Annotated in this window: 56 protein-coding genes (2 of these 56 only partly in view); 27 read left to right on the forward strand and 29 right to left on the reverse strand. The window is 37.6% G+C overall.

Annotated elements, in window-relative coordinates; genetic code table 11:
• Positions 1 to 1,499 carry the 5' portion of an HD family phosphohydrolase gene (locus DN064_RS06885; protein WP_115461899.1) on the reverse strand. It extends 556 nt beyond the left edge of the window, so only the first 1,499 of its 2,055 coding nucleotides appear in the window; it begins with the start codon at positions 1,497 to 1,499; its stop codon lies off the left edge, out of view.
• Between the two features lie 109 nt (positions 1,500 to 1,608).
• Here DN064_RS06885 and DN064_RS06890 point away from each other — a divergent pair, with 109 nt between their 5' ends.
• A complete protein-coding gene (locus tag DN064_RS06890) occupies positions 1,609 to 2,784 on the forward strand; it encodes an acetyl-CoA C-acyltransferase (protein ID WP_115461900.1) in 1,176 nt (391 codons plus the stop codon).
• A 10-nt stretch (positions 2,785 to 2,794) separates the two neighbouring features.
• Positions 2,795 to 3,547 (forward strand): C40 family peptidase, encoded by a 753-nt coding sequence (locus DN064_RS06895; RefSeq protein WP_115461901.1) that lies wholly within the window; start codon positions 2,795 to 2,797, stop codon positions 3,545 to 3,547.
• Positions 3,548 to 3,596: 49 nt separating this feature from the next.
• On the opposite strand, the gene DN064_RS06900 is transcribed toward DN064_RS06895, so the two are convergent.
• Together DN064_RS06900 and gyrA are read right to left on the reverse strand one after the other, a co-directional pair.
• Positions 3,597 to 4,874 carry a tetratricopeptide repeat protein gene (locus tag DN064_RS06900; RefSeq protein WP_115461902.1) on the reverse strand — a complete coding sequence of 426 codons (1,278 nt, stop codon included), beginning with the start codon at positions 4,872 to 4,874 and terminating at the stop codon, positions 3,597 to 3,599.
• Between the two features lie 28 nt (positions 4,875 to 4,902).
• Positions 4,903 to 7,416, reverse strand: coding sequence for a DNA gyrase subunit A (gene gyrA / locus DN064_RS06905; protein ID WP_115461903.1), 2,514 nt, complete (start codon positions 7,414 to 7,416; stop codon positions 4,903 to 4,905).
• 260 nt (positions 7,417 to 7,676) lie between these two features.
• On the opposite strand from gyrA, the gene DN064_RS06910 reads away from it, so the two are divergent.
• Positions 7,677 to 10,226: an ATP-dependent Clp protease ATP-binding subunit gene (locus tag DN064_RS06910; RefSeq protein ID WP_115461904.1), complete on the forward strand. Its 2,550-nt coding sequence runs from the start codon at positions 7,677 to 7,679 to the stop codon at positions 10,224 to 10,226.
• An 81-nt stretch (positions 10,227 to 10,307) separates the two neighbouring features.
• Complete coding sequence (locus DN064_RS06915; protein ID WP_115461905.1) at positions 10,308 to 10,682, forward strand: hypothetical protein; 375 nt, start codon at positions 10,308 to 10,310, stop codon at positions 10,680 to 10,682.
• On the opposite strand, the gene hutH is transcribed toward DN064_RS06915, so the two are convergent.
• Positions 10,679 to 12,214 carry a histidine ammonia-lyase gene (gene hutH / locus DN064_RS06920; protein WP_115461906.1) on the reverse strand — a complete coding sequence of 512 codons (1,536 nt, stop codon included), beginning with the start codon at positions 12,212 to 12,214 and terminating at the stop codon, positions 10,679 to 10,681. The two genes, DN064_RS06915 and hutH, sit on opposite strands and share 4 nt — an antisense overlap.
• A 196-nt stretch (positions 12,215 to 12,410) precedes the next feature.
• On the opposite strand from hutH, the gene DN064_RS06925 reads away from it, so the two are divergent.
• Entirely contained in the window at positions 12,411 to 13,793 is a 1,383-nt protein-coding gene (locus DN064_RS06925; RefSeq protein WP_115461907.1) for a TlpA family protein disulfide reductase, read from the forward strand.
• Positions 13,794 to 13,821: 28 nt separating this feature from the next.
• On the opposite strand, the gene DN064_RS06930 is transcribed toward DN064_RS06925, so the two are convergent.
• Both DN064_RS06930 and holA read right to left on the reverse strand, forming a co-directional pair.
• A complete protein-coding gene (locus tag DN064_RS06930) occupies positions 13,822 to 15,363 on the reverse strand; it encodes an NAD(P)H-hydrate dehydratase (RefSeq protein WP_115461908.1) in 1,542 nt (513 codons plus the stop codon).
• A gap of 13 nt (positions 15,364 to 15,376) precedes the next feature.
• Positions 15,377 to 16,381: a DNA polymerase III subunit delta gene (holA, locus tag DN064_RS06935; protein ID WP_115461909.1), complete on the reverse strand. Its 1,005-nt coding sequence runs from the start codon at positions 16,379 to 16,381 to the stop codon at positions 15,377 to 15,379.
• 100 nt (positions 16,382 to 16,481) lie between these two features.
• On the opposite strand from holA, the gene DN064_RS06940 reads away from it, so the two are divergent.
• The 3 genes from DN064_RS06940 (at position 16,482) to DN064_RS06950 (ending at position 18,861) form a co-directional block, all read left to right on the forward strand.
• Entirely contained in the window at positions 16,482 to 16,925 is a 444-nt protein-coding gene (locus tag DN064_RS06940) for a type I restriction enzyme HsdR N-terminal domain-containing protein (protein WP_115461910.1), read from the forward strand.
• The gene (locus DN064_RS06945; RefSeq protein WP_115461911.1) at positions 16,925 to 17,932 is read left to right on the forward strand and encodes a glycosyltransferase family 2 protein; all 1,008 of its coding nucleotides are present in this window, start codon (positions 16,925 to 16,927) and stop codon (positions 17,930 to 17,932) included. Before DN064_RS06940 ends, DN064_RS06945 begins: the two co-directional genes overlap by 1 nt.
• A 95-nt stretch (positions 17,933 to 18,027) precedes the next feature.
• The gene (locus DN064_RS06950; protein WP_115461912.1) at positions 18,028 to 18,861 is read left to right on the forward strand and encodes an OmpA/MotB family protein; all 834 of its coding nucleotides are present in this window, start codon (positions 18,028 to 18,030) and stop codon (positions 18,859 to 18,861) included.
• Between the two features lie 74 nt (positions 18,862 to 18,935).
• Here DN064_RS06950 and DN064_RS06955 read toward each other — a convergent pair whose 3' ends face one another.
• The 3 genes from DN064_RS06955 to DN064_RS06965 are packed head-to-tail and all read right to left on the reverse strand — an operon-like array spanning position 18,936 to position 22,022.
• On the reverse strand, positions 18,936 to 20,021 hold the full coding sequence (locus DN064_RS06955) for an AMP-binding protein (RefSeq protein WP_115461913.1): 1,086 nt from the start codon (positions 20,019 to 20,021) through the stop codon (positions 18,936 to 18,938).
• A gap of 1 nt (position 20,022) precedes the next feature.
• The gene (locus DN064_RS06960; protein WP_115461914.1) at positions 20,023 to 20,985 is read right to left on the reverse strand and encodes a CPBP family intramembrane glutamic endopeptidase; all 963 of its coding nucleotides are present in this window, start codon (positions 20,983 to 20,985) and stop codon (positions 20,023 to 20,025) included.
• A 2-nt stretch (positions 20,986 to 20,987) separates the two neighbouring features.
• Complete coding sequence (locus DN064_RS06965; protein WP_115461915.1) at positions 20,988 to 22,022, reverse strand: o-succinylbenzoate synthase; 1,035 nt, start codon at positions 22,020 to 22,022, stop codon at positions 20,988 to 20,990.
• A gap of 58 nt (positions 22,023 to 22,080) precedes the next feature.
• On the opposite strand from DN064_RS06965, the gene DN064_RS06970 reads away from it, so the two are divergent.
• On the forward strand, positions 22,081 to 22,980 hold the full coding sequence (locus DN064_RS06970; protein WP_115461916.1) for a sterol desaturase family protein: 900 nt from the start codon (positions 22,081 to 22,083) through the stop codon (positions 22,978 to 22,980).
• Positions 22,980 to 23,774 carry an SDR family oxidoreductase gene (locus tag DN064_RS06975; RefSeq protein ID WP_115461917.1) on the forward strand — a complete coding sequence of 265 codons (795 nt, stop codon included), beginning with the start codon at positions 22,980 to 22,982 and terminating at the stop codon, positions 23,772 to 23,774. Before DN064_RS06970 ends, DN064_RS06975 begins: the two co-directional genes overlap by 1 nt.
• Here the strand turns inward: DN064_RS06975 and DN064_RS06980 are convergent.
• From DN064_RS06980 to DN064_RS07015, 8 genes are all read right to left on the reverse strand, one after another.
• Positions 23,771 to 24,511: a class I SAM-dependent methyltransferase gene (locus DN064_RS06980; protein ID WP_115461918.1), complete on the reverse strand. Its 741-nt coding sequence runs from the start codon at positions 24,509 to 24,511 to the stop codon at positions 23,771 to 23,773. The two genes, DN064_RS06975 and DN064_RS06980, sit on opposite strands and share 4 nt — an antisense overlap.
• Positions 24,512 to 24,526: 15 nt before the next feature.
• The gene (gene menA, locus DN064_RS06985) at positions 24,527 to 25,432 is read right to left on the reverse strand and encodes a 1,4-dihydroxy-2-naphthoate octaprenyltransferase (RefSeq protein WP_115461919.1); all 906 of its coding nucleotides are present in this window, start codon (positions 25,430 to 25,432) and stop codon (positions 24,527 to 24,529) included.
• A gap of 15 nt (positions 25,433 to 25,447) precedes the next feature.
• Positions 25,448 to 26,287, reverse strand: coding sequence for a 1,4-dihydroxy-2-naphthoyl-CoA synthase (locus DN064_RS06990; RefSeq protein WP_115461920.1), 840 nt, complete (start codon positions 26,285 to 26,287; stop codon positions 25,448 to 25,450).
• Between the two features lie 250 nt (positions 26,288 to 26,537).
• On the reverse strand, positions 26,538 to 27,368 hold the full coding sequence (locus DN064_RS06995) for a CvfB family protein (RefSeq protein ID WP_115461921.1): 831 nt from the start codon (positions 27,366 to 27,368) through the stop codon (positions 26,538 to 26,540).
• Between the two features lie 74 nt (positions 27,369 to 27,442).
• Complete coding sequence (locus DN064_RS07000; RefSeq protein WP_115461922.1) at positions 27,443 to 27,784, reverse strand: DUF2853 family protein; 342 nt, start codon at positions 27,782 to 27,784, stop codon at positions 27,443 to 27,445.
• A 57-nt stretch (positions 27,785 to 27,841) separates the two neighbouring features.
• Positions 27,842 to 29,518: a 2-succinyl-5-enolpyruvyl-6-hydroxy-3-cyclohexene-1-carboxylic-acid synthase gene (menD, locus tag DN064_RS07005; RefSeq protein ID WP_115461923.1), complete on the reverse strand. Its 1,677-nt coding sequence runs from the start codon at positions 29,516 to 29,518 to the stop codon at positions 27,842 to 27,844.
• Between the two features lie 36 nt (positions 29,519 to 29,554).
• A complete protein-coding gene (locus tag DN064_RS07010) occupies positions 29,555 to 30,664 on the reverse strand; it encodes a chorismate-binding protein (RefSeq protein WP_115461924.1) in 1,110 nt (369 codons plus the stop codon).
• Positions 30,665 to 30,668: 4 nt separating this feature from the next.
• Complete coding sequence (locus DN064_RS07015) at positions 30,669 to 31,094, reverse strand: PaaI family thioesterase (RefSeq protein WP_115462068.1); 426 nt, start codon at positions 31,092 to 31,094, stop codon at positions 30,669 to 30,671.
• 42 nt (positions 31,095 to 31,136) lie between these two features.
• Here DN064_RS07015 and DN064_RS07020 point away from each other — a divergent pair, with 42 nt between their 5' ends.
• Both DN064_RS07020 and DN064_RS07025 read left to right on the forward strand, forming a co-directional pair.
• A complete protein-coding gene (locus tag DN064_RS07020; RefSeq protein ID WP_115461925.1) occupies positions 31,137 to 31,781 on the forward strand; it encodes an alpha/beta hydrolase in 645 nt (214 codons plus the stop codon).
• Positions 31,778 to 32,359, forward strand: coding sequence for a GNAT family N-acetyltransferase (locus tag DN064_RS07025; protein WP_115461926.1), 582 nt, complete (start codon positions 31,778 to 31,780; stop codon positions 32,357 to 32,359). Before DN064_RS07020 ends, DN064_RS07025 begins: the two co-directional genes overlap by 4 nt.
• A 13-nt stretch (positions 32,360 to 32,372) precedes the next feature.
• Here DN064_RS07025 and DN064_RS07030 read toward each other — a convergent pair whose 3' ends face one another.
• The 4 genes from DN064_RS07030 to dnaK all read right to left on the reverse strand — a co-directional run bounded on the left by DN064_RS07030 (position 32,373) and on the right by dnaK (position 37,137).
• Complete coding sequence (locus tag DN064_RS07030) at positions 32,373 to 33,332, reverse strand: NAD(P)H-dependent flavin oxidoreductase (RefSeq protein ID WP_115461927.1); 960 nt, start codon at positions 33,330 to 33,332, stop codon at positions 32,373 to 32,375.
• Positions 33,333 to 33,350: 18 nt separating this feature from the next.
• Positions 33,351 to 33,863, reverse strand: coding sequence for a hypothetical protein (locus DN064_RS07035; RefSeq protein WP_115461928.1), 513 nt, complete (start codon positions 33,861 to 33,863; stop codon positions 33,351 to 33,353).
• Positions 33,864 to 33,905: 42 nt separating this feature from the next.
• Positions 33,906 to 35,129, reverse strand: coding sequence for a class I SAM-dependent rRNA methyltransferase (locus tag DN064_RS07040; protein WP_115461929.1), 1,224 nt, complete (start codon positions 35,127 to 35,129; stop codon positions 33,906 to 33,908).
• 100 nt (positions 35,130 to 35,229) lie between these two features.
• Positions 35,230 to 37,137, reverse strand: a complete 1,908-nt coding sequence (dnaK, locus tag DN064_RS07045) for a molecular chaperone DnaK (protein WP_115461930.1) — start codon at positions 37,135 to 37,137, stop codon at positions 35,230 to 35,232.
• A gap of 172 nt (positions 37,138 to 37,309) precedes the next feature.
• Here dnaK and DN064_RS07050 point away from each other — a divergent pair, with 172 nt between their 5' ends.
• Positions 37,310 to 37,813 (forward strand): dihydrolipoamide dehydrogenase, encoded by a 504-nt coding sequence (locus DN064_RS07050; RefSeq protein WP_115461931.1) that lies wholly within the window; start codon positions 37,310 to 37,312, stop codon positions 37,811 to 37,813.
• A gap of 46 nt (positions 37,814 to 37,859) precedes the next feature.
• Positions 37,860 to 38,276 carry a hypothetical protein gene (locus tag DN064_RS07055; RefSeq protein WP_115461932.1) on the forward strand — a complete coding sequence of 139 codons (417 nt, stop codon included), beginning with the start codon at positions 37,860 to 37,862 and terminating at the stop codon, positions 38,274 to 38,276.
• A gap of 291 nt (positions 38,277 to 38,567) precedes the next feature.
• Here the strand turns inward: DN064_RS07055 and DN064_RS07060 are convergent, their stop codons facing one another.
• Positions 38,568 to 39,023: a nuclear transport factor 2 family protein gene (locus DN064_RS07060; protein ID WP_115461933.1), complete on the reverse strand. Its 456-nt coding sequence runs from the start codon at positions 39,021 to 39,023 to the stop codon at positions 38,568 to 38,570.
• A gap of 107 nt (positions 39,024 to 39,130) precedes the next feature.
• On the opposite strand from DN064_RS07060, the gene panB reads away from it, so the two are divergent.
• Together panB and DN064_RS07070 are read left to right on the forward strand one after the other, a co-directional pair.
• Positions 39,131 to 39,949 carry a 3-methyl-2-oxobutanoate hydroxymethyltransferase gene (gene panB / locus DN064_RS07065; protein WP_115461934.1) on the forward strand — a complete coding sequence of 273 codons (819 nt, stop codon included), beginning with the start codon at positions 39,131 to 39,133 and terminating at the stop codon, positions 39,947 to 39,949.
• A gap of 26 nt (positions 39,950 to 39,975) precedes the next feature.
• Entirely contained in the window at positions 39,976 to 40,677 is a 702-nt protein-coding gene (locus tag DN064_RS07070) for an RluA family pseudouridine synthase (protein WP_115461935.1), read from the forward strand.
• On the opposite strand, the gene DN064_RS07075 is transcribed toward DN064_RS07070, so the two are convergent.
• The 7 genes from DN064_RS07075 to DN064_RS07105 all read right to left on the reverse strand — a co-directional run bounded on the left by DN064_RS07075 (position 40,666) and on the right by DN064_RS07105 (position 46,243).
• Positions 40,666 to 41,460: a sensor histidine kinase gene (locus DN064_RS07075; protein WP_232827423.1), complete on the reverse strand. Its 795-nt coding sequence runs from the start codon at positions 41,458 to 41,460 to the stop codon at positions 40,666 to 40,668. The two genes, DN064_RS07070 and DN064_RS07075, sit on opposite strands and share 12 nt — an antisense overlap.
• Before the next feature lie 42 nt (positions 41,461 to 41,502).
• Entirely contained in the window at positions 41,503 to 41,871 is a 369-nt protein-coding gene (locus tag DN064_RS07080; protein WP_157962258.1) for a hypothetical protein, read from the reverse strand.
• Between the two features lie 356 nt (positions 41,872 to 42,227).
• Positions 42,228 to 42,623 (reverse strand): hypothetical protein, encoded by a 396-nt coding sequence (locus DN064_RS07085; RefSeq protein ID WP_115461938.1) that lies wholly within the window; start codon positions 42,621 to 42,623, stop codon positions 42,228 to 42,230.
• A gap of 61 nt (positions 42,624 to 42,684) precedes the next feature.
• Positions 42,685 to 43,530 carry a 5-oxoprolinase subunit C family protein gene (locus DN064_RS07090; RefSeq protein WP_115461939.1) on the reverse strand — a complete coding sequence of 282 codons (846 nt, stop codon included), beginning with the start codon at positions 43,528 to 43,530 and terminating at the stop codon, positions 42,685 to 42,687.
• Entirely contained in the window at positions 43,527 to 44,261 is a 735-nt protein-coding gene (pxpB, locus tag DN064_RS07095; protein WP_198659417.1) for a 5-oxoprolinase subunit PxpB, read from the reverse strand. Before pxpB ends, DN064_RS07090 begins: the two co-directional genes overlap by 4 nt.
• Positions 44,254 to 44,982: a LamB/YcsF family protein gene (locus DN064_RS07100; protein ID WP_115461941.1), complete on the reverse strand. Its 729-nt coding sequence runs from the start codon at positions 44,980 to 44,982 to the stop codon at positions 44,254 to 44,256. Before DN064_RS07100 ends, pxpB begins: the two co-directional genes overlap by 8 nt.
• A gap of 7 nt (positions 44,983 to 44,989) precedes the next feature.
• A complete protein-coding gene (locus DN064_RS07105) occupies positions 44,990 to 46,243 on the reverse strand; it encodes an Nramp family divalent metal transporter (protein ID WP_232827425.1) in 1,254 nt (417 codons plus the stop codon).
• A 75-nt stretch (positions 46,244 to 46,318) separates the two neighbouring features.
• Between DN064_RS07105 and DN064_RS07110 the strand changes: the two genes are divergently transcribed.
• From DN064_RS07110 to DN064_RS07160, 11 genes are all read left to right on the forward strand, one after another.
• Positions 46,319 to 46,993, forward strand: a complete 675-nt coding sequence (locus DN064_RS07110; RefSeq protein WP_115461943.1) for a hypothetical protein — start codon at positions 46,319 to 46,321, stop codon at positions 46,991 to 46,993.
• 33 nt (positions 46,994 to 47,026) lie between these two features.
• Positions 47,027 to 47,656: an acyloxyacyl hydrolase gene (locus DN064_RS07115; protein ID WP_115461944.1), complete on the forward strand. Its 630-nt coding sequence runs from the start codon at positions 47,027 to 47,029 to the stop codon at positions 47,654 to 47,656.
• A gap of 111 nt (positions 47,657 to 47,767) precedes the next feature.
• Positions 47,768 to 49,321: an arylsulfatase gene (locus DN064_RS07120; protein ID WP_115461945.1), complete on the forward strand. Its 1,554-nt coding sequence runs from the start codon at positions 47,768 to 47,770 to the stop codon at positions 49,319 to 49,321.
• A gap of 81 nt (positions 49,322 to 49,402) precedes the next feature.
• Positions 49,403 to 50,374: an AAA family ATPase gene (locus tag DN064_RS07125; RefSeq protein ID WP_198659418.1), complete on the forward strand. Its 972-nt coding sequence runs from the start codon at positions 49,403 to 49,405 to the stop codon at positions 50,372 to 50,374.
• 11 nt (positions 50,375 to 50,385) lie between these two features.
• Positions 50,386 to 51,423 (forward strand): HAD family hydrolase, encoded by a 1,038-nt coding sequence (locus tag DN064_RS07130; RefSeq protein WP_115461946.1) that lies wholly within the window; start codon positions 50,386 to 50,388, stop codon positions 51,421 to 51,423.
• On the forward strand, positions 51,424 to 52,386 hold the full coding sequence (locus tag DN064_RS07135; protein WP_115461947.1) for a DUF58 domain-containing protein: 963 nt from the start codon (positions 51,424 to 51,426) through the stop codon (positions 52,384 to 52,386). It abuts the gene before it with no gap.
• Positions 52,387 to 52,392: 6 nt separating this feature from the next.
• Positions 52,393 to 53,433: a VWA domain-containing protein gene (locus DN064_RS07140; protein ID WP_115461948.1), complete on the forward strand. Its 1,041-nt coding sequence runs from the start codon at positions 52,393 to 52,395 to the stop codon at positions 53,431 to 53,433.
• Positions 53,420 to 55,147 (forward strand): VWA domain-containing protein, encoded by a 1,728-nt coding sequence (locus tag DN064_RS07145; protein WP_115461949.1) that lies wholly within the window; start codon positions 53,420 to 53,422, stop codon positions 55,145 to 55,147. The genes DN064_RS07140 and DN064_RS07145 overlap by 14 nt, the downstream gene beginning before the upstream one ends.
• A 53-nt stretch (positions 55,148 to 55,200) precedes the next feature.
• On the forward strand, positions 55,201 to 56,514 hold the full coding sequence (locus DN064_RS07150) for a BatD family protein (RefSeq protein WP_157962260.1): 1,314 nt from the start codon (positions 55,201 to 55,203) through the stop codon (positions 56,512 to 56,514).
• Positions 56,511 to 56,969 (forward strand): DUF4381 domain-containing protein, encoded by a 459-nt coding sequence (locus DN064_RS07155; RefSeq protein ID WP_115461951.1) that lies wholly within the window; start codon positions 56,511 to 56,513, stop codon positions 56,967 to 56,969. The genes DN064_RS07150 and DN064_RS07155 overlap by 4 nt, the downstream gene beginning before the upstream one ends.
• Positions 56,970 to 57,018: 49 nt before the next feature.
• Positions 57,019 to 57,671, forward strand: the 5' portion of a protein-coding gene (locus DN064_RS07160; RefSeq protein ID WP_115461952.1) for a formylglycine-generating enzyme family protein. 544 nt of this gene lie beyond the right edge of the window; 653 of the gene's 1,197 nt are visible here — the first part of the coding sequence; the start codon lies at positions 57,019 to 57,021; its stop codon lies off the right edge, out of view.

Raw genomic sequence — 57,671 nt, forward strand, 5'->3', positions numbered from 1 at the left:
GCTCCAATTTCATTGGCAGAAGCTTCTGCTAAATTGGCGACATTTAAGGAATGATGAAACGTACCCGGAGCTTCATTAGACAAACGTTTCAACAATTTGGTATTGGTATCTGATAGCTCTAATAGGGACACATCGGATACCAGCCCAAAAGCTTTTTCATAAATATAGATCAAGGGTTGTACAAACAAGGTTGCTACACCACCTAACAAGAATAATCCAAAGGTTTCCCATTTAAGAGAGGTAATCTGCCCTTCGTGAATCACGAAAAAGGCAAAGTATGCCAAAATGTACACAAGGGTGATTTGACCAACTGAAATAAACAGATTAGCTCGCTTGTATAATTCGGACACCGTTAGAATAGTAACAATACCTGCAATGATCTGTAAGAACATGTACTCATAACTATTGGGCACAATAAAGCCCAATAGTAAAACCGTCAATACATGTGTAAACAAACCTAAACGTGCATCAAAAAATGCTTTGAGTACCAAGGGTAAAATACATAGGGGAACTACATAAATGTATTGTGAATTAAAGCGTACCACCACAATAGTAAGTCCAATCATCACTAAAATATTAAAGAATATAAATGTGACTTTGGTATTATTGAGAAACACTTCTTCTCTGTATTTTCTAAGGAATAATAACAGCATTAATAAGGCCAACGCCACTAGCAACGTGTAGGCAAGCAATACCCAATTGTAATTGGCGGTATTCCAATCTTGTGATTCATATTCCAGACGAAGGGACTCCAGTATCTGGTACTGCTCCTCTTCTATCACCTTTCCTTTTGAAATAATTAGAGTTCCTGTTTCAATACTGCCTCTTGTTGGAGATATCTTTGAGATTGACTCTTGAAGTGCAGAATCCGTTAATACTTTATTGACTTTTAGATTCGGTTCTATAATATTAAAAAAGAGCGATAAAAAGGCTGCCCGATACTGGGTCAGATTCTCATCATCTACTCGTTTCTCAAGAATGCCTCTAAAATTATTTAGACTTCTAAGGTTTTCAAATACCGTTTTTGCAATTTGAGTTTGTTCAGAAAGAATAATGACCGGATGCTGGGGCTCGTAACTTAAAGCTGTTTCTAAAAGTCCATATTTATAAAGATCATCCAATATGGTTGTACCCAACTTATACAGGGTCCGTATCTCTGGCACTTGCTCAGCTATGGAATCCTGAAAGGTCTCATTAAAACCCAAGTCATAATTTTCGAAAACTCTTGTTTTAACCGTATTATCCAAATCGAAAAAAACAGAACTTGATTCTTCTATGAATGCAGTTTCCTCTTGTATTTCTGATGGGGATTTAACTATAGCAAAGTCAAAGGGGGCATACAAATTTTCGGACTGCCATGGTTTTCCTTTTTCAAAACTGTAGCGGAACTTACCGGTTTTAGGAAAGATGTAAACAATAACCAGTGTGGTAGACAACAACAGTAAAATCTTGTAAATCAAGGGCTGATTTGAATACCATCTATTAACAAATTCGCTCATGTAATTCAAATGTAATAAATAATAAATATTGGATTGGTATTCTTTTTAAAACGTTCAGAATTCTCTTGAAATCACTAATTTTGCACGAGCAAATTTAAATTAACAAATAATGTCAAAAGAGGTTGTAATTGTATCTGCCGTAAGAACTCCTATTGGAAGTTTTATGGGTAGTTTATCCACTGTTCCTGCACCCAGACTTGGGGCTGCAGCAATTAAAGGAGCCTTAAATAAAATAAACTTAGATCCATCTCAGGTAGACGAAGTACTAATGGGTAATGTGGTGCAGGCCGGCACTGGTCAGGCACCTGCCAGACAAGCAGCCATTTATGCGGGTATTCCAGACAGTGTGCCTTGTACTACTGTTAATAAGGTATGTTCTTCTGGAATGAAAGCTGTTATGCAAGGGGCTCAGGCCATTGCTCTAGGAGATGCTGATATTGTAGTCGCTGGAGGTATGGAAAATATGAGTCTTATTCCTCATTACTATCATGCCCGAACTGCCGCTAAATTTGGTGGAGTAACGATGGAAGATGGTATGCAAAAAGATGGTTTGGTAGATGCCTACCAAAAAGAAGCAATGGGTGTTTGTGCTGATGCCTGTGCTGTTGAATACGACTTCAGCAGAGAAGATCAGGACGCCTTCGCCGTACAATCTTATAACAGATCTGCTGCTGCTTGGGATTCTGGAAAATTTAATAATGAAGTTGTTCCTGTTGAAGTTCCTCAGCGACGTGGTGAGCCCATCGTAGTTTCAAAAGATCAGGAATATACCAATGTGAAGATGGAAAAGATTCCAAATCTTAGACCCGCCTTTACTAAAGATGGTACGGTTACAGCAGCAAATGCTTCAACCATAAATGACGGAGCGGCAGCCTTAATCTTAATGAGCAAGGATAAAGCAGAAGAACTAAACTTAACTCCTTTGGCAACCATCAAGAGTTATGCTGATGCTGCTCAGGAACCTGAATGGTTTACTACAGCTCCAGCCAAAGCCCTACCAAAAGCTCTTGCCAAGGCCAATGTAGCAATTGAAGATGTGGATTACTTTGAGTTTAATGAAGCATTCTCTGTTGTAGGTCTTGCCAACATGAAAATTTTAGGTCTAACTGAAGCTAACGTGAATGTTAATGGTGGAGCGGTTTCATTAGGACATCCGCTAGGTTGTTCAGGAGCTAGAATTCTTGTTACACTTTTAGGTGTACTTGAACAAAATAATGCTAAATTGGGCGCAGCAGCAATATGTAATGGTGGTGGCGGTGCTTCTGCCATGGTATTAGAACGATAGACAACAGTATATGCAATATGGCATTTGCAATCTTGGTATTGTACCATTGAGATTTGAACCATCTGACGCTAGTGAGATGGTTTCTCAAGTTTTATACGGTACACATTTCAAAGTTTTAGATAAACGTAAGAAATGGAGCCGTATACGCATTGCATTTGACAAGTATGAAGGCTGGGTAGATAACAAACAGTTTATCTTTATTGACGAGGAAGTCTATAAAAATCTACCATCCAAACCCAATTACTTAGTCCGCGATATCATGGACTTTGTATCCAACGACAAAGGTCAGCTGATGCCCATTCCATTAGGTTCATGTCTGGACCACCTGGACATTCTAAATCATTCTTATGAAGGTGATCCTATTGCTACAAAAGAAAGCAGGGACAACATTTTGTCAACGGCACTACTCTATATGAATACCTCCTATCTCTGGGGTGGCATGACCCCTTTTGGGATTGATTGTTCTGGTTTTACTCAAATGGTATATAGACTTAATGGATTTCAGTTAAGCAGAGATGCCTCTCAACAGGCAGAACAAGGTGAACCATTAAGTTTTATTGAAGAGAGCCAACCTGGAGATCTCGCCTTTTTTGATAATGCAGAAGGCAACATCATACATGTAGGCATTATTATGGAAGATCATCATATCATCCATGCCCATGGGAAGGTGCGCATCGATAGAATTGACCATTCTGGAATTTATAATGTGGACACCAATCAGCATACCCATAAACTTAGGGTTATCAAAAAGATAATAACATAAAAAAAAGCGACCGCATGGTCGCTTTTTTTTATGTTATTGAAAGTTGTTATTAATTACCTGCAGCAGCTTCCATTTCAGCTACTCTAGTTTTCATGGCTTTCATTTTTTCAGTTTCACCAAGAACTCCATAAATATTTACAAGCGTCTGAGCTGCATTAATATTAGTTTTATTGAGCTCTAAGGACTTTTCAAGATATGGAATAGCCGACTTATATAGATTAGAACGCTCATCTTTTAATTCGTCATATCGTCTATTATCCGCAGAACTGGTTCCAAGACCATTCATCTCTTCAACAATTGCCTCCTCACCAGCTAGTATAACTACCGCCATATTTGTATAGGCATCACCATAATTAGGATTGAGTTCGATCGCTCTTTTATAATAGGCTTCTGCCGCTTTAGCATCACCACCTTCAGCTGCCAAAACTCCTAAATTATATTGTAATTCAGCATTGTTTGGATCTTGTTTAGTAGCCTCTTCCATCAAGGTTTTGAACTTTTCTTTATCCCCCATTTTCAGATGGACATTCGCTTCAGAAAGTAATAAGCCTAGATCGTCTGGATTCTCTCTTCGCGCTTCAGACATAGCTGCAAGTGCCTCATCATTTTTCCCCTGAGCAACATAAATCAAAGCAATGTTTTTAACAATCTCACCTCGCTTTGAAGTAGACATTGCGTCTCTTGGGTTATTATATTCCTTTGACTTTAGCATGAAGTCTCTACTTCTTTCGTCATTGAACACTTCTTCTTGACCGCTAGCTACATTAGTAGCGTAATAGTTCATTTGAATTCCAGTGAATCCAAGATCAACTAACTCATTGTAGTACTTCAATGAGGTATCATAATCCCCACCGTTTACAGCATAAGAAGCTGCGTAATAAAGCATTGTGGTATCAGATGGTTTGATACGATAAATTTGTTCGAAGCGTTTAGCGGCTGTCTTATTATCGTTCTGATCAATCGCTGATTGCGCTTCTCTAGAGTACTCAGCATACATACCATCCGTTAATTCTGTAATCTCGTCCTGGTACTTGGAATTCCCTTTTTTCATTTCCTCAATTTGAGCTAATGCTTCTAGGGATTTCATAAGGTCAGCATCTGTACAAGTACCACCAGCATATAAAGCAGTAGCTTTTAGGTACAAATATTTCTCTTTTGTTTTGTCATCCATACTCCCTTCGAGAGGTTGAGCAGCCTGAAGTGCCGCTTTCGCCGCAGCATAGTCTTCTTTTTTAATGGCCTTTTCTAAAGCCTTAACCTCATTCTTCTGTGCAAGAGCACCAAATGATATAACTAATGCACATAAAATCGTGACTAACTTTTTCATTTTTATTATCAATTTGTTGTTATTCTAGTTATTCCTTATCAAGAGTTGTGCCATCAGCTTCCGATTCACCAGCTTCAGCATCTAGTTGTTCGGCCTCAGCATCCTCATCCTTCATTACCTTTGCAACTGCTGCAATTGAGTCTGACCCCTTTAAATTGATCAGCTTAACTCCTTGCGTAGCACGACCCATTACTCTTAAATTGTCAATCTCCATTCTAATGGCGATTCCCGACTTATTTATGATCATTAGATCATCCTCGTCGGTGACATTTTTTATGGCGACTAAGTTACCGGTTTTTTCTGTAATAGAGATGGTTTTAACGCCTTTTCCACCTCTATTAGTGATTCTATAATCCTCAAGGCTGGAACGCTTTCCGTAACCATTTTCGGAAACTACAAGGATGTTGCTTTCCATGTCATTGACAGCTACCATTCCAATCACCTCATCAGCATCACTTGCCAGGGTAATTCCACGAACTCCAGACGCGTTTCTACCCATAGGTCTTGTTTTGGCTTCTTCAAAACGTATAGCTTTACCCGACTTAAGCGCTAACATGACCTGACTCTCACCTGTAGTTAGTTTAGCTTCTAACAATTCATCTTCTTCACGAATGGTTATTGCATTGATACCATTAGTTCTAGGTCTTGAATATTGTTCCAAGGATGTTTTCTTCACTTGACCCTTTTTAGTAGCCATTATAACGTAGTGATTGTTTACATAATCCTCATCTTTGAGATCCTGAGTACAGATGAATGCTTTTACTTTATCGTCCTGCTCAATATTGATCAGATTTTGAATAGCCCTGCCTTTGGAGGTCTTGCTTCCTTCTGGTATTTCATATACACGCATCCAGAAACACTTCCCTTTTTGTGTAAAGAACAGCATGTACTGGTGGTTGGTTCCCACGAATAAATGTTCCAAGAAATCTTCATTACGCGTCGTTGACGCCTTTTGACCTACTCCGCCTCTATTTTGTGTTTTGTATTCTGTAAGCGATGTACGTTTGATATAGCCGGCATGTGAGATGGTAATTACCACTTTCTCGTTAGGGATCATATCTTCAATACTCAAGTCACCACCAGCATACTCAATTGCTGAACGACGCTCATCACCATATTTGGACTTGACTTCAAGAAGTTCGTCTTTAATGATGGTCATTCGACGCTCTTTCTTATCCAAGATATCTTTAAGATCCTCTATAGTCTTTAATAATTCATCATACTCAGCTCTTAATTTATCTTGTTCAAGACCTGTTAACTGACGCAAGCGCATTTCTACAATCGCCTTGGCTTGAATTTCAGTGAGTTCAAAACGGTCAATTAATTTCTGACGTGCTTCATCTGCGTTTGCAGAGGCCCTGATTAAAGCAATAACCTCATCGATATTATCGGAAGCTATAATGAGCCCTTCCAAGATATGAGCACGTTCCTCAGCCTTACGTAATTCATATTTAGTACGTCTTACCACTACATCATGGCGGTGCTCAACGAAATAATGAATAAGATCCTTCAGGTTTAAGAGCTGCGGACGCCCTCCTACTAATGCAATATTGTTTACACTGAACGATGATTGCAGTGCTGTATACTTATATAACTTGTTAAGAACAATGTTTGGGATAGCATCACGCTTTAATACATATACAATACGCATCCCATTTCTATCGGACTCATCACGTATTGCCGAAATACCATCTAACTTCTTATCATTGATAAGGTCAGCCGTTTTCTTAATCATATCAGCCTTATTGACTTGATATGGAATTTCAGTTACAATTATGCACTCACGACCCTGCACCTCCTCGACATTGGCCTTTCCTCTAAGAACAATACGTCCACGTCCAGTTTCAAAGGCTTCTTTTACTCCATCATAGCCATAGATAATTCCACCAGTCGGAAAATCCGGGGCTTTAATATGCGACATTAAGCCATCTATCTCAATGGAAGGATCATCAATGTAGGCAACGGTACCATCCACTACTTCACTCAAATTATGAGGCGGCATGTTGGTGGCCATACCTACTGCAATACCAGCAGCTCCATTAACTAATAAACTTGGGATTCTAGTTGGAAGAACCGTTGGTTCATGAAGCGTATCATCAAAGTTTAATTTATGATCTACCGTATCCTTGTCAATATCAGCCAACATATCCTCAGATATCTTGCGCATTCTGGCTTCGGTATAACGCATGGCTGCAGGACTATCACCATCGATGGAACCAAAGTTACCCTGACCATCAATCAACATGTAACGCAAACTCCACTCCTGAGCCATACGTACCATTGTATCATATACAGAGGTATCCCCATGTGGGTGGTATTTACCAAGAACCTCACCAACAATTCTCGCCGATTTCTTATGCGCCGTATTGGCTCTTACACCAAGCTCATGCATACCATAGAGTACTCTTCTGTGAACTGGTTTTAAACCATCTCTGACATCTGGTAATGCACGTGACACAATGACCGACATTGAATAGTCAATGTAGGCTGACTTCATTTCGTCTTCAATATTGATTGGGATTAGTTTTTCGCCTTCCGCCATATTAAAAAAGTTAGGATTTTAACAAGTTATTCATAACGCGCTAATATAAGTAAAATACCAGCCTTGAAGGGGTTTTTAGAGCTTTAAAACAGTACTTTTTATTAACAAATTTCAGGGGTCTTTTGGTTAATAAGTATATAGTCAATCCCTTTGATTTAACAATGCTTTTTCGTCTATTCGTTAAGGATGCTTTAAATAGGGTATAGTTTTTGAACTATCTACCTTGATTTTATTATTTTTAATGCAGAAAGGAGTTCAAAATGGATGATAATTTTTCACCAAGAGTAAAAGATGTAATCGCTTTCAGTAAAGAGGAAGCCCTTAGATTGGGGCATGACTTTATTGGAACTGAACATCTTATGTTGGGATTGTTGAGAGATGGCAACGGTAAGGCAATTGACATTTTGAGTGCTTTGGATATAGACCTCAATCACTTAAGAAGAAAAGTAGAAATATTAAGCCCTGCAAATCCTAACGTTACAACCACATCTAACGAAAAGAAAAACCTGCACTTAACGCGTCAAGCGGAACGTGCACTTAAAACCACATTTCTTGAAGCCAAGTTGTTTCAAAGTTCCTCAATCAATACAGCACATTTATTGTTGTGTATTTTAAGGAATGAGAATGACCCGACGACAAAATTGCTAAATAAGCTTCAAGTAGATTATGATAACGTTAAAGAAGAATTTAAATCAATGATTACAAGCGAAGACGATTATATAGACACACCAAAAGCAGAATCTTTTTCAGAGGATGATGTTAATGAAGATGATAACTCGAAACAAAATCCGTTCGGTCAATCATCAAAAACGAACAAAAAATCGAAGACCCCAGTTCTTGATAATTTTGGGCGCGACCTAACGGCCTTGGCCGAAGAAGGGAAATTAGATCCAGTAGTTGGAAGAGAAAAGGAAATTCAACGGGTATCTCAGATTTTAAGTCGACGAAAGAAAAACAATCCGTTATTAATTGGTGAACCAGGGGTTGGTAAGTCTGCTATTGCAGAAGGTCTGGCACTTAGGATTGTGAAACGAAAAGTTTCCAGAACTCTATTCAACAAACGCGTTGTTACCTTAGATCTTGCAAGCCTTGTTGCAGGCACAAAGTACCGAGGACAGTTTGAAGAGCGCATGAAAGCTGTTATGAACGAGCTCGAGAAGAATGATGATATCATTCTATTCATAGATGAGATCCATACCATTGTAGGCGCTGGTGGTGCTACAGGTAGTCTGGATGCCTCCAACATGTTTAAACCTGCTCTGGCACGCGGTGAAATTCAATGCATTGGCGCCACTACCCTGGACGAATACCGTCAGTATATAGAAAAGGATGGTGCTCTCGAAAGGCGTTTCCAAAAGGTAATTGTTGAGCCAACGACTGTTGAGGAAACTATTGTGATTTTGAATAATATCAAATCTAAATATGAAGATCATCACAACGTTGATTACACTGAGGAAGCCATTGAAGCCTGTGTGAAATTAACCAATAGGTATATGACTGAGCGCTTTTTACCGGATAAAGCAATTGATGCTCTTGATGAAGCAGGTTCTAGAGTCCATATAACCAATATTGATGTTCCAGATCAGATCATTGAGCTGGAAAAACGTCTTGAAGAGGTTAAAAACACCAAGAATACTGTTGTTAAAAAGCAGAAATACGAAGAGGCTGCTAAACTACGTGATGACGAAAAGCGCCTTGAAAAAGAACTTACGTTAGCCCAGGAAAAATGGGAAGAAGAGACCAAGCTTCATAGAGAGGTGGTCACAGAAGACAATGTTGCAGATGTTATTTCTATGATGACTGGTGTTCCTGTCAATAAGATAGCCCAAACCGAATTAAATAAGCTAGCCCAACTACCTGAGCTCATTAAGGGTAAAGTAATTGGACAGGACGAAGCTGTTAAGAAAGTTGTTAAGGCCATTCAACGTAATCGCGCCGGGCTTAAAGATCCAAATAAACCTATTGGGTCCTTTATATTTTTAGGTCAAACTGGTGTGGGTAAAACTCAGTTAGCCAAAATATTAGCTAAAGAATTGTTTGATAGTGATGATGCGCTTGTAAGAATTGACATGAGCGAATACATGGAAAAATTCGCCATCTCAAGACTTGTGGGAGCACCTCCAGGATATGTTGGTTATGAAGAAGGAGGACAATTAACTGAAAAAATAAGAAGAAAGCCTTATGCAGTTGTATTACTAGATGAGATTGAAAAAGCGCATCCAGACGTGTTTAATATGCTACTCCAGGTACTTGATGATGGGTATTTAACCGATAGTCTTGGAAGGAAGATCGACTTTAGAAATACTATTATCATTATGACATCCAATATTGGAGCTAGAAAACTCAAAGATTTTGGTCAAGGGGTTGGATTTGGAACATCTGCTAAAGAAGCTCAAGCTGCTGATTATGCCAAAGGGGTTATTGAGAATGCTCTTAAAAAAGCCTTTGCCCCAGAATTCCTTAATAGAATTGATGATGTTATCGTATTTAATGCTTTGGAAAAAGACGACATCGATAAAATTATTGATATTGAATTAGTTAAGTTAGTTGCCAGAATCCAGGATCTAGGATATAAGCTTAAGCTTACAGCAAAAGCCAAAGGATTCATTGCTGACAAAGGTTTTGATAAACAATATGGAGCCCGTCCATTAAATAGAGCCATCCAGAAGTACGTTGAAGATGCTTTAGCAGAAGAGATTATTAATGCTAAAATTCAGGAAGGGGATCAAATTATTATGGACTTTGATGGTAAAGGTGAAGATTTAAAAATTAAAATTAAATCCAAGGAAGCTACTCCAGAGTCTGAATAATCAAATTGACATATAATCTAGAAAGCCCTACATTTTGTAGGGCTTTTTTCATTTTTATGGCCTGACTTTGTAATTTTAAGTATGCCACGAGTACTAAAATTTGACTTTTGCCTTATCACACTCTATGATTCTTATTTAGTCAATAATATCAATGAGGGTATTAACCTGCTTCCTAAACACAACGAAGTCCTTGTAGATTTGGCGAAGTCTCATTTCCAGGACCGCCCTTTTGTTTATATAACTCATAGGGTCAATTCCTATTCAGTTGATCCCAAAATCTATTTTAAAACTTCCAAAATCAAGAATCTTGTTGGTTTTGCTGTAGTATCTGATAAGTTTAAAGCAAAATCCAATGCTGAGGTTGAGAAAATGTTTTTCTCTAAACCTTTTGAGATTTTTGGTGAGCTAGAGAAGGCCAAGAAATGGGCAAAGCAATTGGTAGCGTCTTTTAATTAATAACAATCTAAGCCATAAGTGTTTAAAAACAGTTCTTCAATTTCAATGTCCAAATCTTTCAAAAATGCAATTGAAGCCTGAATATCATCATGTAGCACCTCATCCTCCTTTATATAGGGTACTTGAGCTCTATACCTAACCAAAAACTCTTCTAAAAATGGAGAGGTTTTTAAAGGCCTTCTAAATTCTATCGCCTGAGAGGCATTCATTAATTCTATCGCGATCACCCGCTCTACGTTTCTAATTAAATTATAGGCTTGTGTTGCTGCGTTAGCTCCCATACTCACATGATCTTCTTGTCCGTTGCTAGAAACAATGCTATCTATACTGGCTGGAGTTGCCAACTGTTTATTAGCACTCACTATACTGGCAGCTGTATATTGTGGAATCATAAAACCTGAATTTAACCCAGGATTATCCACTAAAAACGGCGGCAAACCTCTAAGCCCCGATACTAATTGAAAAGTTCGTCTTTCTGATATATTGCCAATTTCAGCCATCGCAATTTTCAAGTAATCCAGTGCCAAGGCAAGAGGTTGCCCATGAAAATTTCCGCCGGAAATAATCAAATCTTCTTCGTAGAAAATATTTGGATTGTCTGTAACAGAGTTTATCTCTGTTAGCACCACCTTTTCAACAAAATCTAAGGTGTCTTTAGTAGCCCCATGCACTTGTGGAATGCATCGGAATGAATACGGGTCCTGTACATGCTCTTTGTACTGTTTGGAAAGTTCACTTCCTTCAAGAATAGTATTCACGCGCCGTGCCACTTTCCATTGCCCAGGATGTGGTCTAACTTCATGTACTAAATCATGGAAAGGGTCCAGTCTTCCATCAAAAGCATCTAAAGAAAGACTAGCAATAATATCAGCCAAATAAGACGTTTTGTGAGACATTAAAAGAAGATAGACGCCATAAGCACTCATAAATTGGGTGCCATTTAACAAGGCTAGACCTTCCTTAGCTTCAAGTTTTATAGGTTCCCATCCAAATTTAGCAAGGATTTCCTGTGCATCGTAAGTCTTATTCTCATGGACCACCTTACCTTTTCCTAATAATGGTAGAGCCAAATGTGCAAGTGGCGCCAGATCTCCTGATGCGCCAAGCGATCCCTGGGTAAAAACATGTGGGAAAATATCATTGTTGAAGAAATCAATTAATCGCTGAATGGTTTGTAACTGCACCCCACTCCTACCAAAACTTAGAGATTGTATTTTAAGAAGTAGCATAACTTTTACAATCGATTCTGGTACACGATCACCGGTACCACAAGCATGAGACATCACCAGATTTTCTTGTAACTTGGTTAAATCTGCTCCGGAAATCTTTACATTATATAGGGAACCAAACCCTGTATTAATGCCATACATTGGACTCTCATTCTCCGCTAACTTAGAATCAAGATAGTTTTTACACTCTACAACCTTTTGTTCTAATTCAGCTGATAAAGAAAGCTTTTTATTATTATGGAATATGTTGTATATGGTAACAATATCCAAAGACTCGGATGATATGGTGTGATGTGAATGCATCTGGATTGATTTAGGCTTTAAAATTCTGAAAATTTCAAGATTTGTAATTCTGAAAGTCGAATAACTTATAAACAAAAACTCATTTGGCCTGTAATTATAAAGCCCTTAACATTAAATAACATAAATTAAGAATATTACATTTCTGATTTGATCATAAAATACTACATTGAACACTTATTAATTAAAATCAAATCAAATGAAGAATCTACTCCTAGTCTTATTGTTAGTAACAGCCTTTTCTTGTGCAGAAAATGAGGAAAATAAGGAAGTAACTTATGCCCTATTTTCTGGAACCATAACAAATACTGAGGCTACGGTTGCGGTGATTTCTGGGCCAGACTTTAAAAAACAAATGAGTATTGATCCAGAAACTAGAACATTTTCGGATACACTTTTCCTCCCCAAATCAGGCTTTTATCAATTTGCTTGTGGTGAGTATTCAACCATCTATTTAGAAAATGGCTACAAGTTAGATATCTCGATCAACGCCAAACAGTTTGATGAGAGTATAACTTATACTGGAATTGGTTCAGAAGAAAACAACTATTTAGCCGACAAATTCATGGATAATGAAAAGATGCAGGGATCCATTCCTGAATTTTACAGCTTAAACGAAGAAGATTTTAAAGCGAAAGTAGAAGCAATAAAAACCAACCATAAATCTAAATTAGATGCAACCGTTCTAAGTAATGCGGTTTTTGCCACCAATGAAACCCAAAACTTGACATATGAAGCTTTAGTTTCTTATGACAACTATGAAAGCTATCATAAGAGTGTTACCAAAAACCCCGAATTTAAAGTTTCGGAAGATTTTCTACCAAAAAAGTTAGAAACCATAGAATTTAATGACGCTAGCCTGTATAGCACATCTTCTGGCTATAGAGATTTGGCAATGAAAAAATCTTTAGATGACCTGTTTAGCAATATGGAAGACTTTCAATCTGTTTCCCCTTCTGAGCTAGCTGCTATTGGTGACGTTTCAATTCCAGAATTGAAAAACGAAATCATTGCTAGCTATGGAACATTGTTTGTGTCTCCAGGAAACCCCAATATGGAGGCTAACTATAAATTTCTTGAAAGCGAAACCACTTCAGAAACAACACAACAAAGCCTGAATATTGCCTATGAAAGAGGACTCACATTGCGACCAGGCCAACCTTCACCAGAATTTGTCAACTACGAAAATCATAAAGGTGGTGAAACCTCACTAGCCGACTTAAGAGGCAAATATGTTTACGTTGATGTTTGGGCAACCTGGTGTGGTCCTTGTATAGGAGAGATCCCTTCGTTAAAAGAGGTTGAGGCCAAATATCATAACAGCAATATTGCTTTTGTTAGCACCTCCATTGATCAAGCAAGAGATCACGATAAATGGGTGGCTATGGTCAATGATAAGCAACTTGGTGGCATGCAATTAATGGCCGATAATGATTGGCAGTCGCAATTTGTGAAAGACTATGGTATTGAAGGAATTCCAAGGTTTATTCTTATTGATCCTGATGGAAATATTGTTAGTGCAGATGCACCTAGACCATCCAACCCCAAACTGGTGGAAATGCTAGATGAATTAAACATGTAATTAAAAAGCCTTCGAATGAAGGCTTTTTTTATGATTCTTCCTCAGGAGGTGGTGGCACATCCTGTTCAAATAAACTTAAAAAACTTGCCCCTAGATGGTATATGAGGTCACCAGCTATTAGACTTTGGTACCCTGTTTTTTCTACAGCTAAATCACCTGATTTACCATGTAAATAGACTCCCATAATAGCCGCATCAATAGCGCTGTAATTTTGCCCCATCAATCCAGTGATAACCCCTGAAAGGACATCACCACTGCCCGCTGTTGCCATACCCGGATTACCAGTAGTATTAATATAACGCTTGTCCTCAAATACCGTAATGGTATGAGCCCCTTTTATGACAACAATCAGACTGTACTTATTTGAGAATTGCGTCACACGTTCAAGCATCTCAAAATCATCCGACCATTCACCTATTAACCTCCTTAATTCACCTCTATGAGGAGTTAAAATAGAATTTTTAGGAACCAAATCTATCATGCTCTGATTCTTACTAAGCATATTAACTGCATCAGCATCCATAACCATTGGCGCTTTGTTCTGTTCTAAAAAGGTACGCAAGGCTCCAACAGTTTCTGCATGGGTCCCCATACCCATACCTATACCAACAACATCAAAATTTATGGAGGATTTAATTTCAGTAATCCTATTGGTATGTGGATCCGTTTCCACCATGGCTTCCGGCAAAGAGTTTTGCAAAATATTATAGCCGCATTGAGGAATGTAAGACGTAACCAACCCTGCACCTGCCTGTAAACTAGCCCTTGAAGCTAAAGTAATAGCTCCCATCTTACCATAACTTCCCCCAATCATTAAAGCATGTCCATAATCTCCTTTATGGGCATATTTGTCGCGAGGCTGGTACTTAACTACAACTTCATTTTTTCCAATGAGTTCATCCTTTGTTTCTACATTACCCAAATACTGTCTATCAATACCAATATCCAATACTTCCCATTGGACGGTATATGAATAGGTATCTTTTAGAAAGAACACTAATTTTGGTGTCTGGAAGCTCAGCGTATAGTTAGCTCTTATGGCGTGACTTGCATCTTCGAGGGCACGATCTGTATATAAGCCAGACGGAATATCAACAGAGAGTGTAAATGCCTTTGTAGATTCTAAGTGACGAAATAAGTCCAAAACCCAATCCGCGGGTGGACGATTAATTCCTATTCCAAAAACAGCATCAATAATAATATCTTGAGGTGCGATTTCTGGTTTGGTAAATTCTTCATTTAAAACTATTGGCCATTCCTTGGTTACTCCCTTAATGCGATCGTAATTCACCAAAAAGTCCTTAGAACGTTTTTCACTGTAATTAACGATATAGGTATTTACCTCGTAACCATGGGTAATAAGATGCCTTGCGATTACCAAACCATCACCACCATTATTACCAATTCCGCAAAAAATATGAATTGGAACCTGCGCCCCCTGCATGCGATCATGGATCCAATTGAATATTTGTATGCCGGCACGTTCCATTAAATCTGAAGATAAAATCCCCTGGCGTTCTGTTGTTAGACGATCACCTTCATATACTTGCTCTTTGGATAGGAGTTTCATAACACAAATAGAATTAGTTGATTATACGAACCAGCAGCTCTTTTAATAACTGATCCTGAGGAACACTTTTAGCCCCAACCCCCTTACTCTTAACATCGTACTCATGCAATAAGCTTATGACCATACTCACTTTCTTCATTGGGTAATTTCGTGAAGCTGAGATATACTCATTTACAAAGTAGGGATTGATGCGCAGTGCCGAGGCTACAGCTCTTGGGGATTTATCATGAAGACCATGGAGATGTAGCAATTGTGAAAAGAAGCCATGCAATAGTGAAATGGTAACCACAATTGGATTATCCTTTGGATTTTCAGCAAAATAATGCGCTATTTGGTGTGCTTTAAAACTATTACGCATCCCTACCGCCTTGCGTAATTCGAAGTTGTTAAAATCCTTGCTTATACCAATGTTCTCCTCAATATGATCTGGTTTAATCTGGGTGCCTTCTGGTAAAAGGATTTTTAATTTATTAAGCTCATTGGATATCTTACTGAGATCTGTACCCAAATATTCAACTAACATCTCGGCAGCCTTTGGAGTAATTGTATAACCCTGGCCCGCTAAGACACGTCGTATCCATTCTGGTACTTTGTTGTCATAGAGCTTTTTACTTTCGAATACAACTCCACTTTTATTGATGGCCTGATAGAGTTTCTTCCGCTTATCAATCTTTTTATATTTATAGTTGACCACCAAAATTGTTGAAGGTTGAGGCTGCTCTGCATAGGCCGTCAATTTATCGATACTACGACTTAATTCCTGGGCTTCTTTAACAATAACTACTTGATAGTCCGCCATCATAGGAAAACGTTTAGCGTTAGAAGTTATGTCATCTATGGTTACATCCTTTCCATAGAGCACCATTTGATTAAACTCACGTTCATGTTCCTGCAGCACTGTTGTCTCAATAAAATCTGAAATCTTATCAATATAATAAGGCTCCTCACCCATTAAAAAATATATTGGCTTTAATCGTCCGCTTTTAATATCGGTCACCAGTGCTTTTACTTCATCCAAGACAAAACTATATTTACGTAAGAATCAAATTATTAAAATCGCAGTTAATTGGAAGTTCCCCAAAGGTAGATTACTTTTGGCGCTTCAGAGTTTCTAAATAGTGCAAGAACTAAATTTTCCAAAGTTTCCCTACCGTTTCAAAAGTACAGAAAATAACATTTCGATATTTGACGTCATCAGAAAAAAGTTTGTGGTTTTACAACCTGAGGAATGGGTAAGACAGCATTGCATTCATTACTTGATTTCAGTTAAAAAGTATCCGAAATCATTAATCAATGTTGAGAAACTTTTGAAAATTAACGATCTGAAGAAGCGATATGATATTGTGGTTTATAATACTAAAGGTGAAGTTGAAATTATGGTGGAATGCAAAGCCCCACAAATAACAATTGACCAAAGCACGTTTGATCAAATTGCGCGTTATAATTTGGTGTTAAATGCTAACTATCTTATGGTCACAAATGGAATTAACCATTATTATTGCCAGATGGATTATGAGCAAGGCAGCTATAACTTTTTAAAAGACCTTCCAAGTTACTGTTAATGACTAATTACTCAAGCAACGATATCGCCATTGCCATTATTAATTGGAATGGAAAACACTTATTAGAACAATTTTTACCCAGCGTTACCAAATACTCAGGTGATGCTACTGTATACATTATAGACAATGCTTCTTCAGATGAATCCATACCTTTTATTGAAGCCAACTACCCTCAGGTAAAAACAATAATTCTTGATGATAACTATGGCTATGCAGGAGGATATAATAAGGGGATAGGGCAAATTTCAGAGCCCATAATTTGTTGCTTAAATAACGATGTAGAAGTAACCAATGACTGGCTAGACCCAATAATCGATAGTTTCAACAGGGACCATACCTGTGCCATCATGCAACCGAAGATACTTGATTATAAGAATCCAGAAAGCTTCGAATATGCTGGGGCCGCTGGTGGATTTGTAGATAAATATGGCTACCCTTTTTGCCGAGGTCGCCTTTTTAATGCTATCGAACAAGACAATGGTCAATATGATGATGAACGCGAAATTTTTTGGGCTTCAGGCGCTTGTTTATTTATTAAAAAAACGGTGTTTACAAACCTCAAAGGATTTGATGCCGAATTCTTTGCACACATTGAAGAAATTGATCTTTGTTGGAGAGCCTTTAATACCGGATATACTGTAAAATACAATGGTAAGTCTAAGATTTATCATGTTGGTGGTTCAACATTAAAAAATTCTAATCCCCAAAAGACCTTTTTGAATTTTAGAAACAGCTTATATGCCCTTCTTAAAAATACCCCGTCGCCTTCAAAATTAATATTTATGCGATTACTTTTGGATGGTATTGCAGGTGTTCGCTTTTTGGTGCACCTACAACCAAGACATTTTTTAGCCATTATTAAAGCACACTTGTCGTTCTATAAGAACTTTTCTAAAATACAGTCAAAAAGAACTTACACTAAAAACAAACAAGGCAGCTATTTTAAGATTACCTCCGCTGTTTGGCTATATTTTGTTTTAAGAATTAAAGTTCTAAAGGAATTATAATTCTTTCAAAAAAATCGTTAATACCTGTTGCATCAGGCTAATTTTCAATATTTTTGGAATTCAGATTTACTGACAACTAAAAATTAAAATCAATTATGAAAAAACTAATTTTACTAGGGGTATGTGCCGCTTTTACTTTAGCTTCTTGTGTTTCTAAAAAAGAGTACGCGGCTCTTGAAGCTAAGCAGAAAGAGACTGAGGACCTATTAAATAGTGCAACTGTTAAATTAAACAAGTGTTTGGCTGACGAGGCAGCTGCTCAAGCACGTCTTGAAGGATTGAGAGAGCAAGTAGCAGATTTAAGAAAGGCGAATGACAACCTTCAAATTTTATCAGCTAAAGGAGCAAGTAATGTTGAAAAAACTTTAGAAAGCATTAAGGAAAAAGACATGAAGATTTCAAGACTTCAGGATGCTTTAACTAAAAAAGATAGTGTAACTCTTGCCCTAGTAACAAGTTTGAAAAAGGAAGTTGGTATCAACGATCCTGATATTGAGGTCAATGTAGAAAAAGGTGTGGTATTTATTTCCATTGCTGACAAATTATTGTTTAAAACAGGTAGTTATACCGTTTCTGAAAGAGCAAAAGAAGTACTTGGAAAAGTAGCAACAGTTGTAAACGGTAAGCCAAACTTTGAATGTATGGTTGAGTCGCACACTGATAATGTTCCTTATAAAAAAGACCCACTTATTGATAACTGGGATTTAAGTGTGAAGCGCGCTACCTCTGTTGTAAGGGTCCTTGAAGAATTAGGGGTTCAATCTTCCAAATTAATTGCGGCTGGTCGTGGTGAATTCCAACCTTTAGTACCAAATGATACTGCAGAAAATAGAGCAACCAATAGAAGAACACGCATTGTTGTACTTCCAAAAATTGATGAGTTCTATGAAATGATTGAGGAAGAAATGAAAGAACTATCAGAAGGTTAGAATATTTTATATCATATATAAAAAGCCGAAGTTAATAGCTTCGGTTTTTTTTGTTATCCAATAAATTGTTCATTCTATTTTATGAGAGCAGCTTCTAGCGTTTTTGCTCGTTGTATCTTTCCATTAACAGTTTCAACAAATTCAGTTACTCCAATAATTTCTTTTGGCACTTCGAACTTGCTAAAGGATTTATCGCTACTTATCTTCGTTAGTAAATCGTTCGTATCAATATTTTCACCTTCCACAACTAATACTAATTTTTCTCCCAGGGCTTCATCATCAATTCCTGCGACAATATAGCGTGTGTTGATCAAGGGTTGAAGCTTATCTTCAATCTGTTCTGGAAATAACTTCACCCCAGTAGAATTTATAACATTGTCATACCTTCCTTTCCAAACAAAAGTAAAAGCGTCTTCAAGCTCTACAATATCATTAGTAACTAGATGCTCATCTAATACATTTGGAGCTTCTATGATTAAGCAATCACGGTCATCTTGAGAGAAGTTAACATTTGGTAAGGCGTGAAAACTCGATTCTGCGGCATGATCCTTAGATTCTAAACGTCTAACTGCCACATGAGTAATAGTTTCAGTCATGCCATACGTTTCATAGAACAAATTTGGTCGCAAGGCAATCTTGTCTCTTAAAGGTTTAGTCACCTTTGAACCTCCAACAATCATAGTCTCAATATTTCCTGTTCGTTCCAATGTATTTTTAAGCTGCAAAGGAATCATAGCACAAAACTGATACTTTTTGTCGTAATCAAATACAGGATTAGATGAAGGTTCTATACAATCAATTTCTAAGCCTAAAATTAAGGCACGAACTAACATCATTTTACCTGCAATAAAATGACTTGGCAAACAATCAATAGCTTTATCACCGGGATTCAAACCAAAGAAATCTCCAGTAGCAATGGCTGAATTAACCATAGCTTGTTTCATTAGACGAATGCTCTTAGGCTGACCTGTAGAACCGGAGGTTCTTACGTAAATATGGTCTTTATCATTGAGCCAATCTATTAAAAAGTCGCCTGTAACCTGCTCATAAGGTTCCCCTTCTTTGATCAGACTATAGCTAACTTCTTTTAATTCTTCATGACTGAAGTGAAGTCCATTAAACTTAAATCTATTGTGTACTTTGTCAAATGTTGGAGTCATATCATTCCAGAATTTTATAATCCTCTTTTGGTGGTGGCGTTATTTTACCAAATAATTTTTCTTTCCAGTCAGACCATTTGTAAACCTTTGATAAGATAAGAAGCATAATTGGGAATAACACAAAGACAGGAACAAAAATGCTGGCAACAGTTGCTTGCGTTGGATCTGATAAATCTTTTAGAATCGAATTGGTTTGAAAAGCAGTCCAATCAGCTGTTACAAGCAGTGCTGTAAAAAGGTTATTAGCGGCATGGAACCCAATAGCCAATTCCAACCCTTCATCCATCAAGGTCATGATGCCTAAGAATAAACCTGTGCCTATGTAATAGATTAAAATTACATACCCTAATTTATCCACCTCTGGATTTGCAATGTGTAATAATCCAAATATAACTGACGTAATAACAAGAGGTACCCAACGGTTGCCGGCATGAATACCTATTCCCTGCATGAGATAACCTCTAAATAAGTATTCCTCACAAGACGTTTGCAAGGGTACTAATAAAATTGCAATGGCTGCCAATATTAAAAAGGGTACTAAATCAAAGTTCCAGGCGTAGTTTTCAGGATTTGTGAAATAGTCTATCCCAACCGTTGCCGATGTAAAGATTCCCCAAACAAAAAATATGGTAAAAACACGCTTCCAATCTATCTTAGATCTTGAGGTGGTTAAGGATTTAAAAGTTTGAGCATGCAACAATTTAACAGCCAAAAACAAGAATATTAGCCCTCCAGTAAATGGCAACAAGAGAAAGACAAGATTCAAATTTGGATCAAATAAAGTCATTAAGTAATTGATATCCTCAAGCTTGGAAGCATCTACCGTACCATTAATCTGCTTCATACCTATAGCTAATACATGTGGCATGGAAAAAACACCAATACCAACTAGGACTAGAGCTAACCCAATAAGGTACCTCCACCAATCATGATTAAACTTATAGGCTTGTTGTATATAGTTCATATTTAAAATTTGAATTTCCAGTCCATGTGAGACTGGTAGTGTAAATTACCATTTTTAACTAATAATGGGGATTTAATATTGTTAGTAAACAAACCTCCTGTTCCTAGTCCTTGCGTCACCTTTGTATTGAGGCTGTAGGTCCATTGTGCTATAGCATTAAGACCCAAATTGCTTTCTAAGGCACTTGTAATCCACCATTTTATTCCTTTGTCTTCCGCTGTCGATATCCAATTTTCACTCCCGCTAAATCCGCCTACTAAAGCTGGTTTTAATATAATATATTGAGGATTTATGGCTGATAGCAATCTCTCCTTTTCCTTCTCTTTAAAGACACCAATCAACTCCTCATCTAATGCAATCGGTAATGGAGACTGTTGACAAAGCTCCGCCATTGACTCCCATTGACGCGGTTTAATAGGTTGTTCGATAGAATGTATATCAAATTCTGACAGCCTTTTTAATTTTTCTAAAGCCTCTTTAGGACCAAAGGCTCCATTAGCGTCAACCCTTAGTTCCATATCAGTTGATGAAAATTCGTTTCTAATATCCGCTATAAGCTTCAACTCCTGATTAAAATCAATGGCGCCAATTTTCATTTTAACACAAGTAAATCCCTGTTCAATTTTCTCCTTAATCTGACATCTCATGAAATTAAAATCACCCATCCAGACCAATCCATTAATAGGAATGGCATCTGATGAACTTGTAAAATCAGAGGGGTACAATACAAAAGGATTGTCCTGTGAAAGTGACCTTAATGCTGTCTCCAGACCAAATTGAATACTTGGAAACTTAACCAGTTGTTTCAAAAGTAAACCAGGGTCCTCATCAATGTGGTCGCAGGCCCATTGTAACATGCTTTCATATTCAGGAACATCATCAACAGAAAGTCCTTTAAAAAGTGCAGCTTCACCATAACCAAATTGGCCATTAGATTCAATTTCAATAAGGTAGGTGTCTTTCGTGTGAAGTACTCCTCTAGAGGTTCCGCTAGCTCTTTTAAAATTTAGGGTATATGGTCTAAATCTGGCGATCATATGAAGCTGCAAAAATAGCTATAAATTTTGTATTTTGTCCTGCAATTAAGCGTCTCAAATGCCCGATTTCCCTAACATTATCTTATTCGCTATCCCATTTTTTATTCTGGCCATGTTGCTAGAATTATATGTGACTCTAAAACAGAACATCAAAACCTATGAACCCAAGGATGCTTTCTCGAGTATAGCTATGGGACTGGGAAATGTATTTATTGGTTTTTTAAGTAAAGCATTAGTTCTTTTGGCATTGACATGGGTTTATAAATTCAGGATTTTTACCATTCCTGTCACCTGGTGGAGTTTTGTCCTAATATTTTTTGCAGATGACTTTTCCTATTATTGGTTTCATAGGATATCTCATGAATGTCGCCTATTTTGGGCATCTCATGTGGTTCACCACTCTTCTCAAAAATACAATCTCAGTACAGCTTTAAGACAAACCTGGTCGGGAGGTTTTTACACGTTTATATTCTGGTTGTGGTTACCTCTTTTAGGATTTCACCCAGCAATGATATTACTTCAAATGTCCATTAGTTTATTATACCAATTCTGGATTCATACAGAAACCATAGACCAAATGCCTAAATGGTTTGAAGCCATATTTAATACACCTTCACATCATAGAGTACATCACGGCAGCAACCCAATCTATCTGGATCGTAATCACGCTGGTATTCTAATTATTTGGGATAAAATGTTTGGAACCTTTCAACCTGAACTTAAAAATGAAAAAGTCACCTATGGTTTAGTAAAGAACATTAACACGTTTAACCCTATTAAGATTGCATTTTTAGAGTGGCTATATATGTTCAAAGATGCATTTACTGGACATAAATCCTTTAAAGATCGTCTTAATTACTTATTCAAACCACCTGGATGGAAGCATGATGGCAGTGGTAAAATAAGTAATGACCTAAGACGTGAGTGGTTAAACAACAAGCCAAAATCCACAAGGTAATGGCATTTTATAATAATAAAACCATTTGGGTCACTGGGGCTTCTAGCGGTATTGGGAAAGCATTGGCTGTCTTTTTATCACGGTATGATTGCAAGCTAATATTATCGGCCAGGCGTGAAGAAGTTCTAAATGAGGTTCGATTGGAATGTAACAATCCTGAGCGAGTGGCAGTACTTGCATTCGATTTAAAAGACTATAATTTATTTCCGGGTCTTGTTAAACAAGCAACTGATATGTTTGGGTCAGTAGACATTATGATTTTAAATGGCGGTATAAGCCAAAGGTCAGCCCTTATTGATACGGATATAGAGGTTGACAAACAATTAATGGAAATCGATTACCTAAGTAATGTGGCCTTAAGTAAGGCTTTATTGCCACATTTTATACAAAACAAATATGGGCATTTTGTAGTAGTAACTAGTTTGATGGGCAAATTCAGTTCCCCATTCAGATCCTCTTATTGTGGTGCTAAGCATGCCTTGCATGGTTTCTTTAACGCGTTGAGATTAGAGCATTATCGAGATAACGTGAAAGTTACCTTAGTTGGCCCTGGTTTTGTAAATACCAATATCGCTCGAAATGCATTAACAGAAGATGGTTCGTTGCAAGGACATCAAGATAAAAAAACAGAACAAGGGATGTCACCTGAGCTATTCGCTAAAAAAATGGCACGGGCTATAAGAAAGGGTAAGTTTGAAGTTTACATTGGTGGTTTTGAAAAGATTGGTGTGCTAGTCAGTCGGTTATCACCAAAGCTCATTCATACCATGGTAAAAAATATGCAGGTGCGTTAGGCATTGTTTTTCTCAACAATACAATAGGTACTAACACCAAAAGGAAATGAAATTTTTCCAAATAAGGGTTGTTCCGCTTTCAATATTCGATACATGATAGGGTTGAAAACTGAAAGACTTTCTAAGTCACCCTTTGCTTTTTTAGTTTCTGACGAACTCACTTTATTAAATTGCCTGTACAACCATATTAAAGGAAACAAAAATACATTCCAATAACCTGATTTTAATATAGTTACGTTTTTATATCTAAATAAGCTAATTAACTCTCTCTTTGTATAGCGTCTCTTATGATTATTTACCACATCGTGATCACTCCAAAGACTCATAAAGGCCGGAACAAAAATAATTAACTTCCCTTCTGGCTTAAGATGTGATAACCAGGTTTCAATTGCTTTAACATCATTTGACAAATGCTCTAAACAGTCTGAAGCTATGATGACATCAAACGAATGCTCAAACCTAAAATCCTGGGCATCTCCAACACTTACATTTTTAAGTCCGCGCGAATTGGCTTGTGAAACAGCTTTTTCACTAATATCGATGCCAAAAAGTTGATTTTGATCAAATCCATTCTTATGAAGATCTTCCAATAGTATCCCTGTAGAGCATCCAACGTCTAGTATACTTATTGATTTAGAATTCTTATTAAGAATATTACAAACAAGTTCACGCCTGCTGCGAAACCAAAAGTGTTTTGCCTCAAGATTATGATAGGACTGTTCAAATTGAGTATCCATCAAACCTAAGGTAAGCTAAAATAAAATATACCCAACCCCTAAAAGAAGTGAGAATAAAAAAGTGGACAAAGCCAGTACTTTTAACTGCTTATCAAACGCCTCTGGATTGTCAGTTTTAGAAATAATTCTAAGATGAATCAATAAGGGTATATAGGAAATAAATACCAGAGCATTATAACTAGAAACATAATAAAGGACAAAGAATAGAGCGGTTAAGAGCATCGCTCCGAAAACCAGGATATAATGATATTGCTTAGCCTTTTTTAAACCCAATTTTACAGCCACCGTTATTTTACCTGATTTCTCATCAGAATCAATATCTCTCATATTATTGAGATTAAGTACTGCCATACTCAACATTCCAAGAGATATGGCCGGTAACAAGACCACATGATCTAATTGCTTGACATTTAAAAAGTAGGTTCCTAAAACACTTAATAGACCAAAAAATATAAAGACAAAAACATCACCTAAGGCCTTGTATCCGTATGGAGAATCACCCATAGTATAGGTTATTGCCGCATAAACAGAGAATCCTCCCAGAGCTACAAATAGCAATACATAGAAGAAATTGGTAAAACCAAATGCAAAAAATAATAAAGCAAGAACCAAGAAAATGATAATTAGAATATTCATTTTAATAGCTTCCAGCATGTCCTGTGGTGAAATTGCTCCACTTTGGATAGCTCTTTTTGGACCAAGTCGCTCATTATTGTCAGTCCCCTTGACCCCATCACCATAGTCATTAGCAAGGTTTGAAAGAATTTGAAGCGCTGTAGTAACCATTAGAGCCAGGATAAAAACCCCCCAGTTAAACGCTCCGTTGTAATAAGCCATACAGGTTCCAATCACAACACCAGAAACAGATAATGGCAGTGTTCTTAATCGCATGGCCGAAATCCATGGTTTTAATTTACTCATAAAGTAACGATTGATTTAGGGGATCCACTTTTTCTCAAAATTAGGTTTTCTTTTTTCAAGAAAGGCATCTCTACCCTCCTTTGCCTCATCGGTCATATATGCCAATCTGGTAGCTTCTCCAGCAAAAACCTGTTGTCCAACCATACCATCATCTGTAAGGTTCATGGCAAATTTCAACATTTTAATTGAAGTTGGTGATTTGGCTAATATTTCCTGAGCCCATTTATAGGCTTCAGATTCAAGCTCATCATGAGGAACCACCTTATTAACCATACCCATTTCAAAAGCCTCTTGCGCAGAGTAATTCTTTCCTAAGAAGAAGATTTCCCTGGCTTTCTTCTGCCCAACCATTTTTGCCAGGTAAGCAGAACCATATCCTCCATCAAAACTTGTAACATCCGCATCCGTCTGTTTAAAAATAGCATGTTCTTTACTAGCGAGAGTTAAGTCACATACCACATGAAGACTATGTCCTCCGCCAACTGCCCATCCAGGTACAACGGCAATAACCGCTTTAGGCATAAACCGAATTAGTCGTTGTACTTCTAAAATATTGAGTCTGTGATAGCCATCTTCGCCAACGTAACCTTGATGTCCTCGAGCAGATTGATCACCACCAGAACAGAAGCTCCATACACCATCCTTAGTTGAAGGTCCTTCAGCACTCAAAAGTACTACCCCAATATTCACATCTTCATTAGCATCGTAAAAGGCATCGTATAATTCAGAAGTTGTCTTAGGACGAAATGCGTTTCTTATGTTAGGCCTGTTGAAAGCAATCCTTGCAACCCCATTGTATTTCTTATAGGTGATATCTTCATAGGATTTGGCAATTTGCCATGGAATATCTTTCATATTTCTCAATATTTTGAATGCAAAAGTAAGGAATAATAAACAATGATTTATGGGTTTAAATTCTACCCAAAATTGGAATATCATCCTATGTTACGATCTATAATATTGGATCATGGCATTACAGAAATTAGACTACCATATGACATCATCAATAAGAGGATTGACCTTATAATCAATTCTTCAATTATGTTTTAATAGTAAATAAAGGATTAATTGATTCTGTTAACTGAATCGCATACGATATAATTGTCTAAACCAGGTAAATACCATCAGGTTCTATACGAATTTGGCGTGCTTTGTACAAGGTCCCAATCGCTTTTTTAAAGCTCTTTTTACTCATCTCTAAAGTATCCTTAATGGCTTCAGGGTCAGATTTGTCATGAAGAGCTAGATGTCCATCATTATCTTGAAGAGCATCTAATATTTTTTGAGCATTAGGCTCGATACTTTTGTAACCAATTTGGCCAAGTACAATGTCAAGTTTATTATCAGATCTCACTTTCTTAACTACACCTTTTAGACGGTCACCAACATTTAATTCTGAATAAATGTCCTTTTGATAAATAAAGCCTCGATGCTTGTTGTTTACAATCACATTCATGCCTAAATCTGAAGGGTGTGAAATAATAACATTTACTTCATCAAATTTATCGACTGTTAAATTTGAGTTGTCTAAAAACTTATTAGTTCTGCTTGATGCCGCTAATCTATTAGTGCGTTCATCTAAATAACAATGTACCAGATACCAGCCTCCAGGTTTCATTTTAAAGACTTGTTCTTTAAACGGGCAAAATAATTCTTTTACCAAACCCCAGTCTAAAAAAGCACCATGCTTACTAACTTCGTTACAACGCAGAAGCGCAAAGCCACCGCGCTCAATGTAAGGTTTATCGGTGGTTGCAATAATACGCTCCTCATTATCTAAATAAACAAACACCTCAATTTCGTCACCAATATCAAACAACTGTGGGGCATACCTATTTGGAAGTAACACTTCATTGCCGTCTTCATCCCCTAAAAATAATCCAGGATCGGTATCTCTTAATATTTTAAGCTTCTTATATACTCCTAAGTCTAACATGGTGTAAAGGTATCTATATAATTAAGACTCGTAAAAAAAGCGTTAATTAATATTAACGCATTTAAGAAATTTCTTTAACGATAAATACTCTCTTTACCAAAATGCTTCACTAGCAGATAATACACCACAGCTCTATATTTAGTTCTGTTTGTTCGACCATAACGTTCCAAAACATCACTAATACCTTGATCCAGTGCTTCGGTATCTTCTAGACCCAATTTTCCAATTAAATATTTGGATCTAACAGTTTCTATTTCCTTGGCATCTGAACTTGAAACCGTAGACGAATCGAGGTTGTAAATAGATGGTCCTAATCCAATTGTTACTTTTTTAAGCAACTCAGTATCAGCATCTATGTCAAATTTATCTTTTAAATCTTTAACGTACTTGACTATAAGTTCGTCCCGTTTATTCATTTCTAATTTTCATTAAGGTTACAGTCTTTAAAGGTACTTATTTATGCGATTTTATAATCATTTAATAAATTCGAAATAATTCAATAGAACTTCATCGTTTAGTTGAGAGGGTGTAGACACTTCTAACAGCACAGGGGTATCTTCAATACGGAAAAAGGTCTTTAATTGATTATTTAAGTCAGCTTCATTAGACGCTGACAAATATTGAAACCCAAACATTTTGCATAGATGTTGTGCATTTAGATGGTGTTTAGTTTCAAAATACGTATCAAAATTATCAGTGTTTTTATGACCTGGAAGTATGCGGAAGATTCCACCTCCACTATTATTTATTAAAAGAATTTTAAAATTGTTGGGGATGTAATTGTTCCATAGTGCATTGCTATCATAAAAGAAACTCAAATCACCTGTTACAAAAAGGGTGGCTCTTCTTGAAACTACTGCTGCTCCAATCGCTGTACTCGTACTACCATCAATACCACTTGTACCTCTATTGCAAAACATACTTGAATTATGATTCCAACGAAATAACTGTGCATAACGTATGGTAGAACTGTTCCCCATTTGTATTAACAGGTCTTTAGGCAACTGTTGTAAAAGCATATGAAAAACCAAAAGATCTGAAAATGGAATCTCCTTCATATAGTCATTGTGCAACATATCTCGATGATTAGCGATTTTTTTCCAACTGGTTCTATAAGTGCTGTTATCAGTACTTTGAAGATTGGTTTTTATCTTTTTAAACCAGGCATTTGGTGACGCTGTAACATGCTCAGTTAAATAAAAGAAGGTATCATTGGCTCTATTTGTGCCTATATGCCAATGCTCTTTGGCAGGAAAGTCTCTTAGAAAGGCCTTTATTTTCTTTGATACCACCAGTCCACCCATAGTTACTAGAAGATCTGGCTGTAAGTCTTTAAATCCTGATTCGTTCAATGGCGCAATGATCTTATCAATGGATGGAAAAAACTCATCATTAACCAAATTAGATGTCGTTTCAGTAAAAACCATCAAACCATCATCTTGGGCTAAAAAATCAATTACTTCTTGATCCAATTCATTGGGATTTAGAACTCCAACCAGTAACATTTTCTTTTTACTAGTTTTCCATAGCTCGTTAAACCGCCTCTCCTGTTCAGAATCCAATTTAGAATGTTGCTCTTGTGTAAGAGCTTTAGGTAACGGAACTAGCAATTTATCCGTTCTTCCGTATAGAGGCTCGTTAAACGGCACATTGATATGGACGGGACCATTAGATTTTAAACATGTACTTAGCGTTCTTTCAATTTCGCGTGCATTGTGTTCTAATAGACCACTATCGATCCCGGACTTCAAATTAGCCGCTGCAACTACATGCTTACCATATACATTTTCTTGATAAATAGTTTGCCCATCTCCTATACCAATGCGGTCTTCTGGCCTATCGGCCGACAATACTACTAATGGAATATCACTAAAAAAGGCCTCAGAGATAGCTGGGTAATAGTTTAAGAGAGCACTACCAGAGGTACATAGAAGAGCTACAGGCTCTTGTAATTGTTGAGCTATACCTAACGCAAAGAAAGCAGCGCATCGCTCATCTACTATACTATAGCATTTAAAGCTTGGGTTAAAAGTAAAACCAATTGTTAGTGGTGCATTTCTACTTCCAGGAGAAATAACTATGTGTTGTATTTTATTGGCCTCACAATAGGCCACCACCATCTGGGCTAAGGGGATATTAGAATATTGCATCTAGAAAACAAAGATACGAATACCATAAGGATTGCCCTAAAGAATACTCATCATCGTGCCTGACTTTTCTACCGTCTCCAACCACTCTTGTAAAGGTTCAGATCCTGAAACAATTCCTCCGCCTACATATACGATACTGCCCTCTTTCTCAATTTCCATACAGCGAAGATTCACATATAATTCAGAGCTTTTAACAACTGATCGAAACACCTTGTTTTCTGTATTGCGTTTTTGAGTACTTCTTGAAGTGGAAGTTGTTTCGTTGATTACTCCAAGAAAACCCGTATAAAAACCTCTATCATAGGATTCATTATCATGAATGAATTTTCTTGCCAAATCCTTAGGGAAGCCACAAACAGCAGGTGTTGGATGCAATTTATATATCACTTCCGACAAGGAACAGTGTTCAGTCCTTAAACTAGCGGTAATCTCTGTTTTGAGATGTTTTAACTTACCCGCAAAAGATGTCCCAGGTTGGTCATAACTCACCTTAGATGCAATAGGTTCCAATTCTGAGACTATAAAATCAGTCACCAGTTGTTGCTCTTGAATTTCCTTTGAAGACCAATCTTGATCGGAATCAATTGGTAGTGTCCCTGCTAAAGCCACCGTTTTTAATTGATTGCGCTTTAAACTCAATAATTTTTCAGGAGTAGCTCCAAGCCAAAGCCCCACTTTAGGATGGTACCATAAATAAGTAAAAGCGTTGTGATATTTATGAAACAACCGATCAAAAAGTAAAACAGGAGAAACATCTGGTTTGTCGATATGAATGGCTCTTGACAATACAACCTTAGAAAGATCCGATGCCTGAATAGCTTCTATAGCTTTCTTAATAAGGTTTTGATATACGCCAGCGTCACTCTCATCATTAGATTTTTGTACTTGAAAAGATTCATCAATAGACGTTGAACCTTCTGCTGTTAAAATTCGAGCTTTATCCTTTGGTAGTACAACAGACGGAGATTCTAAATTAAATGGAGCGAATACAAATCCTTCCTCCTTAAATCCCCGAGATTCATACAGGTTATCATTATCCTGTAGCCAGACATGTATCTCTGGGTTATTTGGATAACTAAACACGACCATCGGCAGATCTCGATCGTAATGATTATTTACCTCATCTATAAGTGAGTCGTATTTCATCAAGCTACGGCGTCTTTGGGAGTGATACTGTTGATAATCTACATATTGAAATTAAATTATCATCATCATCAGTAACCCGAATATCTAATAATTGAGTTGTACGTCCTTTGTGAAGAAAAGTAGCCTTGGCATATACAAATCCATTTTTAACTGCTTTTAGGTGGTTTGCTATAATTTCAATACCTCTTACAAAGAACTTATCGGTATCTATAAACACATGAGAAGCAAACGAACCAGCACTCTCGGCTAAGGCTGCTGTTGCTCCGCCGTGAAGGAGCCCATCAGGCTGATGTACTTTGGGAGTTACAGGCATTCTAGCAATAACAAAATCATCACCAAAATCTATCATTTCAATACCTAAAGTTTCCAATAAAGTGTCTTTGGAAATAGCATTAGCTTTAGCCAGTAATTCTTTTTTCGATATTTGCATTAGGCTCTTTCTTTTTAGCCTAGCAAAAATACTTAAAGTCCTATGAATACCCATTTGGAAGAAAAAGAAATACACTTCACGGCAAAAAACACTTATTCAACCCTCAACCAGCTAACCGATTCAACGGAAAATATTTGGTTTGTGTGTCATGGTATGGGGTATCTAAGTCGGTATTTTTTAAAATACTTCAAGGAATTGGACCCTAGTAAAAACTACATTGTAGCGCCCCAGGCCCCAAGTAAATATTACCAACAGCCAAAAATGCATGTGGGTGCCAACTGGCTCACAAGAGATAATACAAATATGGGTATGGAGACCATCATCAATTACTTCGATGCGGTATTTGAGGCCGAATCCTTAAATCAATCCTCTAACTTAATTGTTCTGGGATATTCTCAAGGGGTAAGTGTAGCCATGCGTTATTTAGCGAAACGACAACTTCAATGTCAACACCTCGTTCTGCACTCAGGTGGTATACCAAAAGAACTGCAAGCTTCAGATTTTGATTATATGAACACCAATACAAAAGTGTCACTGGTTTATGGAACAGAAGATGAATACTTAAATAAGGATCGAATAGCAAACGAATTAGCTCGCGCTCAAGAACTATTCAATCAAAGACTGCATGTCGAACGCTTTAAAGGGCCTCATGTGGTTAATGTATCATTTATTAAAAGCCTGGCATGATTTCTCCAATTTTAGAAAACGACCGTGTTAAACTTAGTCTGTTGGATCTTAGCAACTATGAACAGTTACTTGACATTTCACAGCAAGACAATCTAATTTTTTATTCTCCTTCCGATATATCAAGCCCTGAAAAACTAAGAGACTATGTGAGTCTAGCAGTAGATGGGTACTACCATAAGACCACGATTCCATATTTAATTTTCGACAAGAAGTTTCAATCCTATGCAGGGTCTACACGATTTGGTCTAATTAATTGGCACCATAAAATCCTTCACATAGGATGGACATGGATTGGTAGGCAATTTCACGGTTCTGGTTTAAACACCCATATGAAGTACCTAATGCTTGAATACGCTTTTGAGACTTTGGATTTTGAAAAAGTAGAATTTCGAATCGATGAGCGAAATCTTCGGTCGCGACGAGCTGTTGAAAAATTGGGAGCCCAATTAGAAGGTGTTTTAAGAAAAGATACTCTTATGACGGATGGATACCGCAGAAATACCTGTTGCTATGGGATTTTAAAATCAGAATGGCCCGACATCAAAAAGTCGCTCTTAAAACTCATATCTTCTAAATAATTGAATCTAACAGTTAAGCTGCCGTAGTTAAATTGGCAATAATTTGTTTTACTGGAAGAATTTGCCTGGTATGCTCAATACTTGGACCCGCAACCCAAACGGTTTTGTAAGTGGCTTTTTTAGCTGCTTTTTCCGTCGCCCTCATTCCTATTGAGAACCGGATCATTTTAACCCATTTCTTTAGCTTTCTATTTTTATTAAGTAGCCGCTCAATCCATGGAGACTTAGTGCCAATTTTTTGGACATAGGGTGTATTTATAACTGTACATGGAGTGCCAGAAATACGTTCTGTCATTATAATATCATTTGCGCCATAATCCACACAAGCTTGCTTGTACTCTTCTGTTACCTCCGCTTCAACAGAAGCTATAAAGGGTGATCCTACCGACACACCAGCAGCACCATAGCCCAACATTTCATCTATATCTGCTTTGCATCCTACTCCACCCGCAGAAATCACAGGTATATTACAGTTCGACTTTAATTGTTTGATTAATTCTTCTGGACCAAGATTTCCGCGATGCCCACCTGCCTCATTGTTAACAGCAATCACAGCATCGGCTCCTAAACCTTCTACCTTCTTGGCAAACTTTAAATCGGTAACATCACAAAACACCTTAATACCTGCTTTATGTGCCTCTTTAATTGTTTCTTCCGGGCTTCCCAAGGAAGTGATAATAAAGTCGCAACCTTCCTCACATAATACCGCCAATTGACCTTTATATTTTATGTTAGATTTATTGACAATAAGGTTAAAGCCAAAGGCCCCATTAGGTGTTTTAGACATTTTTAGTTCTCTAATAGCATTTCTTAGTTCATCTAAGGTTCGGTAGTTTAGAGCTGGAATGCAACCGGCAATACCAGCTTCCATAGCCGCTTTAACCATCGCAGTATTAGACACCAAAAACATGGGTGCCTGAATAATGGGGTGTTCTATTTGTAACAAAGAAGTAAGCATATTCTTAGAGGACATATTATTAATAATTGAGTTTTATAAACGGGACAATTCAATTTCAATGTCTACCGTTCCGTTTGCTGAGATGGGGCCTTCTTCTAAAACAATTTCTTCTTCAAACTCCAAAATAATACGATCATTAGAAATAATTTCCACATCTACAGTTATGGTCTCCCCATTCTCAGTCATACTGAGGTTTCCATTTTCATAAACCCAGGAGCCATCCCCAAATACTTCCAAATCTTCTTGAACTTGTTCACCAATCAAGGTACACTCGTTTAAAACTGAAAAGGTACCATCGGCGCTGTACTCATTTGGTCCATCTGTAAACGTAATTAAGAAGTTAACGTCAAAACCTTCTCCATCACAGATCACTGGAATCTGCTCACCGGCAATTTCAACTACAGCACTAGTATCAAAATCTACGGCAACTCCTTGCCAGACTCCAACCATATTAAAGTCTTCATCTGGATTGCTATCATCACTCGAGCTGCAGGAAACTATTAAATAGAACGAAATTAAAAGAATAAAAATTTGGGATGGTTTCATAACTGAATTTTGTTAAAACTATAAAAAATTATGAGTATGCCCTTATGGTAGTTGTAAATAAATCGATTTTAAATACGCTGCTTCCGCAAATCCAATTGGATGGTCCACATCATGCGTGGTGGTTTTAATAATCTTGTAGGTTCTTCCTGTTTTCAAGATGGCGTTTAAGGATGTTTCAACAAACACATCTTTACTAACACGTGATGAACACGATGCTAAGACAAGAATTCCATTTGCTTTCGTTAATTGCGCCCCTAACTTGGCCAGTTGTGCATACTTTTTCTTGGCAAGATTTACCTCGGATTGTTGTTTGGCAAAGCTTGGGGGGTCAATAACTACGAGATCATAACTAATTTTTTGTTCAATCATTTGATTTAAAATCTCAAATGCATCACCAGCAAGTGTATGGTGTTTTCCTTCGTGAGCATTTAAACTTGCATTAAATTGAGCAACTTCCAGTGCCTGAGCACTTATATCAATGCTTTTAACCTCTTTTGCCCCATTGGCAAGCGCATGAACTGAAAATCCTCCCGAATATGAGAATACATCTAATACGGTTTTTCCCCTACTCATCTCACCCACTCTTTTACGATTATCTCGATGATCTAAAAAATAGCCTGTTTTATGACCTTTAATAACATTGGCTGAAAATCTAACCCCATGCTCTCTAAATACGACGATCTCATCCTCTAATTCACCATAAACAATCATACCGTCATTGAGATTGTGCCGATCTGATTGTTGAAGTTTTCTACTAAGGCGCAGTACAACAGTTTTACACTCAGTAATCTCAATTAAACTGTCCAAAAAATCAGAAAAGTAGGGAAACCAAATTCCCGAATAGAATTTGACTACTAGTACTTTATCATACACATCAGCTATAAGCCCAGGAAACCCATCACTCTCACCAAATAGCAGTCGGTAACTATTGGTGTCTGTTTCTAGTAAGGGATGACGTTTACTGTAAGCTTTTTGAACTTGATCTTTAAAAAATTCAGCATCTATCTGTTTGGACTCACTACCGTTATAGAGCATTTTTATGCGAATATCAGAATCCTTATCGTAGAGTCCAATACCGATAAACTTATTACCCGATTTTCTAAAAATCACTGCCAAGTCTCCTGTTTCGGGAGGTTTATTAATTTTTTGAATACTATTAGAAAAAATCCAGGGATGCCCTTTTAAAACATATTGCTCACCTTTAGCACTAAGCTTAACGGCAAGTCTTTTTGGTTGATAGATTGTGAAACTTTGAAAACTCTTCATGGTCTTAGACAAAAATACCTATTGTACCGCATTGAAAAGTGGATTCCATAAAAAAAAGCCCAACTAAAAGTTGGGCTTTTACAATTTATATAGGGATAAATTACTTCACCTCTTCAAAATCTACATCTTCCACATTGCTGCTTTCATCGGCCTGACCGTTTTGACTTGCATCTGGTCCTGGCTGCGCACCACCTTGTTGTGCTTCAGCTTGTGCTTTGTACATTTCCTCACTGGCAACTTTCCAGGCCTCATTGATCTTTTCTAATGCTGGATCAATAACGGCTAGGTCCTTAGTCTCATAAGCTTTCTTCAACTCTTCAAGAGCAGCTTCAATTGGTTGCTTCTTATCATCAGATAACTTATCACCAAACTCCTCTAATTGCTTCTCGGTTTGGAAGATCATGGCGTCTGCCTGATTTAATTTATCAGCAGTTTCTTTAGCCTTAGCATCTGCTTCTGCATTAGCCTCAGCCTCAGCTTTCATTTTCTCGATTTCTTCCTCTGTTAATCCTGAAGAAGCTTCAATTCTAATGTCTTGTGACTTTCCAGTAGCCTTATCTGTTGCCGATACTTTAATAATACCATTAGCATCTATATCAAAGGTTACCTCAATCTGTGGTGTACCACGTCTAGCTGGTGGAATACCATCTAAATGGAAACGACCAATAGTCTTGTTGTCAGCAGCCATAGGGCGCTCTCCCTGTAGTACATGGATCTCTACGGAAGGCTGATTATCAGCTGCTGTAGAAAACACTTGTGACTTCTTAGTTGGAATGGTCGTATTCGCGTCGATCAATTTAGTCATCACATTACCCATAGTTTCAATACCTAGTGATAAAGGAGTCACATCTAAAAGAAGTACATCCTTAACATCACCCGTTAAAACTCCACCCTGGATACCAGCACCAAGAGAAACAACCTCATCTGGATTTACTCCCTTACTTGGAGCTTTTCCAAAGAAACTCTCAACAGCGGCTTGAACTGCAGGAATACGTGTAGAACCACCAACAAGAATAATCTCATCAATATCACTCTTAGAAAGACCTGCCGCTTTAAGCGCAGACTCACAAGGCTCGATCGTACGTTTTACCAAGTCATCGATTAATTGCTCAAACTTAGAACGTGTTAAGGTTCTAACTAAGTGCTTAGGACCACTAGCAGTCGCTGTTATATATGGTAAATTGATCTCTGTTTGCGCAGATGAAGACAACTCAATCTTAGCTTTCTCAGCAGCCTCCTTAAGACGTTGTAAAGCCATCGGATCTTGTGTTAGATCCATATTTTCATCAGCCTTAAACTCATCTGCTAACCAGTTGATAATACGCTCATCAACATCATCACCACCTAAGTGTGTATCACCATCGGTAGATAATACTTCAAATACACCATCCCCTAATTCAAGGATAGAAACATCATGGGTACCACCACCAAAGTCAAAAACTACGATTTTTTGATCTGTTCCTTTCTTGTCCATACCATAAGCCAATGCCGCAGCTGTAGGCTCATTGATAATTCTCTGTACCTTTAAACCAGCAATTTCTCCGGCTTCTTTAGTAGCCTGACGCTGTGCATCGTTAAAGTAAGCTGGTACGGTAATTACCGCCTCACTTACATCCTGGCCTAAATAATCCTCAGCTGTTTTCTTCATTTTCTGAAGAATCATTGCTGATAATTCCTGAGGGGTGTATAGTCGACCATCGATATCCACTCTTGGAGTATCGTTATCACCTTTTACCACTTTATACGGTACGCGTTCTGCTTCATTTTTAGATTCAGAATACTTGTTACCCATAAAACGCTTAATAGAATAAACCGTTTTTGTTGGGTTGGTCACGGCTTGTCTTTTCGCCGGATCGCCCACTTTTATTTCACCACCTTCTACAAAGGCAATTACTGAAGGTGTGGTACGCTTACCTTCTGCATTAGGAATTACAACAGGCTCATTACCTTCCATTACTGAAACACAAGAGTTGGTTGTTCCTAAATCGATTCCAATAATTTTACTCATAATATCTTTATACTTAATTGTTGCGATTTAATTTATAACTCGGTCAACAAAAGTCAAGTATTATGCCATGGACTAAAATGTGACATGATGTCAGCAAAAAAAATGAAGGTATTTCTTGAAGGAATTATTTTTTGGTACGGCATTTGATATCTTTAACCGAAAATACATACTTATGAAAAATTTATACTCCTTGTTAACCGTGTTTAGTTTATTGTTTATTGCCTGTGAAGGCCCTCAGGGAATTCCGGGACCTCCAGGATCTCCGGGTCAGGATGGCGGTGTCTTTGTAGCACAGTCTTTTGAAGTGACAGAGGATTTCTTACCACCCTCTTACCAATTTACAGTTGAAGTACCTTTAGATATCGAATTATTTGAGAGTGATATGGTTTTGGTTTACCATCTAGTAGGAATTGTCGATGGCTTCGATGTATGGAGAATTCTTCCAGAGACTGTTTATATTGAAACAGGTGAAGAATTCCAGTATAACTATGAGCATAATTTTGATTTCGTAACCATCTACATTGATGCTCCGGCAACCTTTAATTTTAATGATTTACTGCCTTCAGAAACCTTAGGTCAGACCTTCAGAGTTGTGGTTCTTCCAGTAGATTTCGCAATCGATAATAATATTGACGTCGCCAATTTTGACGAAGTACTTCCCTATATTGAGAACTAATAAATAAACCCACCTATTTGGTGGGTTTTTATTTAATGTATTTCTAATGAATCAGTACCCCAAGATTGTTAATGTTTTAATATTATTAACTTTTTCACTCCCGTCAATTAGTCAAATTGAGCTACTTCCCAGGGCAATTTCATCCCTAGAAATTTCAAAATCTGATGTGTATAATAGATTGTGTCATGTTAAGAAATTTGAATTTGGTTCTGTTGTATTTCTATCGGAATTAATAATACAAGAAGACGATTATCTGAAGCTCAAAGGACATATTCTTTTGTATGGAACTAACCAAAAATTAACAGCAAAGCACACTTTAAAAGAGCCACTATATATTGATGCTGTAAACATTGCTACTGTAAGAGTTGCGAAAAGCCCTTTCTTCCTGGCAAAACAATTTTTGGAATTTATTTCACATATGAAGGCCCTAGTCGAGTCAATCCTTTTCAGGAAATTTTTCTAGATGTTTTTGAAATAAGAGAAGACAATATCAAACCAATTGTTAACCAGCTAAATATTAAGTCAAAGATTGGAACATCTAATGGTAGTTTCAATTGGAGATATACAAATAAGAGAACCACTTTATTTACAGTTAAACAAAGCCTAAATGAATATCAAGAAATTGTTGCCATTGATTCTTTATTAACCTACCGTATAAAACAAGGGGTGGAAAAATTAATTTCTATTGAGACCAAATCAGATACTCTTTTTTATAGATCAGGGAAATATAAAAGTCTGTTTCCTTGATTTATGACTAACAACCCTCTCGTCGTCTTGTATCCACTAAATAAATGATCTTCCAGCCATCTGATTCTTTTATCAGTTGGAATGAATTGACTCCGCAATGGCTAAAATTGCCATTATACCAAAACTCGTAGGGAGTCCAGGCATTTGCCATATTGCCATCCACCTTAATTGTAAAGTCGAGTAGTTTTTCTTCAAAGGTATTTTCTTTTGGAATACTTCCTATCGAGCCGACAAATTGGTGGTAATCATTTTCATTAAGAACAGTAAGTCCTTCCTTGTTCGTACCAATAGATTGCATTTTAATATTGCCTTTGGCCATAGCCTTTAAAGCAACAGTGTCTTGTTTATGAAAGGCCTCAAAAAAAGCTTCAATGGTGGCCTTTACATTCGCCTCCTCAGAAGATTGTGCATTAACTGTCATTGTAAGTGTGATCAAAAAAATAAAAATGAGTGATTTTTTCATGAAAGTAAGATTTGTCACAATTTAGCAAGAACAGGCCTTTTGAGTCTATAAAACTGTAAAATTTAACTATTCTCACTATTTTTACAACAGCTAACTAAACAAACCATATGTCTATCGCAAAAAAAGAATATAAGCGGATCACTGTAAAAACATTGGTGGATATGAAGGCCAAGGGTGAAAAGATATCCATGCTTACTGCCTATGACTATACCATGGCCAAAATCGTTGATGGTGCCGGTGTTGACGTTATCCTTGTTGGGGACTCTGCATCTAATGTCATGGCTGGTCATGAAACAACCTTGCCTATTACACTTGATCAAATGATTTACCACGCTTCTTCTGTTGTTCGCGCTATTGATAGAGCTCTTGTTGTGGTTGACTTACCATTTGGAACCTATCAGAGCGATCCTAAAGAAGCTTTGCGTTCTGCTATTAGAATTATGAAAGAAAGTGGTGGACATGCTGTTAAATTAGAAGGTGGTAAGGAAATTAAGGATTCCATTAAACGCATCTTAAACGCTGGTATTCCTGTTATGGGTCATTTAGGTTTAACTCCTCAGTCCATTTATAAGTTTGGCACCTACACTGTAAGAGCTAAAGAGGAAGAAGAGGCGCAACGTCTCAAAGACGATGCCATTATGCTGGAAAAAGGGGGTTGCTTTGCTATTGTTTTGGAAAAAATCCCAGCAGCATTGGCAAAGGAGGTAGCAGACAGTGTCAGCATTCCTATAATTGGAATTGGCGCCGGTGATGGCGTGGATGGCCAGGTCCTTGTTTTGCACGATATGCTCGGTATGACACATGAATTCAACCCACGGTTTCTTCGCCGTTACATGAATTTATTTGAAGATATGACTACCGCTATTGGGCAATATGTCAAGGATGTTAAGTCTGAGGATTTTCCTAATTCCACAGAGCAGTATTAAGCATTCATAACTTAAACTAACATCTTGTGACTAAAATACGTTCAACTCACAAGAATCTTCAGGTGATTTACGAGGACAACCACGTGATTGTGGTGAATAAACGTGCAGGTGATATTGTACAAGGCGATAAAACTGGTGACACACCTCTAAGTGAGATTGTTAAACAGTATCTTAAAACTAAATACAATAAACCGGGAAATGTTTTTTTAGGTGTGGTACATCGCTTGGATCGCCCTACAACCGGTATCGTGCTTTTTGCCAAAACGAGTAAAGCCTTACCAAGGCTTAATAAAATGTTTGCTGAAAAGAAGACTCAAAAAACCTATTGGGCTTTGGTAAAAAATCCACCACCAAAAAACCAAGATCGCTTAACCCATTGGCTCAAGAAAAATCCAAAAAACAATAGATCCACAGCTTATCATAAGGAGACAACTGGAAGTAAAAAGGCTATTTTAAATTATAAGGTTCTTAAAACTCTGGACTCCTACTCCCTCTTAGAAATTGACCTCGAGACCGGAAGACATCATCAAATTCGATCGCAATTGGCGGCCATCGGTAGTCCTATCAAAGGAGATTTAAAATACGGTTTCCCAAGAAGCAATCCTGACGCTAGTATCTCGCTTCATGCGCGGCAATTAGAGCTCGAACATCCCGTAAAAAAGGAATCCATAAAGTTTGTAGCAGATGTTCCAAACGATCCCTTATGGCAAGCAAGTTTAGACGTTTAAAAAGGGGTATTGAAGTTTTAGCGATGTACCCTTATGTAATTGAGAAGAAAATTGAAAATCGGTATTAATCAAAGCTGCCCGCTTTTCCATATTAATAAGTCCTGAACCTTTTTTGATATTATTCAATTCAAAACCAATACCATTGTCACTCAGTTCAATATCTAAATGAGATGGGGAATAATTAAGTACTAAGTTGAGTTCACTAGCCTCGCTGTACTTCAAGGCGTTTGAAATAAACTCCTGAATAATTCTAAAAAGCATCAAACGATCCTGATTTTTATTGAGATGGCGATGCGCCCCATTTTGTTTAAATGTGATTTCTAGTGTCCCTAACTTATTAATTCGATTGATCTCGTTTTGAATGATTTCGAAAAAGGTGGAGTTAAGAATAACATCGCTATTAAGAGATTTGGATAGCGCCCTTACTTCAGCTAAGGATGTCTTTAGAGAATCTGATGCATTATCCAGTTTTTGTTTGGTTTCTTCTTCGGCCGATGACTTAGCGAGATTCAAGTGCATTGAGGCTAAGGCTAGTAATTGCCCCACATTATCATGCAGCTCACGCCCAACTTGCTTAAAGGTTTCATCCTGTATTTCCTGTTGTGTTTTAATGAGCTCCTCGTCAAAACGTTTTTGCTGTTCCATTTTTTCCAGGAGTAGCTTACTCTTGCGTTTTTGGAAAACTAGAAAAATAGTGATTATCAAACCCGACACCACAAACAAAACTCCAATCATGTAAACAAGTAAGTTTCGTTCAGCATTTGAACTTGCCTTCTGAATCAAAAAAGTTACCAATGTGATCATTCTAAATACAAAGTACTACCATTAGTGATTTTGAGGTTTACAAAAGAGGAGCGCTATAGAAAAACTTATATACATGAAGATATTACTAAAAAATAGAATTAAGGGACGCAGACGCCGATAACCGGGATCTCTAGGATGGTAATATTCTTCAAAAAAGACAATTGGGGTCACCACCAACCACCAGATAAATAAGGCTCCCAGAACAATTAAACTAAACGACCCTTTGAATTCTAAAATCCGATCGTTTGACAAAACATCAACTATATATAATACAACACTAAATAAAACAATAGCACATGCTATTAATATTAGACCTACAATAAAGCCATTAAAAAACAGATCTAATTTTGTTGAAATTAAAACGAATGCAATTATTGGAAAGCCAATCATTGTATACTTGATAATAGTTTTGAACTGTTGATTTTTTAACAATCTGTATATATAGTTAAGCACAAGCAGCACCCCAAAAACATTCCATGTGAGAGCATACCACCAGTAATTTTTTCTAAATTTTGATTCTAATATATGAGCCTTAATAGGTTCAAGAAAATCAAACTCTAATAAGTATGTCGGATAACTAGCAACCACTTCTATTAGTAAAACAAACCACAAATAGTATATAAAAAACCGGGTGTTGAAATTCCGATGGTTTCGAAAGACCAATAATCCAATAAGGGAGCATAAAATTATGACTCCCTTTGTAAGAATAGTATAGTTCTTAAGTATAAAATCTGTCAATTTATAAACTATTGTGGATAATTGGCACCTGGAGGATCACCTGGATCGCTGAAATTTAATCCATCAGCGCCTTGTATGTCTGGGTGATCATCACCATTTCCATCTTTACCCAAGCTATTTTCCGAGGTTGGAATTAAAAAAACAGTTGAATAGCCGCCTTTATCATTTTCGGTTTTATAGGCACCATTGTAAATTCTAATCCCACTAAGCTCCACCTTAAACTTATTTTTAGCTTGAGCCTTGGCATGGGTAATGTAGGCCTCTAATTCTTCAATTGAAAACCAATTGGAACGGTTATCATCTCGTTTTGTTATATCACGCGATACTAAATTATAACGCTGTGAGTAATTAGTATCAAGCTCTTTGGCTTGATCTGGGGTAATTAACCCTTTAATTTTTGACATGCTTTTTGTAAATTTTGGTTAATAAAAGTCTAAAGTAACCATATTTTTCTACTTATCTTTCTTACAAATTAAGCGCTAATCTGAAATGTTTACCGGGTTGAATTTGACACAATTTATTCAATTCCTCTTTTGGGATATAAAGTACTCTTGGATAGCCACCAGTAGATTGTCCATCGCGCATTAAACAGATAAATCTCCCTTCTGGTGTCCATTGAATCATGCCCGGAATTATGGGGGCGGTTACTATTGTGTGATCATGAGGCCATAAAGGATGTTCTAGTATATAGGCCATGCGATTACTTTGATGGTCTATACTAAATTCTATTTTAGAAAGGTTGGCTTGCAACCCTTTTGGCAATGATTTAAATTCAGGTCCAGCTTGAACTTCTATTCTATTTAAGGTGTCAGAAAAATTCGTGATTCGCAGTCTTGAATTTGATGAACTTGATAATGGCAGTAGTTCAGTTTGAATTACATCACCAGCCTTTAATTTTGCAGTCTTTGTTATGCTGGAATATTGACTTTGACTCCCCAATACCTGCTCTGTTAAAACCCTAGCCTGAATGCCCAAATAGCTCCACACTCCTTCTTCTATCTTTGTTATCACTAGTTCATCCCCTTCACTGACTGCAATCATTTGGTTGATGGACAATTTATTTCCATTCAGATAAGCCTCAACCTGAGCTCCACATAAAGCTAACTGATAATCTTGATGAAACTTTAAATGCAGTCCTGTAAAAGCAGCCTCAATTAAAGCTGAACCTGATTCCTTACCAACAAGCTTATTAGCCAACTCAGCAGAAAAGGCATCCATAAACCCGGATACTGGCACTCCCAGGTGTCTAAAACCAAACCTACCATTATCTTGAATGGAACTGTAAATACCAGGATTTATTACTTCTATCACGCAACAACCTCCTTCCTAATCTGATAATCCTCAATATTTGAAGCTATCCTTTTGAATTCATCAATCGTAATGGACTCAAAATGAATAACATCTCCAATCGCGGCAAATACAGGTGGATCTTTATCAATATCAAACAACGAAATTGGTGTCTTTCCAATCAAATGCCACCCCCCAGGGCTCTCAGAGGGGTAAATCCCCGTCTGAGCTCCACCAATAGCAACCGACCCTTTTGGAACTCTGGATATAGGTCTTGGCTTGCGAGCTAAATGCAGACGTTCATCCAAGCCACTCAAATAACAGAATCCAGGAAGAAAGCCAAAAAAATGAATGGAGTAATCAACCGATGTATGTAATCGGACAAAGTCCCACAGGCTTAATTGTTTTCCATGACAAAAATCTTCTAGATCAGGTGCATAGTCGGGATGATAGCAAACTGGAATAATCCATTTGGTCACTGACCCTTTTTCATGTTGCTTGGTATTTGATATAAGTACTTCTAATTCCTTTAATAGTTGATGGATGCCTTCTGATGACTTAAATACAATCAGAATTTTGGTATAACTAGGAATGATGTCCAATATCTGATCACGATAGGCTATTGACAGTTCATGGTAGACACCTTGAAGCTCTTGGAATGTAACCGAGGAAATGTCACACGGCCAGGATAATTCAATGGCTTGTTCACCTACAATAGAAATATCAATAGAACGGGAATGCTTCGATTTATCCAATTTCAATTCCTTTAGAATTTAAATCTTCAGATAATTGTCTTATTAAAAACTCCGCATTAGGGCTATCGCTATGCATGCATATGGTTTTAGCTTTAATGGCTATCCAGTTATGATTGATACTCTTAACGCGATTGTTAGTGATGATTTCCAATATATGATCTAAAATCTGATTTGATTCCAAAATCAAAGCCTGATCATTTACTCTTGACACTAAAGTTAGATCGTCATTGTAGTTTCTATCAGCGAAGGCTTCCAAAACAACCCTTAAATCATAATGTTTTGCTACTTGTGAGAGCACAGATTTATAAGGAGCATATATAGGAACATTTAATTCCTCTTTAACCACTTCTGCAAAGAGTGAGGCCGTAGAAATATCTTTGGCCGCTAAATTATACAAAGCACCATGAGCTTTAACATGATTTATGGGACAATCGTTATCTGCAGCAACCTTAGCAAAATCCAATAGCTGCTTTCGAAGAGACGATTTTAAGTCGGTAGGGTTAATATCGATGACTTTTCGACCAAAATTAGATTTATCAGGAAAAGACGGATGCGCTCCTATTTTTACATTATGTGAATTGGCTAGCCTTATAACGCTAGCTATAGATTCATAAGTTCCCGCATGTCCGCCGCAGGCAATATTACAGGAAGATATATATGGAAATAATTGAGCTTCATTATTCATTCCTTCACCCACATCCATGTTTAAGTCGATTACCATTGTAATATTAAAATAGATTTATAAGAATTCTATAACTTAAGGCGAGAGTGATAAGAAATACAAGTAGACCAACTATGTTTTGAAATACTGTATTCGTAAACTTCCCCAGAATTAGCTTTTTATTCATAACCCAAATCAAAATAAGTGCTATTATCGGAAGAAAAACTCCATTAGCCACTTGGGCAAATGTTATTAGTACTATTGGTTTTAGATTAAATGTAGCCACTACGGTTCCAAATATCAAAACCACTTTCCATACCATTTTGTATAGTTTATCCCCTGAGGTTTCAGATTGCCCAAACAAACCAGACACTACAAAAGCCGCTGCCAAAGGTGCGGTAATAGCACTAGTCAAGCCCGCTGCAAACAACCCCATTCCCATCAAATGTTTAGCAGTAACACCAAAAATTGGCTCTAAAGCCATGGCTAAATCAGAACCCGATTTCACAGTATCAAGATTAACACTTGCCGCTGCTACAACAACAGCCATGGAAACGAATCCACCCAAAATAACAGCCAAAAAGGTATCAAATCGCGCGTCTCCTAACCCATCGATAGAATTCCATTTTTTGATAACTAGTGCCGAATGAAGGAACAAGTTATAGGGAACAACCGTTGTTCCAATAAGACCAACCACAACTAAAACAGCATTGCTTGGAAGTTCAAACTGGAATAGGCCAGAGAGTATTCCACTTAATTCCGGTTTCGTAACCACCGCTGCCGAAACAAATGCAATACTCATCAGTATTACCAGAATTAATAATAGGTTTTGTATCAATTTAAAGGATTCAAAAGAGAGAAGAATAAAGGCACTCAGGCCAACGATTAACGATGCAAGGTCTAGCCTAAACCCAAGAACAACTGCGTTTAAATCATTGAAAAATACCTTAAGTCCTAAAGATCCACCAGAAACATTGCCCGCTTCATAGGCTGTATTCCCAATGAGAATGGCAGAAAGTACAAGAATAATAATGATCCATTTAAGAACAGGAGTTGTTTTTAATTCTGAAATGATCTGGGCCAAATCTTTTCTACTTACCAAGCCAAGGCGGGCAGCCATTTCTTGTAAGGAGATGGTAGCTATAATTGATAACAAAAGTGCCCATAACAAGCCATATCCAAATCCAACCCCAGCAGAACTGCATAAGGTGATGGTACCAGGACCAATAAATGCAGCAGCAACTAAAGGTCCCGGTCCTATTTTATTAAGCCATTTTTTTATATACATCGATTCAAATGATGCTAAAATTAAACGTTTCAATTAAATTCTAAGAGAATTGATGGTCTTGCAATAGAAATTTTTATCTTTCGGCGTAACCTTCAATAATAATATTATATGAATCGATATTTAAAACCTCTAGCCCTAATATGCTTTTTAACTTTAGTCAGTTGTGGAAGCGGCATAAAAGTATTGGATGCCTGGCGTTCACCTGACGCTGCTGGTGCTAGTTCTGGACATTGGTTAATTGTAGCAAGAACTCTTGATGAAACTGCTAGAATTGCTTTTGAAAGAGAAATTGCAGATGCCTTAATAGCTAGGGGTGCCAATGCTACACCGAGTTATAGCAAGTTTCCGCCCTTTGACCCGGACGCTGAAATGACAGAAGAACGAAGAAATATGATTCTTCAAATATTAGATGACGAAGGCTTTGATAACATTGTGGTAACCTCCCTAAAAGATGAAAGAGAGCGCACCACCACAAGAGGTGGTTATTATTACAATGACCCATGGAACATGTATTATCCGGGTTATTATGGCGGATTTAATAGTTATTATTACCATCCCTATCCCTATTATGGTGTGACCATTCCAATAGTTGGAGGTCAACCAACAACCTACACTACAAAAACCTATTATTTAGAAACTGTAGCCTTTGATCTTAAGGCCGAGGACAACAATCAACTTCTCGCTGTGGTTACTACCTCGGTAGAAAATCCAAAAGATGCTTATAAAACAGCCAATAAGTATACAGAGGAGATTTTAAAAGCTTTAGACAAAGAGAAAAAATAAAAATATCTTTAATCAAAAACACCGATAAAAACTATGAAAAAATTTATATTAAGTGCTTGTTTAGCAGCTACTTGCTTCTTTTATTCTCAAGCTCAAGTTGAGATTACTGCCTCCTATGGATATCAGTTTGGAACGAAGTTAAATTACTTTGGTGGGTATGTAAAAGCCCAGGGAAGTGGCCAGTTTGGTATCTCAGCAGGCATGGAATTTTCACCAGGTATGATTGCCAAATTATCATATGTAAGTATGGGCACTGAATTGAGAGGTAGAGATATTGAATTCACCAATAATATCGAACAAGTTATTTCAGACTTACAGAACGATTGGTTTTTTCTTGGAGTACAACGTTATTTCCAGGATGGCCCAGTAAAACCTTTTGCTGGAGCGGGACTTGGTCTGGTAGTTGTATCTCCAAAAAATATCAATAGACAAGAATTCCCTAATTTAAATCTTGGTAGCGGTACTTATTTTGCATTTAATTTTGAGGCTGGAGTTAATTTTATGTTTACCGATAATATTGGTTTAAATGTACAAGGCAACCTTTACTTACCCATTAACTATGGAGGCTTTGTAGTCGGTACCGGTGGTTTTGGTATCAGCACAGGTTCGACCCAAATTGTTGGCGGCTTTAGTGGTGGTCTGGTCTTTAGAATAGACGGTTAAACATTTGACACTAAACAAATAAAGCTCTTTTTGAAAGGGCTTTTTTTATGAATTATTAGTAACTTCATTGGCTCATCTATTAATTAATCTTAATCACAAACACTAACTTCTATGAAACAAAAAATCATTTTAACCTTAATGCTAACCTGCTTTTTGTCTAGTTATGGACAGAAACAACCAAACATTCTGGTCATCTGGGGAGATGACATCGGGCAATCCAATATCAGTGCCTATACCAAGGGCATGATGGGATACCAAACCCCAAATATTGATCGTATTGCTAATGAAGGGATAATTTTCACAGATTATTATGGAGAACAGTCTTGTACCGCAGGACGATCGTCCTACATTATGGGGCAAAGTGTCTTTAGAACAGGCTTATCTAAAGTTGGCCTTCCTGGCGCTAAAGAGGGAATGCAGGTCGAGGATATCACCATTGCAACCGTTCTTAAAGATCAGGGCTATGTTACCGGGCAATTTGGTAAAAACCACTTGGGTGATCGTGATGAAATGCTTCCAACCAACCATGGTTTCGACGTATTCTTTGGAAATCTTTACCACCTAAACGCTGAGGAAGAACCAGAGAATGAAGATTACCCAGGAGATATGGTAATGCCCAATGGTAAAACGTTTAGAGAAAATTACGGCCCTCGTGGTGTCATAAAATCGGCCGCTGACGGCAGTATCCAGGATACAGGACCATTGACTAAAAAGCGTATGGAAACTGTGGATGACGAAACTTCTGAAGCAGCAATTGCCTTTATAAGAGAACAGCACAAAACTGGTAAACCTTGGTTTGTTTGGTGGAATGGCACACGAATGCACTTTAGAACACACGTTAAAGAGGAACTCAGAGGCATTTCAGGGCAGGACGAGTATTCTGATGGAATGGTAGAACATGATATGCATATTGGTAAGTTCTTAGACCTTTTAGATGAATTAGGTATTGCAGATAATACCATTGTGCATTATTCTACAGATAATGGCCCTCATATGAACACATGGCCAGACGCTGCCATGACTCCGTTTAGGGGTGAAAAAAACACTAACTGGGAAGGTGGTTGGAGAGTACCTTCTATGGTACGTTGGCCAGGCGTTATACAGCCGGGGTCCATAAGTAATGATGTTGTTCATCATATGGATTGGTTGCCAACCTTAGCTGCTGCAGCTGGCAAAACCGACATTAAGGAAGATCTTTTAGATGGGTATACCTCTAGTGCATTAGGTCGTTCTTACAAGTTGCACCTCGATGGCTATGACATCACTGAGCACCTTAAAGACCCGCAAAACAATCCATCTCCGAGAAAAGAAATTTTCTATTTTACAGATGATGGTGATCTCAGTGCGTTGCGCTACGCAGATTGGAAAATGATTTTTATGGAACAAAAGGTAGAGGGAACACTTGAAATTTGGGCTAACCCGTTCACACCATTAAGGGTTCCTCTAATTTTTAATTTACGAAGAGACCCATATGAAAGGGCACAGAAAACATCTAACACGTACTATGACTGGTTGATAGACCGTGTGTACCTATTAGTTCCAGCTCAACAATATGTAGGTAAGTTTTTAGAAACCTTCAAAGAGTATCCTCCACGTCAAAAAGCAGCTAGTTTCTCCTTAGATCAGGTTATGGCTAAATTGGCAGAAGGATCAGGGTCTAAATAGAAATAACACATTTAAGACTAAAAGGGATTACGTATGTAGTCCCTTTTTTAGTAATTTTCATAGACTATTAATCATCACTAAATGAATTCATACTTAGAACGAATTAAAGAACTAGAGACTCGGATGAATGCGTCGATTCTTGGTCAAGAAAATGTTGTAGAGCGTATACTCATTGTTCTATTGGCCAATGGTAATCTCTTACTTGAAGGCCTACCTGGACTAGCCAAGACAAGAGCCATTAGAAGTTTATCTCAAAATTTAGATGCCGGTCTCAGTAGAATCCAGTTTACCCCGGATTTATTACCATCAGATATTACTGGTACGGAGGTTTACCAGCCCGAGGCTAAAGAGTCTTTTATTTTTCAAAAGGGGCCTATCTTTAATAACCTTATTCTGGCAGACGAAATCAATAGAGCGCCAGCAAAGGTACAATCTGCCTTGTTAGAAGCTATGGAAGAGCGTCAAGTAACCGTTGCTGGAAATAGTCATAAGCTCGATCCTCTTTTTATGGTCATGGCTACACAAAACCCTATTGAACAAGAAGGAACCTATCCCCTACCAGAAGCACAAATGGATCGTTTTCTTATGCATGTCATTGTTAACTATCCAGATAAACAATCAGAAATAGAAGTATTGAACCTTGTGAGATCTGAAGAACGTTCAAAAGGGGGTGAAACTAAAGCAATAGAATCGATACCTCAAGACGTGATTTTTAATGCAAGGAAAGAAATTCTAGATATTAATGTTTCGGAAGCTATTCAAAACTACATCGTTGATTTGGTAAATGCCACAAGGTATCCAGAAAAATATTCCGAAAACCTGGCACTATGGATCGACTATGGTGCGAGTCCAAGAGCCTCCATCGCTCTTGATAAATGTGCAAGGGTCAATGCCTGGTTAAATGAGCGGGATTTTGTTTCACCTGAAGATGTTAGGGCTGTTGTTCATGATATTTTGAGACATCGAATCAGTAGTAGCTACGAAGCTAATGCTGAAGGAATTTCTAAAACCACAATTATTGACGAACTGCTAAAACAGGTGGCAGTTGCATAAATCTTATTATTATGAAATCACACAATATCATTTTAATCATTTTTATTGCAGTATTTGGTACTGCATGTGATAAAGTAAAAACAAGCACATCCAATGGACCGGTTACAATTTCCGTAGATAGTGAAGATCCTTTACCCTCCTGGAATGACGGGGCCACAAAGTCAGCCATTGTAGATTATATAAAATTGGTAACAACCGATGGAATTGACTCATTTATACCAATTGAAGATCGGATTGCCACCTTTGATAACGATGGTAATTTATGGGCAGAACAGCCAGCCTATTTTCAATTATTCTTCGCCTTAGATCAAATAAAAGCTCAAGCAGATGACCATCCAGAATGGCAAGAACAGGAACCTTTTAAATCTGTTCTCAATGATGATATGGATGGTGTCATGAAGTCGGGCATGCATGGTCTAATGGAGATTATTATGAACAGTCATGCCGGTACTACGAGTCAGGAATATAGATCTGCTGTGAGTCAATGGCTATCAACGGCAAAACACCCTAGATTTGGTGTTGGCTACAATGAATTAATCTACCAACCTATGTTAGAACTTCTTGATTTTCTGAGAGCGAACCAATTCAAGGTATTCATAGTTTCAGGCGGTGGTATAGATTTTATGAGAGTTTGGGCCACCGAAGCTTATGGAATCCCATCAGACCAAATAATAGGTAGTAGTATTAAGGCTGAATTCTCTTATTCCGATGAAAAGGCTGAGATCATTAAAATTCCAGAATTAAATTTTATTGATGATAAAGAAGGTAAACCGGTAGGTATTTATCAGCACATTGGCAAAATACCTGTGTTTGCTTCAGGCAATTCCGACGGAGATCTTCAAATGCTACAATACTGCGACTCTAATTCTTATCCCAGTTTTCAATTATACCTGCAGCATACTGATGCGGAACGTGAATGGGCCTATGATAGAGATTCGCACATAGGGAAATTGGACAAAGGATTGGACGAGGCTAGAGCTAAAGGATGGACGGTTATCGATATGAAGAATGATTGGAAGACAATTTTCCCATTTCAATTGGAGCAATAAATGCCAAAAGAACCATTAAAGCCTGATTTGGACACCAAGCGTAAAGGACCGAGAACAGTGTATGCAACACTGCAGGATCTGGTTAAGCTACAATTAGATGCCAAAGGGTTTAGCTTTCTACCAAAATTTGCCGTGCAAAGCATTCTTTCTGGTAAACATCGTTCCAAATTACGCGGGCGTGGTTTGGATTTTGACGAGGTTAGAAAGTACATTCCCGGTGATGACATACGCAATATTGATTGGAAGGTAACCGCGCGTGTTGGTGTAACACATACCAAAGAATATACTGAAGAACGCGAACGACCTGTGTTTATCCTTACGGACCAATCTAGAAGTATGTTTTTTGGATCCAGTTTATATTTCAAATCGGTTATGGCAACCCATCTCACAGCACTCTCCTGTTGGAGAACAATTAATGTAAGTGATCGTGTTGGAGGTATTGTCTTTAATGACCAAACTGATAGTTACATAAAGCCACAACGAAATCGAAAAACTGTACAACAGTTCTTAAGCCAAATTTCGGATTACAATCATAGGCTATCTTTAACCAAAGAGACCCCTGCCGATCAAAACCCATTGCTTAAAGCCTTGACCAAAGCTAATCAACTGATTACGCATGATCATCTGGTGGTTGTCCTTTCAGACTTACAGAAGGTAGACAACGAGACCATAAAGCAGCTTATTAAGATTAAGAAAAACAATGATTTAATCTTTGTAAACATTTCTGATCCTCTCGAGACGCATATGGATTTCCAGCAGATAGTTATTTCAGATGGACACTATCGAATAAATGTATCTGGAAGGTCTAAGCTCATCAATTCGTATAAATCAAAACAGAAGGAAATGATGGTAGAGCATAAAAACACATTCAACAAATATGGGATTCCTCTTTTACAAATAACTACTGAAGAAGAAGCTATTACACAATTAAGGAGCCACCTTAGTCATCTACAAAAAAACTAATTAGAAATGGAAGAATTGAAAGCTATATTAGATTCTGGTGATTTCCAGTTCGAGTATCCATGGATTTGGTGGCTAGCGATTCTTCCAGTTTTTGTAATGTTTCTACCATCCAGAAAAACCAAACCTGAGGCTTTGGTAACCCCATCTTTTAAAGTTATTTCAGAATTACATAGTTCCAAGCTGTCAACAGGTGTTAAAGTTGCAAAGCGGCATATTATAGCTTGGTTGTTAGCTATACTTGTTTGGATGTGCCTTATTTGTGCGGCAGCCTCCCCACAAATTGTTGGCGAACCAGAGAAACAGATTAAAACAGCTCGAAATTTTTTATTGAATATTGATCTGTCGCTAAGCATGGAGACCAAAGACTGGGTCAATAACCAAAATCAAAAGGTTTCGAGATGGGAAGCTGTTAAAGAGGTTATGGAGGAGTTTATAAGTGAACGTGAAGGAGATCGTATGGGGCTTATTCTTTTTGGGTCACAAGCTTATTTACAAACCCCATTCACAGATGATCTTACGGTTGTACAAGCCTTGCTAAATGAATCAGAAGTTGGTATGGCAGGAGCAAAAACTGCCATTGGAAATGCTGTTGGTAAGGCCGTAGAACTTTTTGAACGCGATAGCATTCAAAAAAAGGTGATGGTCTTGTTAACAGATGGAGAGGATAGCGGAAGCGAGTTAAAGCCGATTCAAGCGGCTAGATTGGCTGCAGTAGACAGTATTACCATATACACTATAGGAATTGGTACTAAAGGGAACAATCAAACCTATGAGCTTGACGACTATACCTTAAAAGAAATGGCCAGGGTAGCAAATGGTCAATATTTTGAAGCGAGTGATAGAGCTCAGTTGGAACAGGTATATAGCACACTGGAAGCTTTGGAACCAATAGAATATGAAAACAACGATTTTATTCCAAAGAAACAACTATTTCATTATCCTTTGATATTTGCCTTACTCATAACACTTATCTATCATTTTTTAAGGGGAGGCATGTCTTTTTTCAAAAATTTCATAGCTAAAATTCAAACCGGTGGAACAACTTAGTTGGCAAGAGCAAATAAGTAATATATGGGAGAACCTCTGGTTTTTAAGACCTGAATGGCTCTACACCTTTATACCAATTGGTCTGATTCTGGTTTTTGTTATCGTGTTGCAACAGCAAAAATCTAAATGGAAAAATAACATACACCCTAAACTACTTCCCTACTTAATCTTACCTGGAAATGAAAAATATGCCTTGATTCCTAAAATCAGTCTTATCCTATTTTTAAGCATAGGAGCGCTGGGATTAGCAGGGCCAACCTGGGAAAAAATAGAACGCCCTGGAGAAAAAACAGAAGCAGTTCTTTTAGTTCTTTTAGACATGTCCAATTCAATGCTTGCAGAAGATATTCAGCCCAACCGTTTAGAACGATCTAAATTAAAGCTTGAGGACTTTTTTAATGCAAAACCAAAATCTAAAATTGGTTTGGTTGCCTTCGCAGGTTCGGCTCATAGTGTTGTACCCTTCAGTAAAGATTATAAAACTATTAATCGTCAATTAGAGGCTCTCCAGCCAGAAATCATGCCCATACAGGGAAGTAATCTCAATGCGGCTCTTGACTTAGCAGATTCGCTATTGCAACCAATCGTTGCCCCTAGTACAATTCTCATTGTTACAGATAACATCCCATCCTCACTAATATCACGGGTAGCTCAATCAGCCGTTTCCTCTCATATCGAGGTTATGGCTATTAGCACACCAGGTGGTGGCGTGATCCCTTACAGAAATAGAACACTAAGAGATACTGAAGGACGAGAGGTAGTTACGCAATTAGATATTGCAACCTTAGATCAATTGAGCGAAATTGAAAATGTCAATAGCATTACAGTAACGCTTGACAATAGTGATGTGGAAATCTTGGCAGCCAGAACCAGACAGAACCTTGAGTTCGAAATTGATAAGGAGAACCCTGAAGATCAATGGAGAGACTTTGGATACTTTTTGGTGTTTCCTTTGCTATTTTTTAGTCTTCTTTCATTTCGGCGGGGATGGAAAGTGCAGTGGCTATGGCTCATTCTATTATCCTATTCCTGCAGTCAAAACAAATATTTGGGCTTAAGTGAATTATTCTTTACTCAAGATCAGAAAGCAGAACGATACCTAAAGAAAGGTGACAGTATAATAGCTGCGGAGACCTTTAAATCCAGTGATCAAAAAGGGTTTCTTTACTACCAGATGGGTGATTTGGAGAAGGCTGCTCAGGCTTACAGTGACGATGTGTCTGCCGAAGGGTTCTACAATTTAGGGGTTGTATACTATAAGATGGGAGACTATGTAGCCGCACAACAGGCTTTTAACTCTGCTCTAGAAATTGATCCTAATATGCAAATTGCAAGTGAGAATCTAGACAAGACAGCCACAGCGATCGAAATCCTTAATGCCAATGCCGAGTTGGGTACTGAAAAAGCTAAAGATCCTCTCCGAGACCCTGAGGAATTTCAAGAATACACAGATTCACCTGATGAGAAGGATAGTGCTCAAAAGAGTGATAAAACCTACGAAGGCAAAGGAGACATAACAGAGATGGGATCCAAGGAAGTTGACGAAAACACTATTGACGTATTTGAATTTGATGAAAACGCGGTTATCGATAAAGAGGCGGCTAAGCAAACCTTGTTAAGACAAGTAACAGAGGATCCGTCTATTTTTTTAAGACGAAAATTTGCGTATCAAGTTCGAGGGAAAAACCTAAAAAAACCAAAGCAGAATTGGTAGCAACTAGATTATTAAGCTGGATACTATTTGTTTTAATCTGTACCACAAGCGTATTGGCACAGACAAAACCTGCCAAAATATGGGCAACCGCGACCTTTAATAAGTCTGAAGTAATGTTAGGTGAGCCAATTGTTGTAACGGTTACTGTCTATACAAGCACCTGGTTTTCGAGTCCACCAATTTTTGAAGAAATTCAGGTAAAAGGCAGTCTAATGGCCAAGCTGGAACAGCGCAACAGTGCAACCTCAGTTACGATTGGTAGAAAACAATACCCTGCTATAAAACAGCGGTTTGTAATATATCCTAACGTGATAGGGACTAATACACTTCCGGGATTTAAAGTTACTACCAACTGTCCACCTGAAGGAGGTTATAAGGGTGAACGGAGAGAAATTTTCAGCAAAGAAAGGACCTTCAATGTGTTAGCACCACCAGAAGGAATTGATCCAAAATCCTATATAGCGGCCTATAAAGTTTCTTTAAAAGATCAATGGAATTCGAACTTTAAAAACCTAAAAGCTGGTGATGTCTTAGAGCGACGCGTAACGATTACGGCCTCTGGTGCCTTGGCGGCAGCGATTCCACCTATAGCTTATGACTCCGTTGAATTTGGTAGCATCTATGTCAAGTCGCCTATGCTGGTTAACCGTCAGAACCGTAATAGATTTAGTGGAGAGAGAACTGAAATTATTAATTATCTGCTGGAAAAGGAGGGTGACTTTAGCCTTCCGTCGATTAAAGTGCCTTGGTTTAATATAAAAACAAAATCAATGGACACTTCTTCTCTGGATTCTATTAATCTTTCAATTGCCGCTAACCCGGACCTCAGTTTTATATTGTCCAGACAAAAAGAATTGCAGAACGAACTGGCTGAGTCTAATAAACAAACAGGAGTGACTAAAAGTCCCTTTGAATTATTAGGTCTTAATTGGTGGCAACTATTTATCGTTCTTTTACTTGTTTTAGTGGCACTAAAAATGGTGATCAGTTGGGGCAAAAGAATCAATAATGTAAGGATACATAAGAAAAATAAACACCTCGATTCCGCAGACTATTATTTTAACATACTGAAGAGATCTGTGCAAAGTGAATCTAGCAATGATATTATTAAGGATTTTTATGCATGGTATGATAGATATCGGCAGCATGAATTTGGGCCTCAGTTTACCGAATTTCTGATAGAGTTAAATAACCCAACCTTAAACGAATTACTAAGGCATGACATGAGGCAAATCTATTTATCGAACTCTTCAATAAAGCCTGAGTCCATGAAGAAACTTGTGAAGGCTATTGAATCTCATAAATCACATAAAATAAAGAATAGCTTAAAAAGCTTAACTCAAGATTTAAATCCAATAAATCCATGATAATTCAAGATCAGGATATTAATAATGTAATAGAACCAACCAGCGTCTCTTATTGGCCTCTCCAGCCGGGCTGGTATATTTTGATTGCCATTGTAATTATTGTACTCATACTAGTGGCCTGGAATCGTTACAAGAAGTGGCTTAAGAATGCTTACAAACGAGACGCCATTAAAACTATTAATTCCCTTCCCAATGATGCGAACTTCTTTTTCCAATTAAATAGCATCATAAAAGCGGTAGCAATTGAATCTTACGGCCGCAATAGCGTGGCCAGTTTAACTGGGAAAGAATGGACTTCTTTTCTCGCTAAACCTGAAAATTGCAGGGATTTAAATTCCAAGGTGCTCAAAAGTCTTGAGTCCCAACAATATCAGAAACATGATTCACCAATCGACGACTTAATTATAACTGCAACTAAATTTGAATCAATCAACTGGATAAAAAAGCACAAATAATTACAAAAATTAACACCTGAATATTATTTTTGAGTATCTCCATGAAACCATGATATTTAAAAAACTACTTCTACTCGTCGCTTTTAGTTTAATGCTTGGATGCAAATCTGAACCCAAGCAACAAATAGTCCAAGACAAAGTTGATTCTAAAACCGATTGCCATCCACAAGGTGGACGATCAGCCCTTATTGCAGGTGGTTCTGATGTGATCAACCAACATAAAATCCAAATCGATTCCAACAGTATTCATGAGTCGATTGAAAAGACTAACGAAATACATTCAGATAAAAAGGTGAAAGAAGGTGTTCCTGATGGAATGGTCCTTATCAATGGAGGCACGTTTACTATGGGTGCTGTTGGTGACCTAACCCTCCCAAGAGAATATCCGCGACACCCTGTTACAGTAAGCAGTTTTTATATGGATACACACGAGGTAACCAATGCAGAGTTCAAAGTATTTGTTGATGCTACAGGATACAAAACCATTGCAGAACGTCCAATAGATTGGGAAGAACTTAAAAAGCAGTTACCAGCTGGAACGCCTAAACCACCAGAAGAGAATCTAAGACCTGGTTCCTTATTATTTAAATTAAGGCCAGGAGTTACCGACCTCACCAATTATTTTCAATGGTGGGAATGGACTGTTGGCACCAATTGGAAACATCCCGACGGTCCAGGAAGCAGCATTCAAGGTAAGGAGAG

The sequence above is a fragment of the Winogradskyella aurantiaca genome (genome assembly GCF_003362725.1).
Classification (GTDB): Bacteria; Bacteroidota; Bacteroidia; order Flavobacteriales; family Flavobacteriaceae; genus Winogradskyella_A; species Winogradskyella_A aurantiaca.

What these genes read in the sequence shown, in the direction of transcription:
- DN064_RS07010 (WP_115461924.1), bottom strand. Translation starts at nt 30,664, where the DNA reads ATGAAATACGACTCACTTATAGATGAGGTAAATAATCATTACGATCGA.
- DN064_RS07050 (WP_115461931.1), top strand. Translation starts at nt 37,310, where the DNA reads ATGAAAAATTTATACTCCTTGTTAACCGTGTTTAGTTTATTGTTTATT.
- DN064_RS06975 (WP_115461917.1), top strand. Translation starts at nt 22,980, where the DNA reads ATGGCATTTTATAATAATAAAACCATTTGGGTCACTGGGGCTTCTAGC.
- DN064_RS07085 (WP_115461938.1), bottom strand. Translation starts at nt 42,623, where the DNA reads ATGTCAAAAATTAAAGGGTTAATTACCCCAGATCAAGCCAAAGAGCTT.
- DN064_RS07135 (WP_115461947.1), top strand. Translation starts at nt 51,424, where the DNA reads ATGCCAAAAGAACCATTAAAGCCTGATTTGGACACCAAGCGTAAAGGA.
- DN064_RS07015 (WP_115462068.1), bottom strand. Translation starts at nt 31,094, where the DNA reads ATGCAAATATCGAAAAAAGAATTACTGGCTAAAGCTAATGCTATTTCC.
- DN064_RS07080 (WP_157962258.1), bottom strand. Translation starts at nt 41,871, where the DNA reads ATGATTGGCTTTCCAATAATTGCATTCGTTTTAATTTCAACAAAATTA.
- DN064_RS07020 (WP_115461925.1), top strand. Translation starts at nt 31,137, where the DNA reads ATGAATACCCATTTGGAAGAAAAAGAAATACACTTCACGGCAAAAAAC.
- DN064_RS06955 (WP_115461913.1), bottom strand. Translation starts at nt 20,021, where the DNA reads ATGACTCCAACATTTGACAAAGTACACAATAGATTTAAGTTTAATGGA.
- DN064_RS06995 (WP_115461921.1), bottom strand. Translation starts at nt 27,368, where the DNA reads ATGTTAGACTTAGGAGTATATAAGAAGCTTAAAATATTAAGAGATACC.
- DN064_RS06960 (WP_115461914.1), bottom strand. Translation starts at nt 20,985, where the DNA reads ATGAACTATATACAACAAGCCTATAAGTTTAATCATGATTGGTGGAGG.
- DN064_RS06925 (WP_115461907.1), top strand. Translation starts at nt 12,411, where the DNA reads ATGAAGAATCTACTCCTAGTCTTATTGTTAGTAACAGCCTTTTCTTGT.
- DN064_RS06910 (WP_115461904.1), top strand. Translation starts at nt 7,677, where the DNA reads ATGGATGATAATTTTTCACCAAGAGTAAAAGATGTAATCGCTTTCAGT.
- DN064_RS07140 (WP_115461948.1), top strand. Translation starts at nt 52,393, where the DNA reads ATGGAAGAATTGAAAGCTATATTAGATTCTGGTGATTTCCAGTTCGAG.
- hutH (WP_115461906.1), bottom strand. Translation starts at nt 12,214, where the DNA reads ATGCATTCACATCACACCATATCATCCGAGTCTTTGGATATTGTTACC.
- DN064_RS07025 (WP_115461926.1), top strand. Translation starts at nt 31,778, where the DNA reads ATGATTTCTCCAATTTTAGAAAACGACCGTGTTAAACTTAGTCTGTTG.
- DN064_RS07125 (WP_198659418.1), top strand. Translation starts at nt 49,403, where the DNA reads ATGAATTCATACTTAGAACGAATTAAAGAACTAGAGACTCGGATGAAT.
- DN064_RS07055 (WP_115461932.1), top strand. Translation starts at nt 37,860, where the DNA reads ATGAATCAGTACCCCAAGATTGTTAATGTTTTAATATTATTAACTTTT.
- DN064_RS06980 (WP_115461918.1), bottom strand. Translation starts at nt 24,511, where the DNA reads ATGGATACTCAATTTGAACAGTCCTATCATAATCTTGAGGCAAAACAC.
- DN064_RS06895 (WP_115461901.1), top strand. Translation starts at nt 2,795, where the DNA reads ATGCAATATGGCATTTGCAATCTTGGTATTGTACCATTGAGATTTGAA.
- DN064_RS07060 (WP_115461933.1), bottom strand. Translation starts at nt 39,023, where the DNA reads ATGAAAAAATCACTCATTTTTATTTTTTTGATCACACTTACAATGACA.
- DN064_RS07130 (WP_115461946.1), top strand. Translation starts at nt 50,386, where the DNA reads ATGAAATCACACAATATCATTTTAATCATTTTTATTGCAGTATTTGGT.
- DN064_RS07115 (WP_115461944.1), top strand. Translation starts at nt 47,027, where the DNA reads ATGAAAAAATTTATATTAAGTGCTTGTTTAGCAGCTACTTGCTTCTTT.
- DN064_RS07100 (WP_115461941.1), bottom strand. Translation starts at nt 44,982, where the DNA reads ATGGTAATCGACTTAAACATGGATGTGGGTGAAGGAATGAATAATGAA.
- DN064_RS07155 (WP_115461951.1), top strand. Translation starts at nt 56,511, where the DNA reads ATGATAATTCAAGATCAGGATATTAATAATGTAATAGAACCAACCAGC.
- DN064_RS06970 (WP_115461916.1), top strand. Translation starts at nt 22,081, where the DNA reads ATGCCCGATTTCCCTAACATTATCTTATTCGCTATCCCATTTTTTATT.
- DN064_RS06890 (WP_115461900.1), top strand. Translation starts at nt 1,609, where the DNA reads ATGTCAAAAGAGGTTGTAATTGTATCTGCCGTAAGAACTCCTATTGGA.
- DN064_RS06945 (WP_115461911.1), top strand. Translation starts at nt 16,925, where the DNA reads ATGACTAATTACTCAAGCAACGATATCGCCATTGCCATTATTAATTGG.
- DN064_RS06900 (WP_115461902.1), bottom strand. Translation starts at nt 4,874, where the DNA reads ATGAAAAAGTTAGTCACGATTTTATGTGCATTAGTTATATCATTTGGT.
- DN064_RS06930 (WP_115461908.1), bottom strand. Translation starts at nt 15,363, where the DNA reads ATGAAACTCCTATCCAAAGAGCAAGTATATGAAGGTGATCGTCTAACA.
- menD (WP_115461923.1), bottom strand. Translation starts at nt 29,518, where the DNA reads ATGCAATATTCTAATATCCCCTTAGCCCAGATGGTGGTGGCCTATTGT.
- DN064_RS07030 (WP_115461927.1), bottom strand. Translation starts at nt 33,332, where the DNA reads ATGTCCTCTAAGAATATGCTTACTTCTTTGTTACAAATAGAACACCCC.
- DN064_RS06950 (WP_115461912.1), top strand. Translation starts at nt 18,028, where the DNA reads ATGAAAAAACTAATTTTACTAGGGGTATGTGCCGCTTTTACTTTAGCT.
- DN064_RS06965 (WP_115461915.1), bottom strand. Translation starts at nt 22,022, where the DNA reads ATGATCGCCAGATTTAGACCATATACCCTAAATTTTAAAAGAGCTAGC.
- gyrA (WP_115461903.1), bottom strand. Translation starts at nt 7,416, where the DNA reads ATGGCGGAAGGCGAAAAACTAATCCCAATCAATATTGAAGACGAAATG.
- panB (WP_115461934.1), top strand. Translation starts at nt 39,131, where the DNA reads ATGTCTATCGCAAAAAAAGAATATAAGCGGATCACTGTAAAAACATTG.
- DN064_RS06915 (WP_115461905.1), top strand. Translation starts at nt 10,308, where the DNA reads ATGCCACGAGTACTAAAATTTGACTTTTGCCTTATCACACTCTATGAT.
- DN064_RS07000 (WP_115461922.1), bottom strand. Translation starts at nt 27,784, where the DNA reads ATGAATAAACGGGACGAACTTATAGTCAAGTACGTTAAAGATTTAAAA.
- DN064_RS06990 (WP_115461920.1), bottom strand. Translation starts at nt 26,287, where the DNA reads ATGAAAGATATTCCATGGCAAATTGCCAAATCCTATGAAGATATCACC.
- menA (WP_115461919.1), bottom strand. Translation starts at nt 25,432, where the DNA reads ATGAGTAAATTAAAACCATGGATTTCGGCCATGCGATTAAGAACACTG.
- DN064_RS07110 (WP_115461943.1), top strand. Translation starts at nt 46,319, where the DNA reads ATGAATCGATATTTAAAACCTCTAGCCCTAATATGCTTTTTAACTTTA.
- dnaK (WP_115461930.1), bottom strand. Translation starts at nt 37,137, where the DNA reads ATGAGTAAAATTATTGGAATCGATTTAGGAACAACCAACTCTTGTGTT.
- DN064_RS07035 (WP_115461928.1), bottom strand. Translation starts at nt 33,863, where the DNA reads ATGAAACCATCCCAAATTTTTATTCTTTTAATTTCGTTCTATTTAATA.
- DN064_RS07040 (WP_115461929.1), bottom strand. Translation starts at nt 35,129, where the DNA reads ATGAAGAGTTTTCAAAGTTTCACAATCTATCAACCAAAAAGACTTGCC.
- DN064_RS07120 (WP_115461945.1), top strand. Translation starts at nt 47,768, where the DNA reads ATGAAACAAAAAATCATTTTAACCTTAATGCTAACCTGCTTTTTGTCT.